The organism is Acidobacteriota bacterium (assembly GCA_016208495.1).
In the GTDB taxonomy this organism is placed as follows: Bacteria; Acidobacteriota; Blastocatellia; order Chloracidobacteriales; family Chloracidobacteriaceae; genus JACQXX01.
In genome coordinates this window covers 57,672-101,934 of record JACQXX010000010.1, presented here as the reverse complement: position 1 = coordinate 101,934, position 44,263 = coordinate 57,672, and the positions used below count along the sequence as shown (strand labels likewise).

The window sequence follows — 44,263 nt, the reverse complement described above, 5'->3', positions numbered from 1 at the left end:
CTCAACCACGATTGGCCAGCTTTTTGGGCCTTTTACCGCCGACAACTACATCAACGATTGTATGGATCATCTTCTTCACAACCTGTTACAAAGATGGAACTTGCCGCCGCCGCTTGATCTTAACTCAAAGTAGCCGCACCCAAATCAGTTTTTGCTTTCTCGATGACGTGCCCCTACCGCGACAGCAATGTGCCAACATAGTTGAGCAAATCGTTGGCGCTTTCCGTCGTGTAGCCATGCTCACGGACCAGCCGGTCAATCACTTCGTTAATCCGCCGGAGTTGATCCGGATCGGGTGATTTGGCCGAAGTCGTGATCTTGACCACATCTTTGAGGTCGGAAAAGATTTTCTTCTCAATGGCTTCTTTGAGCCGTTCGTGTGAATTGTATTCAAACCGTTTGCCTTTGCGGGCATAGGTCGAAATGCGAATCAGGATTTCCTGACGGAAGGTGTTCTTGGCGTTTTCTGAAATCCCGATTTGCTCTTCAATCGAGCGCATCAGTTTTTCATCTGGCTCAAGCTCCTCTTCAGTCAGGGCGTCTTTGATCTTTTCCTTATTGCAGTAGGCTTCGACGTTGTCCAGATAGTTGTCACAAATGCTCTTGGCCATTTCTTCAAACGAATAGACAAATGCTCGCTGGACTTCGAGCTTGGCGATTTCGTCATATTCCTTGCGCGCCATGGTGATGAGGTTCAAATACCGTTCGCGCTCTTCAGCATTGATGCCCGTGTGCTGATCAAACCCGTCGCGGATGGCCCGCAGGGCATCAATCGCCGTGATGTACTTGCGTCCTTCCTTGATCAACGCATTTGAGAGCCGGTTGATGATGTAGCGTGGGGAAATCCCAAACATTCCCTCCCGCACCGTTTCTGCCTTTAACTCTTTGACATCCTTGCTCTTAAAGCCTTCGACGTCTTCACCGTCATAGAGCTTCATTTTCTTCAGAATGTCCACGTTGGCGCGTTTGGGTGGTTCAAGCCGGGTCAAAACGGCAAAAATTGCCGCGACGTGCAACGTGTACGGAGCAATATGGACCTGGCGGAGTTCGCTCTGCTGCAGGAGCTTTTTATAGATCCGCTCTTCTTCGGAAACCTTCAGGTTATAGGGCACGCGGATCATGATGATGCGATCCTGGAGGGCCTCGTTCTTCTTGTTGCCGACAAATGACTGGTATTCGTTTTCGTTGGTGTGCGAGACGATGACCTCATCGGCGTAAATCATCGCGTAACGGCCCGTCTTAATTGATTGCTCCTGTGACAGCGTCAGCAATGAATACAGAAATTTCTCGTCGCAGTTGTGATTGACAAAGCCGTTGCCGACATACGAATGCTCTTCGGGGACGTGGAAATCCCACAAATCGCACCGGCCTTCGGTCTTTTCTTCAACTTCATCAAAGAAATACTGGGATTCGAGCGCGGAAAAAATCGGTTCGGGAACGGCCACGTGCTCGCTGGCCACTTCGGCAATGGTTTTGGCGATTTGATATGACGGAGCGGACTTGCCCTTTGCAAAGCGCCAGAGCTGCTCGTAATTCATATCTCCGATCAACTGCCGGGCGCCAAACCGGTCACGATACCCGAGTCCGGCTGCTGCCACCGCCGCTTTGGCCGCCACCTGCAATTCCTGTTGCACCTGGCTCCAGTGAACCTGCAGATTTGGAACCGTGTCGCGATGGGCAATGTGGTCTTCAGCTTCCAGCTTTTCAGCCAGTTCGCGTTTGTAATCAATCCCAAAGCCGATTTCCCGATTGAAAATGGCGATGTTTTCGCTGTCAATCTGGATCATGTAGTACGTGCGCTGGTATTTTTCATTAAAATGCCGCTGACACTTGCTGATGATTCCATAGTTGAGCAACACAATTTGAAGCTGTTCGGCAAGCTGTTCGGAGGCGGTATTGCACGCAACATAAGTGGTTGCCGTACCATCCCCGTCAAAATACGCCCGCAAAAAGGCCGACATGATTTCTTTGGGTGAGCGGCGGATGATTTGAGGGATGTGTTTTTCGTGTGCCCGGCGGCCATCAAAACCAAACTGATGGAATAAATCGGCTAACCCTACATTGTAAACAGCATGGTGACCTTTTTCATCTGAGCAAACCTTTAGATCATAGGCGGCGAAGATTTCTTTTAAATCGGCAATAACTTGAGGGTTTTGATTTGTAATCAAAATTCCTTTATCCCGTCTCCCGGTACCCTTTAGATAACACCCCTCAGCCACAAAGTAACCAAGCAATCGAGCCAAACTGGTATCAATTTTATCTGGCAAAACCTTTGCGAGATTGCCTATTGATTGTGACTTAAACGGAGCCAATTCAGGATATTCAGTGGTCCAATACCCTTTTCGGTTTATTGCCACAAAGTCTGTTGATTCAAGGTCTTTTAGAGCCCGCCATTCAAACTGGCCACGTGCTGAAAGCACCCAAATACGGTGTTCTGGAGCACCTTCAAGCTTAAAGCCTTTCCGCGTTCGAATCTTGATGGAAGGCCCTTCACCATTGTTAATCACCTGGGTTGTATTCCAAATCCCATTTCGAGTTTGAACATCAACTCGCAGTTGGGAATTTTGTCGTTTACGAGCACCAAAAGGAAGTAATTCAGATACTTGACATATTCCTTGAGATGTATTAAGATAAGTTGTTGAGCAGACGCACTTTAGCATTTCTATAAACTCCATAATCCCCCGATTCGCAATGTTAAGTTCTCCGTCGAATCGGTATGCGCGGGGATCACTTTCCACACCGACTTCGCCGATGGAGGAAAGATCAATGGAGCCGGTCAATTCAGAAATGTCCTGGCTGTTGTGGTTGATAAAGCCGTTGGCACAGAAGGAATGCGTTCCGGGAACGGTCAGGTCATAGACGTGGGCGTGACCTTCGGTAATGCTTTGCACTTCGAGCCAGAGCAGGTTTTCATCCCGCCGCTCGCGCAAAAGCTCCAGGGCTGGGGAGGCGTCGCCCAGCAACCATTCAGATTCTTCAATCAGCCGGGTTAAGGACTGTGGCGTCAGGTTCCGTCCCCAGGCGGCTGTCGTGGCATAGCGCCGGAAGGTTGACAGTGATTGACCCTGGCGGCGGGCTTCCTGCATCAGGGCGTGCACGGCGGAGTGCATTTCGGGAATGACGTTGAAATTGGTCCGTCCCCGCTTGAGCGCCAGCCGTGACGGGTCATCGGTGCATTTGTCTCGAAGTGATGGAATTAACTCAATCAGGTCAACCACAGCGTCTCCGGTGACAATCACGGAGTAAGCAGTGAACTTGCCTTTGATGTGCTCTTCATGGACTGCCGCCACAATGCCCATATTCAACAGGGCCACTTGCAATTGGGTCGCCAGCTCACGAGATGCCGTTGCAATTTTAAAGCGGTTGCTGCCCAGTCGGCCACGGGCGCTGATGGTGCCGTCACCCCAGAAAAGACCTTCGAAAAACGCCAGCATCAGCTCTTTCGGCGCACTTGAAATAATCTGCGGCGTCCGCTTGCTGGCTGCCCCGCGAGTGATGCCACACACGGTTTCAAGCCAGTGCACCAGCTTGACCGAAGAAATTGAAAGCGAAACCGCTGGTGTACCAGCTTTGGTGTAGGTCTTTGGTTCCACCGAAAAGAGCTGCCGGCAAATATCACGGATGTCATCAAGGACACACGGCGTGGCGTTGGTAATCCAGAGCGCCGTGTCGGTCAGTGATCCTTCAGCCACGATGTAGCCCAGCAAGCGCGCGAGATCGGAGGTCAGTTCAGTCGGCAGGGTTAAATTCTTGTTCTGGCCACGACTGGATGGTCCGGTGTACTCAAAAACCGGGAGCGTCGTGGTCGAACCAAACATCTGCTGGCCACGCTGTAAGGCGACACAATCCCCGACGTTCAGATCAGCCAGTTTGGTCCAGCGAGCCTCTCCGTCCTTCAATACCAGCACTGGATGGACCAGCGAGCCTTCGAGTTCAAAGCCAAGTCGGGTTTTGATTTTTCGGGTGGGTTTGATGCCGCCATTGTAGAAATGCGACGTGGTTTCACGACCAGCCCGGCCATTGACCGTCAGGTTAAAGGGTACAAATTCGTCTTCTTCGGCTTGAAGCCGGGATTGGAGTTCGTCAAATCGGAACATGCCTTGATCAGTGAGCAAAATCGTGTTGCCCACCACACATTTCGGGTCCGACGGAGCAAAGGTCCCAATCCCAATCCGGTCCTTTTCAGAATAGACAATGCGTTCGATCAGCACATCTTCGTGTTTCCCACCGTAGGTGTGCTCCAGGTCATAGCGGGCCTGGGGGCTGAGTTCGCCTTCAATGTAGATGCCATAATGTTTGTCAATGACTTTCCGAAGGTCGGCTGGAACCAGGTGTAGTGGGTCGCCATGCATCGGGCAGCCTTTAATGGCATAGACGGCGCCATGTTCGGTGTGCGTCCACTTTTCCAGACCGCGTTTGAGCAGCGTCACAATCGTTGATTTGCCCCCGCCGACCGGGCCCATCAGCAACAGAATGCGCTTGCGGACTTCGAGCCGCTGGGCTGCCGATTTGAAATACTCGACCAGTTGCTCAATCGCTTCGTCAATGCCATAGAGTTCTTCGCTAAAGAAGTTATAGCGGGTAACTTCGTCGCGGGTGCCTTCGTTGAGTTTCGTGACCCCCGCAGACAGGATCATCTCGCAAATCCGGGCGTGAGCCAATTGCGAAAGCTTTGGATTTTGCACCACCATCTCAAAGTACTCGCGAAACGTTCCTTCCCAGTGCAGTGACTCGCGTTCGCGACGGTGAGCCTGCAACAGTTCGGTGATGCTGGGTTTCTTCTCTGTTTCTTTGTGTTCCATAACTGACCACCTCTTTTCCGCTGTCCGAAAAATTGGACAGTGAAGTCAAACAATTGGCGTTTGTCACCAAAATCAGAATTGTGAATGACCTTTTCAACGGATAATGTGCGATGGTTAAAGCCTTTTGGGGCTGAAGAAATCGGGCTGGGACCGATTGGGTTTGAGGTAAACTGGTGAAATGAAAAGTAAAATCAGCCCGTGCTTTTCAGCTCTCAGTTCGCCAGTCTTTAGCCCGAAAAACCGGTGGCATGATTCAGACACACGGTGCAAAGGCTGCCTGAGACTCGCATCTACAGCCCAAAAATTGAACTTTTCTGCAAATGTTGAATGCAAAAATTATCGTCTCAATTCGAGCCGACGTCAACCAGACACAGGGCTGAAACCAAGGGATGAGAGATGAAGGATGAGGGATGAAATAAAACCAACCAGAAGAACCAGTCACCAGCCACTTTCTTCATTCCCTAAAGTTTGCCCAAAGTACCGATCTTTGGTTTTGGTCATCCAGATGGTTGATTGAGCCAGAACCAAAGGACAAAAAGAACGAAAAGAATTGAGTGGAAGTCACTTTCGGGGAAGTTGCCTTGTTATTCCTGACCTGGGAGATTCCCGGTTGCGATTTGTGTCCCGAACAGATCGGCGGCGGTCTTTGAAGCGAATTTTTGGTTTGGTTCTTGGAAAGTATTGATTTCTAATCACTAAGGGAGCGTTAAAAAATAAGTTCCTGGGGCGCCTTCTGCCACGTCCAGGTTTTGGTTTTGCACCGCGAAGCGTTGCCGTTCGGATAGCCGGTCGGTTGGCCGCTTTGGGCCTACCACCGGATCCAAAGGCCACCTCTTGTTGCTCCCCCGCTTCGCCCGCGCCCCGCAGGGGCGCGGGCGAAGCGGGGAGAACTGGAGAGAACGAACCTGTTCCCGGTGGTAGCTCACTGTAGCTGAGCAACCACCGGCTATCCGAACGGCAGCCCTCCGGGATGCTCAATCCAAATGCCTGATTCCCAAACGAAAACGGGAAGTTGATTTTTTACAGTCCCTAACCACTAACCACTAACCACTAACCTCATTCTTCAGAAACGGTCCTTGAGCTTTGAGGCTTGATTCAGCCTGCACCAGACTCTCGTGAGGCTGTTTCCCTGGGTGAAGGTTCTGGGCAGAAACCAGTTGTCCACGTTCCAGCCGATGGAAAACCTGATTTTTGCTGCTTCGATCCCGTTTGAGGCGGACCAGCGTCACCAGTTCCTCAGCCGTACAGGCAATAATTTTCTCTTTTCCCTTTTCCTTCAGTAAATCACTGACCACTCGCCCAACCGTGACGGTATCAGCCATCAGATCCTGGTGGAGTCGGAGTCCATCACGGCGCAGGGCCAGATAGGCAAATTTGAGCGCCGACTTCCAGAGGCCAGTCATGGTATCAAGCTGCCGAACCAGTTGCGGGCGCTTCCAGGCGACGTCGCTATGGCACCAGTCGCGCTCGCGGCCATCGCGCAGCATCCGGCAAGTCCCTTCAGCCGTGCAGGGCGCAAATACATTGAATTCAGGAGCACCTGCCAGTAATTCATCCCGAACCTGCATCAAGTTCCGGGTTGTTTCCCGCAAGGCTGGTTCAATGATGAGGCACGTTCCCTGAGTGTCCAGGTGGGTGGTAAGAAAAGGCTGCAGCCAGGTAACCGGAGATTGATCAGCCGACATCGCTTCATTCAATACATTGTTGATCCAAATCAGTGACGCTGGCTCTTTGATTTTCAGCTTCTGGAGTTCAGCCACCTTCCCAAGCTGGGGAATGACTTTGACCTGCATTTGCTCCTGATCCTGGTTCAATTGCTTGACCATGTGCCGAATCAGCGCCTGGGCGTCCTGCAAGACACTCACCGATGAATCATAGAGACCAATTTCAATATTGAGCGGTGCCTCCAGATCAAGACGGCTCAAGAATGCCAGGGTGGCCAGGGTGGCCGTTCCCGGTCCGCACCCAATGTCCAGAATCCGAATCGGATTCTGAGCCAGAAATGAAGGCGAAAAAACTTCGGGTCGGTGATTGAGTTCGGTCAGTACAGCGTAGGCTTTGGCAAAATTCACCGGCAGGTAATAGAGCAAATAGGCCAGCCGCTCAGTTTCATGCCAGTAACTTTTGGTGAATTCCTGACGCTGGGTGGTGAACTGGGTTGAAAGATGAACCAGTCCGGTCGCCGCCGGTTCCAGAAACCGTTTGGCAATGTCTCCCTGGTCATATTGGCCGAGAGCATCGGGACCGAGGACATATTCAACCAGCAACCGTTCGAGCAGAGCTAAATCCTGATACATTTTGAATGAGTACCTTTTTATATTGATAATGATGAACAAGGCACTCTACTGCGGACCGCTCAGCGAAGCCAACTCCAAGTTTGAGGAAAAGTGAAAAGACCTTGACTGCCGGCCTGCCAGAAATGGCAAGTAGTTGTGATTTCTCCTGGAGTTTTGTTATTTTAGAAAAATCTCTAAACGATTGATTGGAAGGATATTGGTTGGGTGGAAGGTATGGAACAAGATACAAAATCTCAGTGGAGTTTTAACGAACGTGGTGTCATTGCTCAAACATATTCCGAGCTGGAATCAATCCCTCTCCTTGAAGCTGCCAGAAATAATCATTCATTGCCAAAAGCGTCACCAGAGAGTTGTATCCGGTCAGTTTTTCAGTCAGTGGAAGTCATTTTGTTGAATTTGACTGATCTGGTAACGAGAGCCGCCGAAGATATCCAGCACGAGAATCTGCATACCGCGGTGGTTAAGCTCGCCTGGGCAAGCGGCTTTGGGTCAATCCTTTCAGAACTCTGCATCTTACCCTATCGGCTGGCCAGCGGCAGCACGACCTCAGGGGACAGGTCCTGGCTACGAATCGAGGATTCACCTGCGTTTCAAGCACACTCCCAGGCTTTGCTCGATTTGAATCAGGTTTTTCTTCGTTTTATCGAGGAACATCCCGTTCAGGTGACCCAGGCAATTGCTGATTCCTCGGTTGATGTTCCGCTCTCTCGAATAATTCAATCGCTCAAAATCTACGCGCACGAAGTAAGCTATTGGAAAACCAGTCTTTATGAGATTGGCGTCCAGCAAGAAATCACCAGTTACGACACATTTGTCGGATCTTCATATATTCGTGAGGCGGTCCTGGGGCGAAAACTCAACGGAGACACCTTTTTCACTCAATTTCGAGGCTTACACCAGGTTCCTGAAATCATCACCGCTGAACTCAACGACCATATCGAATATGCCATCCGTTCAATCCGCGATGGGTCGCTCAATAAAGCCTCCCTGTATTTGAGGTCAGCCAATATTCTGATGTCAGTCCTGGTTGGTTCGATTGATCCAATTGCCCAGAATTTGACGCCGTCTGATTACCACAAATTCCGGGAAAATCTAGGCGTAACCAGCGGCAGCCATTCCGTCACCCTGCACTATCACTTCTTTCGAGATTTGTACCGGCAGCTTGGCACGACGTTTCTGGAGCACATACAACGGTCAGGTCAGGCGTGCTTTGGCGAAGAGAACTTGATTCAAATTATCCGGTTGATAGATGAACACAAACTGGATGATGACCGACACTTTCTAACTCACCTGATGGTCAGTGAGTTGTTGACCTTGCAAACCCGGCTTGACCAGTGGCGACACTACCATCTGCATTTACCCCGCAATGCAGTCGGTGGAGGGGGAACAAAATCACTGGCAGGTGCCCACGATGGCATTGAAGCGGTAAAAAAACTCAGAGATGTTGCCCGGGCCACCGATGCCCTCCGCCCACTGGCCGAAGCCCGACATTTAGGCCGGGCACTCCAGGACAAAGAACAGCCTCCGATTTCTAATACCGGTAACAATACACTCAATCCGTTGGACGAAGTCCTGGTAAGGTTGACGGGAAACATCACTAAAGCGAGATTTGAAAATGTTCAAGATCGGGTTGGGCATTTTTCCGAGAAATGCCCGTTTGCCCCGCCAGAGAAACGACTCGTTTAGCATCAGGTACGAGTTTAGGGAAGCTCCATGAAAAAGAAGATCGCCATCCTTTTTCACGAAAAAGATCGCTCCCAGGTTGAGTACTATGTCATTACTTCGTTGGCTGAGTACTGGCGAGAGGCAGACTATGAGGTCATTTTCATTTTTGGAGTCAGGCAATATTATCCCGCAGATCTGATTCTGGTTCACGTTGATCTTTCAGTCGTTCCTGATGAGTACCTTCACTTTGCACAGCAGTATCCGATTGTTCTGAATGGCAATGTCAAGGACATCCGAAAATCAACATTCAGCCAGAATCTGGTTCAACCAGGTGATGCTTACGAGGGAAAAGTAATTGTCAAAACAGACTTGAACTATGCGGGTCGTCCTGAACAAATGGTGCCCTGCTCCCGGACAGATTCCAGGTCTGGTATTTTAAAGTGGATCACATCCAGATTCCGATCTGAAGCCGAAAGTCACCTGCCTCGCTTTGAAACACCTCATGACTATCAGGTGTATGACACCCTGCGCGAAGTGCCTGAGGTATTTCTCACATCCCAAAATTTTATCGTCGAGAAGTTCCTTCCAGAGATGGAAGACGATCTGTTCTTTGTCCGGTATCTCCGATTTTTGGGAGATCGAACCAATGCCGTGCGTCTCGGCGCCACATCTCCGATTGTCAATGGTCGGACTCAAGTGTTCAGGGAAATCATTGAGCCGCATGCTGAAATCGTTGAGCTGCGACACAAGTTAAAGTTCGATTATGGAAAGTTTGACTATGTGCTTCACGGCGGCCACCCCATCCTGCTGGACACCAACAAAACGATTGGGGCTGCCCGCGTTCCGAATCCGCCACAAATTGAAGCCAGGTGGCGGTATCTGGCGGCTGGCATAGATGCGTATTTTTCTTGAACACACGGTTGAGGGCTGAGGGCTCGGGGCTGAAGATATAAGGATAAGATTTGAAATCCCTGATGTCTTCAGCCCTCAGCCCTCAGCCCCAAGCCCTGGATTTCTCAGCCCGTCTTCTTCAGCCCGCTGTATTTAGACTTCCGCGGCTTTACCGGTGGCTGGGGTTGGAGCCGGTTCAGTTACCTTGGCACCAGGGGCAGAGTCAGTCGCTTTGGCACCAGGTGCCGGTTCGGCTGATTTAATTCCCAATGCCGCCTCTATGTTTTTGACTTTGCCGGCTTTGGTGGTTGGTGCCGCCTCAACCGGTTTTTCAGGTGCCGGTGGGGCAGCCGGATCGGCTGGAATCAATCCCAAAATGATTCGCAGTTCGTGATCAAGCTTGTTGAGCATCTCGGGACTGGCAGCCAGGGCTGATTTGGCATTTTCACGGCCCTGCCCCAGGCGTTCGCCCTTGTAGGAAAACCAGGAGCCGCTCTTGTCAATCAGTTTGTGTTCCACGCCAAGATCCAAAATGTCGCCTTCACGGGAAATCCCGTGACCGTAAATAATGTCAAACTCGGCATCTTTAAACGGCGGCGCCATCTTGTTTTTGGCGACTTTCACCCTGGTCCGACCACCAATGATATTTTCACCATCTTTAATTTGCGTGGTTCGGCGAATATCAAGCCGGACGGAGGCATAAAATTTTAGGGCCCGCCCGCCAGTGGTGGTTTCGGGGGAACCAAACATCACGCCGATCTTTTCCCGGATCTGGTTGATAAAGATCAGACAGGTATTGGTTTTTGAGGCTATCGCCGTGAGTTTGCGCAATGCCTGTGACATCAAACGGGCCTGCAATCCAGGCAGGGAATCTCCCATATCACCGTCCAACTCAGCTCGCGGTACCAGTGCCGCCACCGAGTCAATCACCAGTAAATCAACGGCCCCTGAACGAACCAGGGCTTCGGCAATTTCCAGCGCCTGTTCACCCGAATCGGGCTGAGAAATAAAAATGTTGGCGGTATCAACCCCCAATCGATTGGCATAAGCTGGATCCATGGCATGCTCGGCATCAATATAGGCCACGGTTCCGCCCTGTCGCTGGGCTTCGGCTGCGACATGGAGTGCGAGCGTTGTTTTTCCGCCCGATTCTGGTCCATAAATTTCCACGATTCGACCACGAGGAAGTCCGCCAATGCCAATGGCGGCATCCAGGCTTAAACAGGTCGTTGAAATCGCGGCGATCTCAACCACTTTGCGATCCCCAAGGCGCATAATCACGCCTTTGCCAAATTGTTTTTCCAATCCCGCAATCGCGGCGTCTAGTGCTCGATTTTTTTCAACTTTTTCGTCTGCCATGGTTTTTTCCTAACGGGTTCTAAAAGTTAAGGTTACAGAGTTTGGCGTTTGCTCTCGAATAATGCTAAGGTTGATGGTGGCGCATCATACGGGGTGATTTGCCACCAGGTTTAATATTTTATTACATTGTGATAGAAAAAGAAAGTGCTCTGTGTTGGAAAAGGAAAAAAAACAGCGGCACATTTGAGCCGGCAAAATTTTAAACCACCATGCCACACACCATTTTCGGACTTGAATTTTCCGCACATGGTGGGGGGATTCATTCAGCCCTGAGTGTTCGGTGATTCACCTCCCAACCGCCGCCAGACTATACCATCGAAAGTACCCTGATTCAACTGGAAATCATTGAAAAAAAAGAACAAACCGGATAAGGGCGAGCCATCGCGCCTGGCGTTTTCAAACGGCTTCCAGGCCAGTGCTGATCGCCTCTTACCAGCCACGAGGGTTCCATGCTTGCTTATGCCACTTTCGAATCAAACGGCTTTTCCTTTGACTATCCTGCTGCCTGGCGACTTGAACGTCAGCCCGGTTTTGAAATCGCCGTATGCGGGCCGAGCCTGATGCGTGTGTATTTTGGTGTGGAACTCTTTCCAGACCGAAACCAGCTTCCATCAACCAATCTGTCCCCACTTCACCTCCTGGCTAAACTCCACGACGAAGCCCCCGAAGAAATCAACGGCGAACGAACCCAACTCGGTGAGATTCACGGCCTGACTGCCCGGGCCCTGTTTATCCGCGAAGGCGACCCATTTGAATCACGACTCGTGGCGGTGCGCTGCCTGCAAGGAACCGGCTATGCCCGGGCCTGCCTGGGTGTGGTGTGTCCGGTGACACTCCTCGAACCCGCCGGGGATGTTATTCACCAAATCCTGGATAGTCTGGCCCTGGAAAGAAACCCATGGCTCAAAATGCGAACCTTGCCCGCCGCCCAAACCACGCCGATTGACTTCACGGAAGAAATGCGGAACGCCCCAACCATCTTCCTGGTGCCGCCACGGGGGATTTCAACCCCGCTCCCACCACGAATGGAGGATTCCGACACCCGCGCGTTGATTTCATCGCCATCGGGAAATTTTGGTGCGGCGGCTCCGTTGTCGGAAACAGTGGATCAACTCCCAGCACTATCACAACCGGCACAACCCATCAGCGGCGGCGAAATGCCCAGACCCGCTCCGATTGGAAAACAGGAACTCTCCTCGCTTGTCTCAACCAAACTCCTGGCTGATGCCATGCTGGGCGATGATGATGATGATGACGTCGAGGACGCCGAGGAATTCACCAATCAACCTGAAGCTGCGGCAAACACGGTTGACCCATCCTCTTATATCGTCGGCACCCTGACTGGCGGCGGCGCCGGATTTCGAGATGGCCCGGCGGCACTGGCTTCGTTTCAACGCCCCAACGGCATTACCGCCGACCCCCAGGGCAATCTGTATGTGGCTGATTTTGGAAACCATCGCATTCGCCGGATTTCGCCGGAAGGCATTACCACCACACTGGCTGGAAGCACCGCCGGCTTCCGGGATGAACCAGGGTCACTGGCCATGTTTAATGGGCCGCGCGGTATTGTGTATGCCAATGGGTATCTCTATGTCGCCGACCTGCATAACCTGCGCATCCGCCGGGTAACGCTCAACGGCATGGTGAAAACCTTTGTCGGCAGTGGAAATCGTGGCCTGAGCGATGGGATGAGCCAGCAGGCCGAATTTGACGCGCCTCGGGCCGTGGCAGCCGACTCCAATGGCAATATTTTTGTGGCGGATGGCGTCCGGATCCGACGCATCACCCCTGATGGAAAAGTCCAGACCATTGCCGGAAATGAAGCTGGCTATCAGGATGGCCCGATCCACAAAGCACGGTTTGAAACACTGGGTAGTATTTCCCTGGATGGGGCTGGCAACATTTATGTCGCGGACGTTGGAAACGGCGTCATTCGCAAAATCACCCGCGATGGATTGGTCACGACGCTTCCAACCGGCCCCGCGGCCCAGGTTGGGTCGCTCATCCTTGAGCCGGTTTCCATTCTGGCTCTCCCCGATGGCACACTCTATATCGCAGATGCCGAGGATTACGCCATTAAATGCATGTTTCCGGATGGAAGTGTGGCGATTCTGGCTGGCAATGGTCGGCAAGGCAATCATGATGGATTAGGCGGACAGAGTGAAGGGTGCGCTGAATTCTGGTCGCCCACCGGGCTGGCACTGGCAAAGAGTATGCTGTTTGTGACCGACCGGGATATGCATGTGATTCGGTCCATCAGGTTTCCGCATACCATGACTGGCCCGTCCACCGAGCCGCCAGTTGAAATCACGGCACCTGTTGGCACCCTGGGCCGGACGGTGACGCCCCCGAATAATGCTTTTCTCTCCGGCGGGTATCAGGTTCCCCTCACTCCCTCCAGCGGGCTCCCTCCGCTCCACCTCACCGAGTTTCAGGTTCCAATCAGTCGGGAGCCACAGGAATATACTTTTTTCACCCTGGCTGGGAGCGAAGTGGGATTTCGGGACGGCAGCGGCGAATCCGTTCGGTTTAACTGTCCAATGGGGGTCTGTGTTGATGCTGCGGGTACGGTGTATGTCGCTGACCATTTTAATCACTGCATTCGCGGCGTAACCTCTGAAGGAACCGTCTTAACGCTGGCGGGGAGCCTGGAAAGTGGATTGCGCGATGATGCCGGAACACGAGCTTGTTTCAAAGGACCGCTTGACCTGGCCGTTGGTTCAGATGGTGCGTTGTATGTCACGGACCACCTGAATTACTGTATCCGCCAGGTGACCCCCAAAGGCGAAGTGCGAACGCTGGCGGGCAACGGCACCCAGGGGTCACGCGACGGGCAGGGCCGTTCAGCCCAATTTGAAGGCCCGAAAGGCATTGCGGTGAGTTCGACCGGGAAAATCTATGTAGCCGATGGAACGGTCATTCGCTGTATTGATCCCGATGGAACCGTGACCACACTGGCTGGCAGCGACCGTGGCTTCCGGGATGGACGCGGTACGGAAGCTGCATTTGGCTGGCCCTATGCCATTGCGCTCGATACCGAAGATAACTGCTATGTTGCCGATGCCGCCAATCATGCCATTCGTCGCGTGACACCAGATGGTACCGTGACCACCCTCTGGGGTGGCCCATCATTGAAATTTCTGAATTTTCCAAGCGGAATCGTGGTTGATCTGACGGGTGTGGTTTACGTCTCAGATACTAATAACCATCGCATTTTGCGTCTGGATCCAAATTCGGACCGGATGGGTGTTACCGCCAGCCTGATCGGCGGAACCAAGCAGGGAAAACGCAATGGACGTGGTACGGAGGCCGAACTCAGCGGGCCCAGGGGGATTTGCATTGCCCCAAACGGTGACCTTTTTGTGGCTGATTCGGTCTCACATCGCATTGTCAAAATCAGAACCACCGCCACCGCACCTGCCTCCCGCCTCCCTGGGCCACTGGCCGTGGTTGCGGTGGAGCCGACCGCGACGGCTGAAGCCAATCGTCTTGAATCTGGCCCCCATCAACCGCGGATCAGTGACGTCACCCCGGTCCCCATCAGGCCAACCAGTCCCCGATTGATGGCGCTTCCAGATGAACCCATCCCCGCGTCTTCCGGAAACAGTTTTCCAACCTGGGATGCCCCGCCCGAACTCAGCGAGGCCCCCCCCGTGCTGGTGATGAGCCAGGAGGTTCCTTCATTTACCTCGGATGCGGTGCCCCGATCAGTCCGGGATCTGGCGGAGCGGATGGAACGGCAGGAAAAACGTGCGGAGAGTACTCAATCGCCAGTTGTCAGCCTGAGCAAAGCACCTTCCGGACATGTCCAAAACATTAAAGAACGGGTGCCGCCGGTCACCCCAGTCACTCCGGAACCCACCACACCACCGCCAGTACCGCCGCCCACCCTGGTTGCGACGCCGCTTCCACCAGTCAATGCCACTCAGCCAACCAGTGAAACCAGTACCCCCTCTCTCCCAGTTCCCGTGGTGGCCCCAGTACCGTCCCCAGCGCCTCCGTCAGGGCCACGCCAGCGTCAGGCAACCCAAATGTTTGGCTGGGGCATGGAATTGACCGGGCAAATGATCATTCGCACCGAGCCGGATGGAGCGATGTATGTCAATACCTGCCAGGACTTGAAAGCCAGTGCCTTTTTCTTTCACCCGTGGGAAGCGGTCTCGGATAAAAAAGTGGTGGTTGAAGTCCGCATGCAACTCCTCAGCTATGTTGGGGACCGTGGGCACACCGGCTGTGCCATCTGGGTTGAAAATGATCAGCACGCGGACGCCTTGCTGATCCAACCGGAAGGCATCAGCTTGCTTCGGGCCACTGATTTGCAGTTTAGCTGCAATACCATGTCCGAACCCCATACCTATACCATTATCATGGAGGGGAAAAATATCCTGGTGCTGGTTGATGGAAAAATGTGTCTGAATGGAATCAACCGGTTCTGGGTTCGCTCACGGGCTAAAGGGAGTGAACCCCGTGCGGTTCGCCGGTGGCTGGCGTTTGGGGACGGATCGTCAGAAGCCGGTAGCGAATCCCGCTGGCACTTTGTACGCTATTACATCACGCACGCAACTGAATGAAGACTTGAAAATGAAGAAATCATTGAGTGGTTAGTGGTTAGTGGTTAGTGGTTAGTGGTTAGGTTAGTGGTTAGTGGTTAGTGGTTAGTGGTTAGTGGTTAGTGGTTAGTGGTTAGTGGTTAGTGGTTAGTGGTTAGTGGTTAGTGGTTAGTGGTTCTTCTTCGAAAGTATTGATTTCTAACCACTAACCACTTTTTTCATTCTTCATTCAAAAAGGGTCGTGGCGTGTGATTGATGGCTTCGCGCAGACGCGACAGATATTCAGAGCGTGATATTTCGACCGCGCCCATACGGTGGGTGTGATCGGTGATGACCTGAATATCAAACAGCTTGAAGCCACATTCCCGCAGGCGTTGCGTTAAAAAATAGAGTGCGATTTTTGAAGCATCCGGAACCCGGTGAAACATTGACTCACCAGCAAAAAACCCACCAACCGCCACACCAAAAATTCCCCCAACCAGTTCATCTCCCTGCCAGCACTCAACACAGTGGGCATATCCCGCCCGAAAAAGCTGCATGTACGCATCAACAAATTCATCAGTAATCCAGACACCATTTTGTTCCGACCGTGGCCTGGCACATTCAGTAATGACCTGATGAAACGCAGTATCAAAGCGGATTTGAAATTGATGATTGCGGATCGTACGGGCAAATCGGCGGGAAATATAGAGGCCATCCAGCTCAAAAATGGCCCTTGGATCTGGTGACCACCAGGTAACCGGGCTGACGGACCAGGGAAAGATTCCACACGCATACCCTTTTAACATCAGTGCGGGCGTCAATTCGATGCCAATTGCAACCGGACGATCCGCCGGTCCCCGGTTTGGATCCGGAAACCGGTCGCCTGGGCGCAAAATAGCAATCCCGTCAATGTATCGCATAGGCAGTTTTCGTCGTTGTCAGAATCTCCGGTTCAAACCAAAAAAGAATCAAAACCGGGTACAATAGGAAATCTCCGGCTGGGATGACTATCAAAATATTGTCCTTAATCAGGTCAGTTTACCCTTTGATCAAAAAATTCAGGTCTGCGCCAGGGTTGTGCTCAACCGGAGGCGTCCCATATCGGAAAACCCGAGCCGGTTTGGCACCGCCCAGTTCAAGGGTTGGTCCTTCACGGCGAAGCCAGGTGCCTTCACGAAGCCCAACGACCGTGGCGGAAGGGTTGACCACCAGAAACTCGGTGATGCGCTCTTCGCGGGTTTCCCCGTGATGTCCCTCGGGATGGGCATCAAGGTAATGCGGATTGATTTGAAATGGCACCAATCCCAGCGCGGCAAAGCTAGGGGGTTCAATAATCGGCATATCATTGGTGGTTTTGATGGTTGGACAGGCAACATTTGACCCGGCACTCCAGCCAATATAGGGCATTCCATCAGAAACCCGCTGGCAAATGGCATCCAGGACATTGGCCCGATACAAAGAATGCAACAGGTGAAAGGTATTTCCACCACCCACAGCAATTGCCTGAGCCTGGGTCACCGCCTGAATCGGATCCTCAAGCTCGTGCAATGAAATGACCTGATATCCCATCTGTCCAAATCGCTCGCCGACCATCTGGGCATATTCGGCATAAGATATCCGAACTCCAGCAAATGGAACAAATAGCACGGTTTGGACTCGATCCCCAAGAAAATCCTGCAAAACGGTTTCAGCGTGATCCAAATAGCCGAATCCTTCGGTTTTTGAATTGCTTAACAGCAAGAGTCGCTGATATGTCATCGTCAACAAAGCCTCCGCTTATGAACTATGAGAAATAACCGACTGAAGAATGTAGAAACTAAATCTATTCTATAGAACAAGATAAAATCGTAGACTCCAGGAACATCGAAACACAAAAGCCTGGAATTGTTCCCTGAAGGCAGATCTTACCATTTGGGAATGAAAATCTTGATGACCACATAGTTAAATAATTCAAATCAATGAACTTAGTGAACTACTGATGACTGACAACTGACGACTGACGGCTATTATTCTGACGGCCAATTACAAATCTTTCAAAGAAAAAGCCTGGTTCCAACACAATTTTATTGGCTGGAACCAGGCAGCATCTGTGAATTAAACCAGTTTGTCGTCAGTCGTCGGTCGTCAGGGGTTCACTCACTCCAGCGTTTATCATTTACCTTGAGTAAGCTTCCGTCTGACGACTCGCTACTCATGATTCACGCTCCTGTACTATTTCACTCGCTCAGTTCTCCTGAATAAACCACGTCACCGTGTTGGTGCGGGTACGGCCTTCAGCGTCTTTTCCAGTAAAGGTCAGTTGCTGGGCGCCAAGGACAGCGGTTTTCTTGATCTTATAGGTAAACGAAACAGTTGCGCCGGTGGTCGTTTGGGAAGCTGGGGACAATTTGATCTTGAGGGCTTTGGTATCAGGCGCGGTTACGGTCACCGGTCCAGAAAACCCACCAGTTCGATCAATGTTGACCACCAGTGTTCCTTTTTCACCACGGAAACCGATCAGTTCAGGGGAGTCAAAATCAACGGCAAAATCATTGTTGCCGGCAATGGTAAAGACGCCGCTGGTGGCACTTGAAATGTTCCCATCAGCATCAACCGCCGTCACCCGGATCACAGCACGGGTTGACTCTTTGCGGGAGGTAAACCAGCCATAATCCTGGACCGAACCATCCACGCCAGTGGCAATTTGAGCCGTAAATGACTGACCACCATCGGTTGAAAGCTCAACATCGTGATAGCTCAGACCGGAATCATCACTTGAGACCCAACGAATGGTAAATGGAACGCCAGCGGTCACAACTTCATTTTCAGATGGGGACAGTACAACGGCTGAAGGTGGAATTGTATTGCCGCCAGACGTGCTCCCGGCAGATATCAAGGCGCGAATCAACGCATTTGGTCGGCGATTTCCACTGATCACAAGCTGGCTAAAGGAAACGGCATTATTGGTTGAAACAAAAGTTCGTTGCTGAGAGGCGCTGCTGGTATCAAGGGTAAACCCGACGCCGGCGGCTGGATTCGGCAACTGGTAGCCAACAAAAAAGTCACCCGCATTGATGGTTGGACCATTGGTCAACACAAAGTCAGCAAACGAAGCGGTTTGCGGAATCGTGATTTGCTGGTTGACCAGGAAGGTCGGGTTGCTGGGCGGCTGGGCGGCACCCGTTGGATTGGTGAACACCAATAGTCTGACGGTTCGGCCAACTGGGTTTGGCTGACCAGAAAACCGGGCAAAACGGATCCGAATCCGGTCAAGCTTCGCTGGATAACTGCCTGGCGTCAGCCGGTTGACGACAATCATGTTGCTTTGAACCAGCCCGGTTTCGAGTGTACCGTCATCAACTTTGAGTTCAGTCCCGGTTTGGGGTGCCTGAATGGTGAAATTCTGGTTGCTGGCATCCGAACCAGCATTATTGACCGCATCAAACGCGGTAACTCGCAGTCGGGCAGTCGTCGTGGCGGCTCCGGAAGGCACCGTAAACACAAAGCTGCGCACCGTGCCGGCCAGCCCTGAAGCAAGCGTTACAGAAAAGCTGCTGCCGCCATTAGTTGAGAGGGCAAGGTCCTGGCGAGTAATGCCAACATTGTCGCTGGCGGTCCAGGTTGCATTAAAAGTTGCGGTGCTGGTCAGGGTCTCGCCGCCATTGGGTGAAGTCACCGTCACGGTTGGTGCCTGGGTGTCACCACCGCCGCCAGCATTTACTGTAAAGTTGGTCGCGCTGGTGGCTGTTCCGCCAGGTGTCGTCACTCGAATCAAACCAGTGGTGGCGCCATTTGGCACGGTGGCGAGGATCTGGGTGGCTGAATTCACGGTAAAGGCGGCATTGAGATTGTTGAAGCTTACCACCGAAGCACCTGTGAAATTGGTTCCGGTGATGGTAACCGCTGTACCCACGGTGCCGCTGGTTGGGTTAAAACTGGTAATGGTTGGTGTCGCGGCACCGCCAGCCACCGGGTAGATAAAAGCGGCACCGGCAATGTCATCCGTTCGAACCGCCGCTCCGCGACCATCTCCGTGGGCCTGGAAAAACATCGTGGCATCCCGCAGGGTGGCATTGGCTTCATTCACGTTTTCCGATGAATGCCCAAGTCCAATGCTGTGGCCAACTTCGTGGGTCATCACTTCGGCCAGATTCGCGGTATTTCCCAGGAAACAATCAAAGTTGTTATTAAAGGCCACATCGGCATCAATGATGCGATTGAAGGTCCGTCCACTGACCACAATGGTCTGGTTGCTCGAAGTAAAACCGCCAATCGCTAAAACTCCGCCGCAATTGACGGGGTCGTCAATCTGGTTGAGCGGATCATTAAATGAAATGGCGTTGACACCATCATTCTGGCGGCCAACGGCGGTTGTCGTGCCTCCGCTTTGAAGGATCAATGAGGCATTGGCAATATTGGTCCAGGCCGCCAACGTTGCATTAAATTCGTTCACACCGTTTCCTGGAATGGGCGTTCCATTGTTGCGCGGCGGGTTATTGGTGTTGATTCGGTAAATAACAGGGGTGTTGGTGTCAGCTTCAAACCAGCGCGAACCACTGCCCAGCAAGGTAAATTTCGGCTGAAATCCACCTGCGGATGAAGATTCCAGATACTCGCGAGGAATCGCCACCAGTGGCCGTGCATCGTTAAGGTGCTCAAATGCCATCACCCGATCCGCCTGACTTGTCAGCGTGGAGCGGATCTTTTCCAGAAACCGACTCCATTCCATATCGCTGGTGCTGGCGGATCCAGTGACCTGATGTTTGGTCGGTTCAACGAATTCGACCCCATCCATTGTCCGCCAGACCTGCCGACCACCCTGTTCATCGGTCACAACTGAGTATTTCCCCAAACACAGGTGTGCCACGCGCAGGGCGCCATCATCAGCCGTGTTGAGAAAGAGCAGAACTTCCTCGCCAACTGCAAATTCAGGTGACCCATAAACCACCTGCTGGAACCCACTGACACGACCGCCTAACTGTCGAACCACAATGGTGGAATCACTGATATTGCCTTTGAAAACCTGTTGAAGGTGAAGGGTGAAGTAGGTGTAAATGGATTGGCCTGAAGGATCAAAGCGGCTTTCAATCTGTGTGACGGTCCCGTGGACAATGGCCCGTGAACTGACGATCAAATCGTCATCCGGCATCAGGACCACCGTTGTGGCCTGGATTGACACCTGGCACCAGAGGGTGAGTGCCAGGACCAGCAGGCCCGTTCCAAAAGACTTATGCCAGGCTGAGAAAAATCGTGTCATATACGCTCCTCAAATACGGTTGGTCTAAAAGTGGTTGTGGCGTGAACGATGAGTGGAAGGCAGGAAACTTTGACTCGCTCTACTCCACCCGGACCGCCACTGGATTTTCAATAATTGGTGATGTTCTTTCCTGATGATTGCGATGAGAAAGAGCAAGTAATGTGCCAAGCATGGCAAAGCTGGTAATCAACGACCATCCGCCGTGACTGACAAAGGGCAAGGTGATGCCGGTCATGGGCAGCAACCGAATGACGCCTCCGATATTGACCAGCGCCTGGAGCCCGATAAAAGCGGTAAACCCGGCGGCCAGGAGCTTGCTAAACATGTCCGGTGCCGCCGTGGCAACATTGATCCCGGCAATGACAAAGGCACACAGCCCCATCAAGAGAAGAAAGCCTCCAACCAATCCAAGTTCTTCGCTCAGAGCAACATAGACAAAATCCGAGTCTGAAACCGGCACGACTTCTGGAAAGCCCAGCCCCAGTCCTTCACCAGCCAGTTGGCCATCACTGACGCCAAACAACCCCTGGGCAATCTGGGCAGACTGATCAAACCAGGCATCCTGGTTGGTAATCGTTCGGCCTTCATATTCGCGCTGGATTCGCTCGGAAAAGGGTTTCCACCAGAATGTCTCAGGAGGTGGCGCCTGCCACGTATCGAGCCAGAGATGAAACCGCAAATTGATTCGGTTTGGAATGCCAATCCCAAAATAAAACATTGGAAACAACAGCCCAACCAGCACCACGGCATAGACAATTTGTGTCCAGCGCCGGACGGCGATCAGATACAGCAATGCATAAACCCCGCCAAAGACCAGCATTTGTCCAAAATCACTGAGAAAGAAGAATGGAACGACCGGCATCAGTGCCGCAACGCCAAGTAAAAGCAGAAACCTCCAGGGCGGCAGCCCCCATCGGGTGCGACTCATATGAATATGATGGTCCGCCAGGAGTCCGCCATAGGTGATTAAAAACAGAAGCTTGACCGGTTCCCAGGGTGTGGTTTCCCCTAAAAATTTCCCGGCGCGACTGAAAAACACCACGATAATCAAAAAGGGGACCACGGTCACCAGCCCAATGAGAAAGGCGTTTTTCTGGAGGAGGTGCAACACATCATCGCGCTTCACAAGGACAAACAAACCGAGCATGACCGCCAGCGAAATTAATGGCACCAGGGTGTTACTCGATGTCAACACATCAAAAAAACCAATCTGTGACGTGACCGGATCTGGTGCCGGCGGGACCTCAGTGCTGCCAAACAAGTATTTTTTCTTTACATCGTCATACCCCGAAGCAATGTTGGTCCGCAGAATGGTTTGGATTTTCATTTCGCGGGCATCGCGTCGCTTTTCCCCACGGGCGCCATATTCCGGGTCAGAAAACAACCGATACTGGGCCAGTTGACCAAAACACATCAGAAAAATGGCCGCCGTCAGGAGAGTAAGGTTGGCCCGACATTTCTGAACCCGAACCAGCCAGATCAGGCTCAAAATGATCGGCACAAACAACACCATATCCCGAATGGCAACCAGGATGCTGGGGTGAAACCCACGCAGGTTACCCGCCCAGACCAGGGCGATATGGCCGGCCAGACTCAATACAGCAATCACAAGCACGAGAAGGAGGTGGAAAGAAGGTTTCATATTGGGGCTTGGGGCTTAGGGCTTAGGGTTTTTCCCTGATTTGCTATCATACCCTTTTGGAATGATCCGATTGTATGAGCAAAAGGCTAAATGGTTGGAAAACAAGTATTTCCCTCAGCTCTCAGCCCTCAGCCCTAAAGGGTATTACTCAGGTGGTACTGACTTATAAGACTGATTTCTGCTACACTGGTGACAATTCAGAGTCAGTGTTTTTCAAATTTTCCAGGTTTTATTTACTTTTTGATTCTACCGAAGTTTTTCAGAAGACTATGTATCTTTCTTTCTACAGTCTTCGCGAATGGCCGTTTGCACTTTCGTCCGATACCCGGTTTTTCTATGAATCTTCCGCCCAGGCCGAGGTCCGCAGACAGTTGCGGGAAGGGATTTTTGCCCGTCAGGGACTGTTGACGCTGACTGGACCAGCCGGAAGTGGAAAAACTTTTTTGCTCCAGGTCCTGCGCGAAGAACTCAAATCACAAATCCTGTTTGGTCATATTCCGGATCCTCGTTCAATCGGCTCCAATCTGCTTGAGTTTCTGGCCGATCAATTCGGATTGACACCTGACCCGGAAGCCCGCATTTCGCTCCCGACCCGATTTCATAGCCTGCTCCAGGAGCGCCATCATCAGGGACAGGTGACGACGCTGGTGGTTGATCGCGCTGACGAAATGGACCAATCCCTCCTCTCGTCGCTCTGCCTTCTGGCTCACCATGAAGAAAGTGGCGTTCGACTTTTGCAGATTGTGCTGAGTGGCCGATCTGATTTGGAACGCCGGCTGAAGCGACTCCCCGGATATTCACCTGCCGCCCATCGAGTCCGGGTTTCCCTTCCCTCCCTGACTGCCGACGAAGCAGCTCAGTTTATTCAAATCCGTCTCCGGAGGGCCGGCGCGAAACGCTCGCCATTTACCCCAGCCGCAATTCAAACCCTGTTTGCAATGAGTGACGGCAATCCAGGTAGTTTATGCCGACTCTGCGATGGTGCGTTACTGGCCGGCTATGAAGCCGGACTGACGGAAATATCGGATTTGGACATCAACCAGACGGCATTGGACTATGGTCTGGCGGAAGGTCCATTTGAACTGGAACGCAAACCCATCACCACACCCGCCACGGCTCCACCTCGACCAGTCACCCAACTGATTGAAAAACTGGCTGAACCACTGCCCACGGCTGACTCGGCCTCCTTAGAACCTCCGTCCACTTCGGCGCTTGAAAAACGAACCGCCGCACCACTCACTGACAATCGGTCCACGGCCACCGGATTGGAGCCTGTATCCGGGCAATCAACCCAGCTTGAGAAAATTTCAACCGCTTCGCTCGTGGTGACCGAGCGTCCAGCCGGTCGGGAAAGCCGCTGGATGGCGGCGCTCCTCCTGTTACTGGTAACGGTGACCTCCAGTGTGTATTTTCTGCGCCAGTATTTCAATGGACCGCCTGCTCCAACTTCACCAGCGGCACGGGCAACTTCGCTGTCAAATACCTTATTTCAGGGAAAACTCCATCCATCCCAGGAATGGAAAGCCGTGGCGCCCCAGGCCAGCGTGGTTCGCAATCTGTCGGTCAAAATTGGCGATCAGGTCAAAGTCGGACAGGTACTGTTGATCCTGGATGAAGCCGAAGCTCGCCGGACAGTCGAGCTGGCCCGAATTGAACGCGATCTGGCCCGCCAGGAACGAGACCAGCTTGCACTTGAAGTCAAAACCGGGCTGCCCAGCAAAACCGATGTGGCCACGGCGACTGGAGAAGTGGCCGTGGCCCAGCGCCGCGCCGAAAGCGTCCCGGTTCCGCAACGTCAGGATTCGGTCGAACGCGCCCGCATTGTCTTTGAACAGGCGCGGATTCGACTCCAACGCTATGAACGACTGTACCGCGAAGGGCTGGTTTCACGCGACAAATATGACGAATATGCGGCGGCTTACAGCCTGGCTGAAACTGATTTGCAGGCGGCTGAAGAAGCTGCCGCAGCTCAAAAACGACTGGTCTCAGCCCAGCAAAAACAGACGGATAAAACCTCGAAAGTCGCAGCCCAGGAAGATGCGGCTGATCAGCGTCGCCGTGTTGGCGCTCTCGAAACGGCAATTCAGCGTTTAGAACGAACCGAAGCTGAACTCAAACTGGCCGAGCAACGCCTGACGGATTGCACCGTCCGTGCCACGGCTGATGGCCACGTCATTGCCATTCCGGTGGGCATTGGGGATCAGGTGGCGAGTGGCAACACGCTCATGACCTTCGCCCGGCTTGACACCCTGGTGGTTCGGGTGCCAGTTGCCGCACCATTCATTGACGCCCTGCACGTTGGCGACCCGGCTCAGGTCATCCTGCCGACCCTTCCGCCAGAAACAGTTCCAGGAAAAGTGGTTACCCTCAACCCGGTCCCCGATCCGGATGGAACCCATCGGGTCGAAATCGAGATTGTGCGCCCGCAACAGGCGCTCCTGGTGGGTCAGCCAGCCGAAGTCCGGTTTTTGCAACCTTAGGAACTGTAAAAAATCAACTTCCCGTTTTCATTTGGGAGCGCGGGCATCTTGCCCGCATCTTCCGACTTATGGCGGGCGGGACGCCCGCGCTCCCAGGAATCTATTCTTTAACTATCCCTAATGCACTCCTATCCCCACCCGCTCACGCAGGTGGTACTGACTTGCCATCCTTGTGCGCACGACATTTCCCCTGTTTTGGATTGTGATTGTCTTCCTGCTGCTGGTGTGGCTGGTGGCAATGGTTTGTGGGCGGCGAGCAACCATTCCCGGTTTGGCGGAACTTCCAGGTCAGAGACAGGTGGGTCAGATCCTTCGCGCCCTGGCGTTGATCACGGCGATTGGAAGCCTCGCTTCAGCGCTGAATTTGTTTGGGGTAACGATGCTCCTCTTCGGCCTGGTGGCGGGCACATTGTTTCAACATTCGTGGCACATCCGGCGAATTCTGGGGGATTTTGCCTCGGTGTTTGAGATTTGGGAGCGGGTTCGAAACCCGGCTGTATGGCAGCGCATTCGTGCCCGATTTTGGGCCTGGTTGAAAAATCAGGGCTCAACACTTCGTCAGTCAATATCCTCGCCCACCATTCTGGTGTGGATTGGCGTGGCTGGGCTCATCTTTGTTTCGTTCTTTTTCGCCAAAGGCCAGTTTGCCACGGCAAACCTGCGACTCCCGCACCCTGAAAGCTACCACCTGCTCCTTCAGAGCAAATACATTCTGTTTAACACGGTTACCACTGACCGAACCGGCAATGGGCTGGCTGTTTTGACGGCGACGGTAAGCCTGCTGAGTGCGACCGATGCGCTGCACGTCGTGCGAGCACTCGGACCACTGATCGCATTCTCGCTGGCTGGCGCCGCCGGGATTCTGGTCTTTTGGGCGACGGGTCAAAAACTGGCGGGAATTGTAACCGGATGTCTGGTCATAACGGGGCTTCTTTCCGGACCAATTCCGGTTGGCTGGCTTCAGTTAGCCTGGCCACCAGAACCAGCGGCGGCTTTTGGGTTGAAACTTCTGACCACCTGTAACGAAGCAATCGGACGGTCACTGGCTGGATTGCCTTTTGAAGCCGCGCTGGCTGTCGCCCTGTGTACCTGGCCGGCCCTGGCCGCCCCGGAAACAACTGATCAACGCTGGGATGGATTGGCTGGAATAAGCCTGACAACGCTGTTTCATCCGAGCACGGCGGTTGGACTTCTGCTGGCAGCGCTGGTTTTTCACGTTGGGGTGATTCTGGTCTCACGACTGGCGTTACCGGTGAAACAGCTTTTTTTCGCCGCTTTGTTCTGGGTACTGGCCGTGGGAGCAGGTCATGGTCTCATTCTGCTTCAATCCCACGCCCAAATGCGGTCAAGGGCATTATTTTCCTGGCTGGCACCACCTCCACAAACCAGGTTGAACCTGTTCCCACCAGTTCACTGGACTGGCACTGGAATCATCGAAGCTCTGCACTCCGCACCGTTCCTTGTTTTTTTGGCCGGAGCCATCCTGGTTGCCTCCGTGCTGTTCATCGGAATGGCCTTCAGGCAGTCAGGCCCAGAGCGGATTCGGCTGCTCGGCGCCGGGTGGCTGGTGTTGGCCTGGTCAGGGCTTGTGGTCTGGTCAGGGCTTGACCCGCTCCAACCAGTTCCACTGGTTTTTCAAGAAGTTCTGCAAGGATGGCCATTGATTGTCATTTGCTGGATTGGACTTGGGGCTGGAGCCCTGATGAGCTGGATTGAGGCGGCATTCCCCAGATTCACCCAGTCATCACTTTTGACCGCTTTGACAACCCTGGCCCTGTGCGCCGTACTGATTGGAACATCGCTCTGGCGAGGGAACCTTCCGCCCTTTCAGCCCCAGGATCAAACCCTCCGGTTTTGGTGTGCGGATTCCGCCCAGGCTGGCGGATTGTCACTTTTGGAATATGACCAATCAGCCCGAGTCATTCAACACATCGCACGCCGCTACCCTCGTGGAGAGTGGATGGTAATTGCCCCAACTGAACAATTTATCGAAGTTTTTGGTCGTGGCTGGCACATTGATCTCCATGCCTGGAGCCAGCAATTCACCCTGGATCAGGTCCAGTCACCAGAGTTTCGGTTTCCGATTGATTCGCCACATACCTTTGTCCTGATCGAAAAACGCCCCTGGATTTCCGACCCGCGCCCACAACCTTCTGTGGTAGGATTTGCCCAGCAAACCGACATCACGTTCCGCATGTACCGGAGTCCCGCCGGACGCAGCAGCCTGATGCAGTCAGCCTTGAACCTGCTCAACACCTATGGCCAACACCATCACAACCTGGGCGTGTTTTATGAAGACGACAATCTGGTTGTCTTTCATCTCATCAATCAACCTTCAACCCAATGAATGCCGTTCCGACTCCTGAGGAATGGGCACTGAATCGTTAAACCAGAAAGAGAACTACCATGACGAAATCAATGACCTGTTTCAGCTTTGGAATGATCTTCATGCTGTGGTCAACCCTCTCCTGCGCCGCAATTTCAGCGCCTGTGCAACTCACGGCCCGTCAGCAATTCAAACAGATTCGCAACTATGTGCTGTATTATGGCTCAGGACGAGTTACAGAGTTGCGCCGGTTTGAAGCCATCGTGATTGAGCCTCGAAACTACACTGCCACTCAGATAAAGGCATTGAAAGCACCAGTCAACGGCAATCGTCCGCTCCTGATCGGCTATTTGACCTGCGCTGAAGTTTTGCCCAACGACCCAATTCTGAGACAGGCGTTTCCCCAAGATTACTATCGAGTCAACGGTGTACCGGTTCGCATTCCCGGTTCAAATGCCTATCTGATGGATTTGCGGCAAAGCCACTGGCGGACACTCCTGATCAACCAGATGCAAAAATTGATCAGTAGCGGCTATGACGGTGTGTTTCTCGATACGTTGAATATTGGGGATGAGCCACCCTATGCCGGAACACCAACTGGTGAAGGCTTTTTACAATCGGCTGGTTTTCTGACGCGCGATATGCGAACCCGTTACCCAAATAACTTGATCCTTCAAAACTGGGGAATCAACCGGCTTAAAACCTTTACTGCCGGATATTTGGACGCCATCTGCTGGGAAAACTTCCAGGTTCAGTACATTGAAACCGATGCCTGGTCACAGGCCCGACTGGCTGAGTTGACCGCGCTGCAAGGTGGCGGGCTGTCAATTATGACACTGTACCAACTGACAAGCGCACAAATTGCGGATATCACCTTTCAATCGCGAATGTATCAGGTTTCGCGAGATTACAACTTCCTCCCCTACTGCGCCATGCCGGGATACTCATCGGGGGTCAACCTGCTGCCGCTGCAAAATGGGTTTTAGGCGGTTAGGGTTCAGGCTTCAGTGTTCGGAATACAAATCGAAATTCTTTTCTTCGAACAAGTGAACTCAGGGGCCAGGTAGTTTTATCGTTGTGGCAAGCAATCACTCCGGCATGGTTCATAAAGTGCTTCTGGCGACTGAGGGCACCTATCCATTTCATGGTGGGGGCGTCAGTACCTGGTGCAATGTGTTGCTGCACCGGCTGGAAGAGTTTGAGTACAGGGTGCTGTCGGTGATTATGCACCCCTATCTGCCTCCCCGGTACGAGCCTCCACCCAATCTCAAAAGCATCATCAAAGTTCCACTCTGGGGAACGGAAGACCCGGCTGAGCAACAATTTGACCGCACGTTTGCCACCATCCTCAACCGGCGGCGACAAACAACGGAGCCGACGATCCGGCGTCATTTCCTGCCGATCTTCGAGGCATTGCTTGACGACATCACGGGCACTGCCACCGGCGCAGTCACTGGGAAACGGTTTGCTGACATGGCGGCCTACTTCCGCCGGTTTGATTACTTTGAAACCTTCCGTTCACGGGTCGTCTGGTACAGTTTTCAGGATTTTCTGCGGGCCTGGGTATCATCAGCCACGCCGCCCCTGCCTCCCCCAACCGTGAGAGATGCGGCGGAATGTCTTCAACTGCTGACCCGGTTGTTGCTGGTTCTGGACGTGGAAGTTCCGCGAACGTCACTGACCCATTCAGCCGCAGCGGCAGTTTGCGGCCTCCCCTGCGTGGTTGCCAAACTGCAATATGGCACACCATATCTACTCACTGAGCACGGGGTGTACCTGCGTGAACAATATCTCAATGTAGCCCGGACAGCCCGATCAACCATCGTCAAACGGTTTCTGCTTGGATTTTTTGGGGCGGTGGTGCGTGCCAACTATCATTATGCCGATGTGGTATCACCCGTGTGCCAGTACAATGCCCGCTGGGAACTCGCCCAGGGCGTCACACCTGACCGATTGCAGGTGATCTATAACGGTTCAAATGAAGCACGCTTTTGCCCGCTCAATCTTCCGCGTCGTGCCCGACCAACGGTGACCCAGGTGGGTTTGATTTTTGCTCTTAAAGGCACCAAAGATCTGATTCAGGCTGCGGCTCAGGTCAAGGAAACCGTTCCAGAAGTCGAGTTTTTATTGTACGGATCAGCCAGCGACCCAGCCTATTTTGCTGAATGCCAGACACTTACAACTCAACTTGGATTACAGCAAACCATAACCTTTGCCGGACTCACGTCGCATCCGGAACAGGTTTTCAACCAGGCGGATGTCGTGACGCTGAGCAGCATTTCCGAAGGATTCCCCTACACCATCGTTGAAGCCATGCTCTGTGGGAGTGCCATTGTGGCCACCAATGTCGGCGGCGTCGGTGAAGCGCTGGCCGACACCGGGCTCCTTGTGCCCCCCCGGACCCCTGACCAGTTGGCGCAGTCCATCGTGAAATTGCTGACCAACCCGGAATTGCGGGCAGACCTTGGCCAACGGGCACGTGAACGAGCCTTAACTCACTTTACTGAAAGCCAGTTTGCCACTCACTATCGAGACCTGTACCAGCAGTTGATTGGTAGGTAGGCCAAAGAGGGTTTGGGGTTTGGGGTTTTCGAAACCAGTCACCAGGCACTCATTCTTTATTCTCAATTCTTCATTCTTCATTCTGTGCTCCCTTTTTGGAATTTGACTGGAAAAAAGTGCTAAAAATCAGTACTGTTTAGACACTGCTTCTCGCCACAACAAACACTCAGCCAGGTCAACCAGTCACCTCACTCCCCAACCGAGGTGCATTTCTTTTTCCAAAGCATCGCTTCGCTGTTTTTCGTGCTGGAGCACAGGGCACAAACCTGAGTTCCATCAATTGGCAGTCAAAGCGATTTGGAAATGGCATCTGGGCTATGGCACTCCTTGGCAATATCAAATCCGGTACCCTTCCCAATTTGCTGCGGGCATTGAGCCTTCGACGCGCCACGGCCACGCTGGTCTGTGAGCAGAGTCCGCAGATGCGTGCCACGGTGCATATGATTGACGGGAAGCTGCGTCGGGTCACACTGGGTGATTTGTACGGAGAGCCAGCGCTTTCGCAATTGTTTCGGTGGAAGGAAGGCTACTATTATCTGATCAAGGGCCGGATTGAAGAAAATGTCGGCCCTATCAGTGCCCCGACTGGTGCCAATGATCCCCGCAAACACATCCTGGTGGTGGATGATGATGCGCAGGCAACGGCGTTGATCGAACGCTACCTGGAACGCGAAGGCTATCGGGTCAGCATTGCTTTTGAGGGGAAACACGCCCTGGAACTTATCGCGAATGTCAAACCGGATCTGGTCCTGCTTGACGTGATGATGCCCGGTATGAATGGCCTGGAAGTTGCCCGCCGTTTGCGGGAAAAACCCGAGACTGAAAATCTGCCGATCATCATCATCAGTGCTGTGGTGCGAGAGATGCCTGAATCCTATCGGCAATGGGACTGGCCATTTGTTTCAAAGCCCTTTAAAGCCCAGACCTTGCTCCAAACGGTCAAGGACGAATTGCTCCGGCAACCGCTTCCTCCGCCTGAGTTTGCGGTTTCACGGGTTGACTTTGACCCCAGCATTTCGCCTGAAATTCTGGATTTGCTAATCGCTGAACTCCCGCTTCCCCCGCCTGATACAGTGTTTGTCAAATCGGAAGCCCTGGAAATCCGGCTGGCGCTCGGGTCATTTTCCGAAGAAACCGTGCGGCTGTTTGATCTGTTCGACGGTACACACACGCTCGGAGAAATTGTCAATGAATATTCACTGGTGGCCTCTAAAATCAATTTTCTGGCGGTGCATATGGCTACCTTTGGATTGCTTGAAAAGCTAGACGGTCCGGTTTGCCCGCAACCAAGTGGAAAAACCACCACGCTCCTGCTCTCCCAACTGGATGCGATTGACCAGGAAAATAAACCACCCATCACGGGATCGCTGGTTTCAAGCGATGCGGAGCACCCCGAACCAGAAGAAGTTCCAACCCTTCTGCTGACTCCAGCCGAAATTGGGCCGCTTTCAGCCCGGCTCAAAGACCGGTATGGTCCATCAACGATGTGTGCCAAACTGGCCGTTTTCGGATTGGTCGGTCGGGTTCAAACCCTGTTTACCAACACGCTCCGGTTGCTGGCCCAGAAATTCCAGAGCGAATTGACCGAACCGATCAAATATCACCTGCCTCCATTACCTGGAACTGAAGTGGCCCGGCTTCCGCTCGCAACGGATTGTGGTTTGTTTGTTTATCAACTTTCGGTTGACAGTGAATACCCCAAACTGGTGCGTCAGGTTGGAAACGATATGTGGGGAATCCTGCTCCTGACCGATGTCCAGAACCGCTTTGAAGTGAATTATACCAAGTATTTGATTCAGGCTGTGGTCGAACCCTACCAATTGCCATATCTGGTCGCGCTTTTTGATCCCCGGAAAAAAGGCATCAACATCGCCCCGATTGCAAAGGAAATGGAAATTTCAACCGACTATATTGCCACGCTGGATGTATCGTCGCCCAATTCATTCCTGGACGTGCTCCGTAAACTGATCCAACAGCCATTTCCACAACCAGAAAAAAAGAATGAAGAGTCTCTACCACCTGCGTCAGCGGGCGGGTTTGATGAAGAATGAAGAAGAGTCAGGTGGGGAAAGATGGGGAAAATCGAAAACGGGGAAAGGTTCCCTCCCACGAGCACGGGCATCCTGCGGAAGTCCTGCCCTTCCCGTGCTAGGTTCAGCCGTCACGCCACCTTATGAGAGGGAATCTTTCGCGGCTTGGCTAGTGTTATCTGGTGAAAATATTGTGAAATTATTGCATTTATCCAGAAATTTCCGATTTTTTTTCACTTCTTTTCTGGAACATTTTTGAATTGCTGGCTTGATCCCGCCATTGATCCCAACCAATACGGTCTTTGTCCCCACCTCCTACTGCCTCCAAGAACTGATTGTCTCACACCAAATTCCCCTCTATACTGGCTGGCTTTTCTCCTCAAACCTGAAATTCGGCCAATCTCCAAAAGGAGTACCACTTTTGTATGTCCAGCCCGCAACCTGCCTCGCATGATGGTTTTTCGGCACTGACCCGCAATGTCCGCCGCACGCACCTTCCAAATGGATTAACTATTCTCACCAAAGAAGTCCATACCCATCCAATCGTGGCCGCCATGATCTGGTATCGTGTCGGATCACGCAATGAAGAGTTGGGCCACACGGGCAAGTCCCACTTCCTGGAACATATGATGTTTAAAGGGACTGAGCGGCTTGGGAAAGGCGAGATTGACCTGCTGACTCAGATTCGCGGCGGACGCAACAATGCGTTCACCTGGCTTGATTTCACCGCCTATTACTTCACCTTTGCGTCTGACCGATGGGAAATGGCACTGGAAATCGAAGCTGACCGCATCCGCAACACGTCGTTTGCCCCGGAAGAATTCGAATCAGAAAAACAGGTCATCATTGAAGAATTACAAATGGGACTCGATAGCCCGTTTGAATTGCTCGAAAACGAGGTCTGGGCCACTGCGTTTCGACAGCATCCGTATCATTCGCCAACGGTTGGCTGGCTGCAGGATGTGCAAGGCGTCACGGTTGAGGATATGAAGCGCTATTACGACCAGTGGTATCAGCCGCGCAATGCCACCGTGGTGCTTGTCGGTGACTTTGAAACCGAACAGGCGATTACCCGGGTCACCGAACTCTTTGGACACCTCCCCGCTGGTCCCGAGCCACCGGCGATGAAAATCGTTGAACCACCCCAACGCGGTGAAAAACGGGTAATCGTCAAAAAAATCACCCCGGTGGAACGGCTGATGATTGCCTATCACGCTCCGGAAATTGCGCACCCCGACTCATATGCCCTGCACGTAGCCTCGATGTTGTTTTCCCACGGACGAACATCGCGGCTCTATCAACGCCTTCAGGAAAAAGATCAGTCCGTGACCATGGCCTATGCCAGCTACAACGAACACATTGACCCCTCACTGTTCTACATTCAGGCCGAAATCAAATCTGGACACACCCTGGCTGCGGTGGAGCAGGCAATCTATGAAGAGATTGATCGGCTGGCAACCGAGCCGATTCCCGAAGCCGAATTAAAGAAAGCCAAGCGCCAGATTGAAGCCATGTATGTACTTGGCAATGAAGATGTTCTCAATCAGGCAACTTTGCTTGGCGAATATGAAACCACGGCCAATCGCCCGGAACTCCCTGAAGAAGAACGCGGGTACCGGTATCTGGATGCCTATCTGCACCGTACTCGCGAAGTCACAACGGCGGAAGTTCAACGGGTGATGCGCACCTATCTCCACCCCGATCACCGCACGGTTGGGTATCTGGTTAACGACCCGAAGGAAAGCTAAGGGTTCGGGGTTCGGGGTTCGGGGTTCGGAGTTCGGGGTTCGGGGTTCGGGGTTCGGGGTTCGGGGTTCGGGGTTCGGGGTTCGGGGTTCGGGGTTCGGGGTTCGGGGTTCGGGGTTCAGGGTTCGGGGTTCGGGGTTCGGGGTTCGGGGTTTTCGAATATATGTCCCTTTTGTCCTTTTTGCCCCTTATGTCCTTTATGTCTTTTCAAGAATTTTAAACCCGGAACCCTAATTCGGTATCACTTTGCTCACAAAGGAATGAATCTGATGGAATTTCTGGAAATGAATGCCAACCAAATTGCTGCCGGATCGGCGGTCAAACACAAAGGCGAGATTGAACGGGTGGTTTTGCCAAATGGAATCGTGCTCTTGATGGCTGAAAACCATACACTGCCAATGATTTCGATGAGCGCCATGGTGCGTTTTGGCAGCCGATATGAAGCTGAGGAACAGGCCGGCCTGGCCACGCTGCTGGGTGATATGCTCGATGAAGGCACGCCAACTCGCACGGCTCAGGAAATTGCGCTCGCCACCGAAGAAGTCGGTGCCCGACTGAGTTCATTTGGTGGCTATTCGCATAGTGGCGTCGGGCTGGTGTGCCTGACTGAAGATTTTCCTGGGTTACTCGCCCTCGCTACGGAAATGCTGACCCAATCCACACTTCCGGAAGATCGGTTTACGATGCGGCGCGAGCGGGTACTGGCTCAACTCAAAAGCCGCGAAGATGAACCACGTGCAGTGGCTGCGGATGCTTTTGCTGAATTGATTTACGGAACCCATCCTGCCCATCGCCCATCACTTGGATATCCGCACACGGTGGCTGGATTAACTCGCGATCAACTGGTTGCGGCCTATCAGCGGTTTTTCGTGCCGAATAATTCCATCTTTGCCGTGGTCGGAGATTTCTCGCGTCGGGAACTGCAGGCGCAAATCGAAGCCGCATTTGCCAACTGGCAGCCAGATCCGGCGTTTTCATTGCCGGAAGTTCCAACCGTCGAGCGCCAGACGGAGCCCCGCGAAAAGATCATCTTCAAAGAAAAAGAACAAATCCAGGTTTACCTTGGACATCTGGGCATTCAACGGTCAAATCCCGATTTTTATCCGTTGCTGGTTATGGACACAATTCTAGGCAGCAGCCCTGGGATGACCTCACGGATTCCACGCATTTTGCGCGATGAACAGGGGCTGGCATACACGACATTTTCGAGCATTACCAGTTCAGCCGGAATTGATCCGGGACGCTTTACGGCCTACATCGGCACATCGCCTGCCAACCGTGAAAAAGCCATCCGTGGCTTGCGAGCTGAAATTGAACGCATTACCACCGAACCTGTCAGCCAGGAAGAACTCGACATCGCCAAATCCTATCTGACTGGAAGCTTTGTGTTTAACTTTGAAACCAATGCCCAGGTCGCTGGATTTCTGGTCGAAGCCGAAGTCTTTCACCTTGGCTTTGACTATCTGGAAACCTATCCGGAATTTATTCGCCAGGTGACGGTGGACGATGTCACCCGTGTGGCGCGCCAGTATCTGGATCCGGTTAACCTCACAACCGTCATTGTCGGCCCGGTGAAGGAGTAGGGTTCAGGGTTGAAAACCAGGGTTTAGGGTTCAGGGTTCAGGGTTCAGGGTTTTTAAACCGAACCCCGAACCCCGAACCCCGAACCCCGAACCCCGAACCCTGAACCCTGAACCCCAAACCCTGAACCCTGAACCCTGAACCCTGAACCCCGAACCCTTCTTCATAATTCATACTTCATACTTCATACTTCAAACAATGGCTCACTATCATTTACTTGGCATTTGTGGAACGGCAATGGGATCACTTGCCGGGATGCTCATCGAGCGCGGACATCGCGTCACAGGTTCGGATGCAAACGTGTATCCGCCAATGTCAACACAACTTGAGGCGATGGGAATTCCGATCAATCTTGGGTACAAGGCAGAAAATCTGACTGAACGCCCTGATATCGTGGTGGTTGGAAATACCATCAACCGCGGCAACCCGGAAATGGAAGCTGTGCTTGACCGACGCTGGCGGCACGAATCAATGACCGAAGTCCTGCGCCTGGAATTTCTCATCAACCGGCGGGTGCTGGTCGTCTCTGGAACACATGGGAAGACCACCACGACGGCACTGGCAGCCTGGATTTTGGAAACGGCGGGACTCAATCCTAGCTTTCTGGTCGGTGGTGTGGCTGAAAATTTTGGTCAAAGTTTTCGGGTCACCGATGGCGACTTTTTTGTGATTGAAGGTGATGAATACGAAACGTCCTTTTTCGACAAAGGACCGAAGTTTATGCACTATGTGCCCGAAATCACCATCCTCAACAATGTCGAGTTTGACCATGCCGATATGTATCCGGATGTCGCCGCCATCAAGCTTGCCTTTCAGCGGTTGATTCACATTATTCCGCGCTCTGGGCGACTGGTGGCCGGGTATGATTCGCCGATTGTACGCGAGCTTTCGCCACGCGCTCTCTGTCCGATTGAAAGTTTTGGGCTTGACACCAGCGATACACCACTCGAATGGACGGCCAAAGACATCCGGTACACTGATGCCGGAATGACCTTCACCATTTTGCATCGCAATGAGCCATTTCTGGAATGCACCACACCCCTCGCTGGAAAATTTAATATTCGCAATATTTTAGCCGTTGTGGCCGCTGCCACGGCCTGGGGAGCTGATCCTGAGAAAATCCGCGAAGGACTGGCAACCTTCAAAAGTGTCAAACGCCGGATGCAGGTCCGTGGTGAAATCAACGGCATCACCGTGATTGACGACTTTGCCCACCATCCAACCGCCGTCCGTGAAACCCTTGACGCCATCAGCCAGAAATATGCCGGACGTCGCGTGATTGCCATTTTCGAACCGCGTTCGTGGTCTTCACGCAAAAAAGTGTTTCAGCACGAATATGAACAGGCGTTTGATGAGGCTCACCGGGTGGTGCTAACCCCGATTTTTGAATCTTTTAAGCTCCAGGCTGACGATCAGTTTTCTCCGCAGCAGGTCATTTCGGTGCTGCGTGAGAAAGGAATCCCCGCTGATGTCATTGACGGTGCCGATGCCATTATCGAAAAGGTTGTTCCCGAACTGCGCGAAGGCGATGTCGTGGCCATTATGTCCAATGGCGGCTTTGGTGGAATTCACGAAAAGTTATTGACCCGATTGAAAGCAGGTTGCTTATGAAGTTGAAAGTGCTGTACCACAACTTTTGCTTTGACGGAGCGTGCTCCGCCGCTGTATTTTCCACGTTTTACCGGCGGAAATTCTACCCCGATGTTGAAATCTCGTACCACGGATTGACCCATCGGCCCGGAAGATTGTTTGAACCAGATTTGTTTGATGATGCCGATGAATTTGCGATTGTAGACTTTAAATATAACAGCGATGATCGGCTGACATGGTGGTTTGACCACCACCAGAGCGCCTTCCTCTCTGCCGAAGATGAGGCCCATTTCAACCAGGATACACGTGGCCGAAAATACTTTGATCCGAATTACAAATCCTGCACCAAATATATTGCCGACATCGCCCGCGAAAAGTTTGACACTGACCTGCCTGAACTCATCGAACTGATTCAGTGGGCTGATTTAATTGATGGAGCGCAGTACGAATCTCCGGAAAATGCGATCAATCTCAAAGAACCCGCCCCCCAACTGGCACTGGTGATTGAATCAAATCGGGACCAAAGCCTGCTCCATCACATCATTCGGTCGTTGCAGGTCAAATCCCTGGCTGAAACCGCAGCCGACGAACGTGTTCAGGCCGTGTTTACCCCATTGCTTGCCCGGCACAACCAGGCAGTTGAAATCATTCAGCAAGCTGGTGAATGTTCTGACGGCGTGGTTTATTTCGATGTCAGCGACCACGATATTGAAGGCTACAATAAATTCATTGCTTACTGCATGTTTCCCAAAGCCCGCTATAGCGTAGGGGTGAGCCGTGGTGCCACCCGGTCGAAAATTTCGATTGGGTACAATCCCTGGAGCGGAATGGAGCGCACCCATAATCTGGCCAAGATTTGCGAACGCTATGGCGGCGGCGGCCATGCCGTGGTCGGCGCTATTTCGCTGGCGCCGGAAGACCTTGAGCAGGCCCGCGAAATCGGCAAAGCCGTCGCTCACGAACTGCGAACGACGTAATGCCTGGGCTGAAGAACCAGGGCTGAGGGCTTGGGGCTGAAGATTCGCAAGCTCAGGGCTGAAGAAAACGGGCTGAAGACATTTGGGTTGAAGAAAACAGGATAGAATCTCAAGACCATTCTTCATTCTCTTTTTTCCTGGCTGCCGAAAAAAAGTGTTGACAAAACCAAAGGTCATTGCCTATATTGCGCGTTCCCTCATGAGGAGCTTATTCCTCAGTAGCTCAATGGCAGAGCATTCGGCTGTTAACCGAAGGGTTGTAGGTTCGAGTCCTACCTGAGGAGCCAACACATTCAAAGAAAAACGGGAGCTGAAAAGCTCCCGTTTTTCTTTGTGGGCGATACGTTCAAAACAAAATCTCTTTACAACCCCCTGCTGTTCAAATGCCGTTTGTCAATTTCCCTGAAGCTCAGAATCCTTGTTCACGATTCCACCGTCCCAAAATCCCTTCATTGTCTGGGGCATTGGCGCTTCCAGATGAATCTCTTCACGGCGCATGGGGTGGGTAAAGCTCAATTTGGCAGCGTGCAGAAAGTGGTGTTTGACTTTGAGTTCGGGGTGTGACTGCGCAAACGCTTTGTTCAACGCTCGTCCGTAGGTATGGTCTCCGACAATCGGGTGTCCGATATGGGCCAGGTGAATTCGAAGCTGATGCGTGCGTCCGGTGAGCGGTTCCAATTCGATGAGTGAAAATCCATTTTTGGTCCCGGTGACTCGATAGGCGGTTTTCGCTGATTTTCCGTCATCCATCACCCGCCAGCGTGGCCAGAGCACCGGATGGCGGCCAATCGGTGCTTCGATGATTCCCTGTTCCGCCTCGGGAACGCCAAATACAATCGCCTGATAGACTTTTTTCATCTTGCGGTCACGAAAAGCAACAAAGAGCTTTTCCACCGCCCGCTCTTGTTTTGCCGCCACGATTACTCCTGACGTATCCCGGTCCAGGCGATGAGCCAGCGCCGGCCACATCCTGAGTGCCTCAACATCTTTCTTTTGCTGATAATAGCCAAGCAGTGCGTTGAGTAGCGTCCCGCTGCGTTCTTTGACTGACGGGTGCGATAACATATCCGGCGGCTTGTTGACGGCAATCAAAAACGCATCTTCATACAAGACTTCAAGCGGGACATTTTCAGCTTCGAGCGCCTGTCCACGATACCCTTCAAGCTTGACCGTGACTTTGTCACCCTGTCGCAATCGCCAGCCAGCCGTCTGGACTTTACTGTTGATGCGAACATTGCCGTCTTCAATCGCTTTTCGAATGGCCGAAATTGGAAATGAGAAATCATGCCGCTGGATAAACTCGTCCAGGCGGGCATACGCTTCTTCTTCAGGTACAAAGTAGGTAACTTCAGTCATTTTGTTCGGGCTGAAAATACCAGGGCTCAGGGCTTGGGGCTGAAAATACCAGGGCTTGGGGCTGAAGAAAACGGGCTTGGGGTTGAGGAACATCGAGTTCAAGACAAAATCCCAAAGTCTTCAACCCGATTTCTTCAGCCCCGAGCTTGCGAGTCTTCAGCCCCAAGCCCTGAGCCCTAAGCCCGAGGATTTTTCAGCCCCAAAAAATCAGATGTCCAGGTTTTTCACATCAAGTGCGTTGTCTTCGATGAATTTCCGCCGTGGTTCGACGGTGTCTCCCATCAGAATGGTGAAAATTTCGTCGGTTTCAACCGCATCGTTGACTCGAACCTGGAGCAATGTCCGTTTCCCCTGATTGAGCGTGGTTTCCCAGAGCTGTTCCGGGTTCATTTCGCCCAGTCCTTTGTAACGCTGGATGTTGATGTCCTTCTTGGCAACACTCAACACGTGCTCGGCCAACTGTTTGTAGGAAGGAATCAGTGCTGGTTGACCGCCATTGGCTACGGTAAACGACGATTGCATGGCACTTCGCAAATCCAGGTACATCGTCAGTGATTTTTGGAATTCGACGTGGGTTGAAAGTTCCCAGTCAATCCGGACGACACCGTTTTTGCCAGTCACATTGACGCTCCAGAGATTGTGCTCTTCATCGCGGGTCAACTCGGTGGAGTACCCGGCGTCAATCAACGCCGCTTCAAGTCGTCCAAGGCGTGATTCATCTTCGAAAACTTTGTGGAGCTTCACGCCGTCGGCAATACCGTTGGTGCCGCCAAAGACCTGGAGCACCACATCAGCCAGTTTGGTATCACGCAACAGGCGGCGGAGCAGTTTGTTGTAGTAGTTTTCAAATTCAATCAATTTTTCGATGAATTTGGCCAGTTCGCGGCCTTCATATTCTTTTCCGGTCGCTTCGACTTTGACTTTGACGTCTTCGGTCGCCTTGCGCATCAGGTAGCGGTTCAATTCCCGCTCATCGAGCACATACTGCTCTGAACGGCCTTTTTTGACTTTGAAGAGCGGTGGCTGGGCAATATAGACATACCCACGCTCAATCAATTCAGGCATTTGCCGGTAGAAAAACGTCAGCAGCAGCGTTCGAATATGGCTTCCGTCCACGTCGGCGTCGCAAAGGATGATGATGCGGTGATAGCGAAGCTTGTTGATGTCAAAGTCCGATTTTCCGATTCCCGTCCCGAGCGCCATAATCAACGCGCCGATTTCGCTATGCGAGAGCATTTTGTCGTAGCGTGATTTCTCGACGTTCAGAATCTTCCCCTTGAGCGGCATGATGGCCTGGGTTCGCCGGTCACGACCTTGCTTTGCGCTCCCGCCGGCGGAGTCGCCTTCCACCAAAAACAGTTCGCATTTTTCAGGGTCACGTTCGGAACAATCGGCCAGCTTTCCAGGCAGCGTGAGGCCGCTCAGGGCTGATTTGCGCGAGATTTCGCGGGCGCGGCGGGCGGCTTCGCGGGCACGGGCAGCTTCAACCGCTTTCAGAATCAGTCGTTTGGCAATGGCCGGATGTTCCTCGAAGTACATCTTGAGGTGTTCGCGAATGACCGAATCAACCTGCCCTTTGACATCGCTATTGAGTTTGTTTTTGGTCTGACCTTCAAACTGGGGCTGCGGAATTTTGACGTTGATGACGCCGACCAGTCCTTCGCGGACATCATCGCCAGTCAGATTTTCTTTCAATTGCTTGGAAAGCCCTTCGGAAGCAGCATAGCTGTTGATGCTGGCCGTGAGGGCGGTTCGGAAGCCGGAAAGGTGTGTTCCGCCGTCAATCGTGTTGATGTTGTTGGCAAAGCTGAACACCTTTTCGTCATACGCGTCGTTGTACTGGATGGCCACCTCAATCGTCATTTCACCCTGGGTGGATTCACAGTAAAACGGCTCGGGCATGAGCACATTTTTGTTGCGGTTGAGGTGCTGGACAAATTCTGAAATTCCACCTTTGTACAAAAACTCGTGGCGGCGTTCGACTTCACTGCGCTCATCGGTGATGGTGATCATCAACCCTTTGGTCAAAAAGGCTTTTTCACGCAACCGTTGCGACAGCGTGTCAAAGTTGTATTCCGTAAAGGTAAAAATGCTGGTGTCAGGTTTAAAGGTAACTTTGGTACCGCGCCGTTTGGTGGTACCGGTCTGGCGAAGCGGTCCGGTCGGAATGCCCCGTTCAAATTCCTGTTCATAGGTTTTGTTGTTGCGATAGACCTCAACCCGAAACGTTTCAGATAAGAAGTTGACGCAACTCACCCCGACACCGTGCAATCCGCCTGAAACTTTATATGAATTGTCTTCGCCAAATTTGGCGCCGGCATGCAGTTCAGTCAACACGATTTCCACACCGGATCGTTTTTGCGGGTCATCTTCCTTGATGTCAACCGGAATACCACGTCCGTTGTCGAGCACCGTAATGGAATTGTCAGGGTGGATAATCACGTCAACCTGGGTGCAGTATCCGCCCAGGGCTTCGTCCACAGAGTTGTCGCAAACTTCATACACCAGGTGGTGTAATCCCAGTTCGCCGTTTGAACCAATATACATGGCCGGGCGCAACCGCACGGCGTCCCGCCCTGACAGGGAGGTAATAGAAGCTGAAGTGTAAGTTTCAGGTGTGTTGGGTGTTGTTTCAGATTGGGTGTGCAATTCTTTTTCTTCCCTCGGTGTACTCATGTGTCAATCAAACCTCGATCACGTTGTGAATATAGTTCGAACCCTTACGGTCAAAATGGTGCTGCTCAAAATTCTGCGTTCAACGCCTTCTCTGGCTGTGGCACGACGGTTCCGCTCAGAATCTGGCTGAGCCGGGCCCGCTGGCGATATTCCTCAGCCAGCGCCGCTTTTGAAGTCGTTACAAAAACCTGGGCTTTTCCCTGGAGAAAATCCAACACGGTGCGAATCCGGTCACGGTCCAGTTCGGCATCAATGTCATCCAGCAGAAAAACCGGGAAATCGTCATGTTCCTGGTGGTACATGGTCAGTTGGGCCAGTTCGAGCACCAGCAAGGCGCTACGTTGCTGACCGGCGCTTCCAAATCGGGCGACTTCACGCCCATCGGTTAAAATATCCAGATCATCCCGGTGCGGGCCAACCAGGGCGTGACCGGCAGCCAGTTCGGCTTCACGGCGCACCCGCAAGCGTTCTGCCAGCAGGTCCGCATAGTGGGTCAGATTGCCTTTCCCTTCCAGGGAGGAGCGATACCGAACCGTCATCGCTTCGGCCCCAAAAAACCGCCGTTCCAGGGTCTGGTTGAGGCGCTCCACATAGGCTGTCCGGGCGTTGTGAATCTGCGTGCCGTGCTCGACAAGCTGGATATTCCACACATCAAGCATTTCGAAAATTTCAGACGGCGGAGGAACCGTTTCTTCAATTGACTTCAATAGCGCGTTTTTTTGCTTGAGGACCCGATTGTAATCAGCCAGCGTTTGCACATAGCCCGGCTTGAGGCTCAGGACGCCGCGGTCGAGAAACCGGCGGCGTTCAGATGGTTCACCCCGGACAATGCTTAACTCTTCGCGGCAATAGACAAAGACATCCAGAATTCCCAGGTATTCGCTCACCGGGACGCGTTTGCCATTGACCAGCAACTGCTTTTGCGAGCCTTTCAGGTGAACTTCCAGCGTGATGGTCCGGCTTTTGTGAATCACCTGGGCAATCGCCCGGGCAGCAGTCTCCTGAAAATTGATGGCTTCACTTAACTGATGCGTGCGAAAGGATTTCGTATTACCTAGCAATGCAATCACTTCCAGCCAACTGGTTTTTCCATGCCCGTTTTGGCCCCACAAAATGTTTACGCCCGCATCCCCGAAAAGATGTCCCGAAAGGTTGCGAAACCCAATTGATTCTACTTGAGATAAATACATACAAATTCTTGATTGTAAATGAAATACCAGTCTACCAGACACGGCCAATTGTGTCCAGTCGGAGACTTCAAAAACACAAGATATTGGGGGTAGACCGGGACAAATTTTGACCTGGATCCGCCAGAAAAATATGTCCCAAATACGCAAAAGAGGGAATAAACCCGGTTGGCTTATTCCCTCTTTTGTACCGTCAATAATCACTTGCGTCTTGGGTGAGAACTACTTCTTTTTGCCTTTGATCTGGAAATTACCATTGCTGTCATCCTGGGCAGAATTTCCAGCCGTGTCAAAAGCCACCACTCGAACACGGGCGGTTTTGACTTTGCCCGTCACGTTTGGCGTAAAGCTGAAGGACAATGTCCCTCCCGCCAGTCCAGTGGCGAGTTGGGTCGGGAAAGTGGCGCCACTATCGGTTGACAGCAGGACATCCTGGCTTTCAATCCCTGATTCGTCAGTGGCTTGCCAGGTAATGTTGAACGCGACTCCGGATTTGAGTTTTTCGCCGCCATTTGGCGAAACCACCTGAACCGTCGGCGGAGTCGAATCCGGCACCCGAATGATGAAATCGGCATCCGAACTATCTGACCCGGCATTGTCGGCCCCATCTTTGGCCGTTACGCGAATCCGGGCCGTCCGGGTCGTCACGGAATCAGGAACTTCATACTGGAAGGATCGAAGGTCACCTTCGAGACCAGTGGCAATTGACACATTAAACGTCGCCCCACTGTCGGTTGACAAATCAATGTCGTGGCTGGCCAAACCGACATTATCTTCCGCACTCCAGGTCACTTCCAAAAAATCGCCAATCGTCACGACACTTCCACCATTGGGGGTAAAGACTTCAACCACCGGTGCCGTGGTGTCATTGACTCCTGGTGTGGCAGCAACCTCATTTGAGAGGGCGCTTTCGGTGGTCGGGTTATACGTTGCGCTCAAGGCATAAAAATATTGGACTGTCCCATCAGCTATCGGAGGTGAATCGGCATATGTGGTTTGGCCGGCGGGAAGGGTCGCAATCAAATTCTCAGGTTTGATCGCAACTGGCGAAGCAGTCGAACGGTAGAGCTTATAGCCCGTGACCGTAAGCGTCGGATTGACAACTTCCATCCGCCCAATGATTGGAAAATCAGCCGTCACCGAACCAGTACTGGGAGTAAATACCTGGATACTGACTCCGTTAAATGTGGTTCCACCATCGGTTGAAATGATCGCGGTTGACGGTGGCGTGCGGTCAAACCCGATATAGTAATTTTGCGATCCATCTGGATTAATCTGACTGGTCCCGTTATCAACCCACTGCAATCCAACGAAGAAACTACCAGAGG

The 44,263-nt window shown here is 52.6% G+C and carries 22 protein-coding genes, 1 tRNA gene and 4 pseudogenes (1 of these 27 running past the window's edge); 13 read left to right on the top strand and 14 right to left on the bottom strand.

Annotated features, from left to right (window positions below; translation table 11 throughout):
- Positions 1–173: 173 nt before the first annotated feature.
- From HY774_01755 to HY774_01735, 5 genes and pseudogenes are all read right to left on the bottom strand, one after another.
- Positions 174–1,295: pseudogene (locus tag HY774_01755) on the bottom strand (protein prkA).
- A 441-nt stretch (positions 1,296–1,736) separates the two neighbouring features.
- Positions 1,737–2,675 (bottom strand): annotated as a pseudogene (locus HY774_01750) (hypothetical protein).
- A pseudogene (locus HY774_01745) lies at positions 2,652–4,097 on the bottom strand (hypothetical protein). The pseudogenes HY774_01750 and HY774_01745 overlap by 24 nt, the downstream one beginning before the upstream one ends.
- 39 nt (positions 4,098–4,136) lie before the next feature.
- Positions 4,137–4,802: pseudogene (locus HY774_01740) on the bottom strand (protein prkA).
- A 1,043-nt stretch (positions 4,803–5,845) separates the two neighbouring features.
- The gene (locus HY774_01735) at positions 5,846–7,099 is read right to left on the bottom strand and encodes a hypothetical protein (protein ID MBI4747182.1); all 1,254 of its coding nucleotides are present in this window, start codon (positions 7,097–7,099) and stop codon (positions 5,846–5,848) included.
- A gap of 213 nt (positions 7,100–7,312) precedes the next feature.
- Here HY774_01735 and HY774_01730 point away from each other — a divergent pair, with 213 nt between their 5' ends.
- Together HY774_01730 and HY774_01725 are read left to right on the top strand one after the other, a co-directional pair.
- Positions 7,313–8,785 carry a hypothetical protein gene (locus tag HY774_01730; protein ID MBI4747181.1) on the top strand — a complete coding sequence of 491 codons (1,473 nt, stop codon included), beginning with the start codon at positions 7,313–7,315 and terminating at the stop codon, positions 8,783–8,785.
- 27 nt (positions 8,786–8,812) lie between these two features.
- Complete coding sequence (locus HY774_01725; GenBank protein ID MBI4747180.1) at positions 8,813–9,676, top strand: hypothetical protein; 864 nt, start codon at positions 8,813–8,815, stop codon at positions 9,674–9,676.
- A 132-nt stretch (positions 9,677–9,808) separates the two neighbouring features.
- Here the strand turns inward: HY774_01725 and recA are convergent, their stop codons facing one another.
- Positions 9,809–11,014, bottom strand: a complete 1,206-nt coding sequence (recA, locus tag HY774_01720) for a recombinase RecA (GenBank protein MBI4747179.1) — start codon at positions 11,012–11,014, stop codon at positions 9,809–9,811.
- A gap of 449 nt (positions 11,015–11,463) precedes the next feature.
- On the opposite strand from recA, the gene HY774_01715 reads away from it, so the two are divergent.
- A complete protein-coding gene (locus tag HY774_01715) occupies positions 11,464–15,585 on the top strand; it encodes a hypothetical protein (protein MBI4747178.1) in 4,122 nt (1,373 codons plus the stop codon).
- A gap of 197 nt (positions 15,586–15,782) precedes the next feature.
- Here the strand turns inward: HY774_01715 and HY774_01710 are convergent, their stop codons facing one another.
- From HY774_01710 to HY774_01695, 4 genes are all read right to left on the bottom strand, one after another.
- Positions 15,783–16,466 carry a leucyl/phenylalanyl-tRNA--protein transferase gene (locus HY774_01710; protein ID MBI4747177.1) on the bottom strand — a complete coding sequence of 228 codons (684 nt, stop codon included), beginning with the start codon at positions 16,464–16,466 and terminating at the stop codon, positions 15,783–15,785.
- Between the two features lie 118 nt (positions 16,467–16,584).
- Positions 16,585–17,304: a dipeptidase PepE gene (gene pepE / locus HY774_01705; protein MBI4747176.1), complete on the bottom strand. Its 720-nt coding sequence runs from the start codon at positions 17,302–17,304 to the stop codon at positions 16,585–16,587.
- A 466-nt stretch (positions 17,305–17,770) separates the two neighbouring features.
- On the bottom strand, positions 17,771–20,782 hold the full coding sequence (locus tag HY774_01700; GenBank protein ID MBI4747175.1) for a hypothetical protein: 3,012 nt from the start codon (positions 20,780–20,782) through the stop codon (positions 17,771–17,773).
- 79 nt (positions 20,783–20,861) lie between these two features.
- Positions 20,862–22,424: an FtsW/RodA/SpoVE family cell cycle protein gene (locus HY774_01695; GenBank protein MBI4747174.1), complete on the bottom strand. Its 1,563-nt coding sequence runs from the start codon at positions 22,422–22,424 to the stop codon at positions 20,862–20,864.
- 269 nt (positions 22,425–22,693) lie between these two features.
- Here HY774_01695 and HY774_01690 point away from each other — a divergent pair, with 269 nt between their 5' ends.
- From HY774_01690 to HY774_01645, 10 genes are all read left to right on the top strand, one after another.
- Positions 22,694–24,904 carry an efflux RND transporter periplasmic adaptor subunit gene (locus tag HY774_01690; protein MBI4747173.1) on the top strand — a complete coding sequence of 737 codons (2,211 nt, stop codon included), beginning with the start codon at positions 22,694–22,696 and terminating at the stop codon, positions 24,902–24,904.
- A 172-nt stretch (positions 24,905–25,076) separates the two neighbouring features.
- Positions 25,077–27,251: a hypothetical protein gene (locus HY774_01685; protein MBI4747172.1), complete on the top strand. Its 2,175-nt coding sequence runs from the start codon at positions 25,077–25,079 to the stop codon at positions 27,249–27,251.
- Positions 27,252–27,310: 59 nt separating this feature from the next.
- The gene (locus tag HY774_01680; GenBank protein MBI4747171.1) at positions 27,311–28,216 is read left to right on the top strand and encodes a hypothetical protein; all 906 of its coding nucleotides are present in this window, start codon (positions 27,311–27,313) and stop codon (positions 28,214–28,216) included.
- A 91-nt stretch (positions 28,217–28,307) separates the two neighbouring features.
- Positions 28,308–29,792, top strand: a complete 1,485-nt coding sequence (pelF, locus tag HY774_01675; protein MBI4747170.1) for a GT4 family glycosyltransferase PelF — start codon at positions 28,308–28,310, stop codon at positions 29,790–29,792.
- Positions 29,793–30,109: 317 nt separating this feature from the next.
- Complete coding sequence (locus tag HY774_01670; protein MBI4747169.1) at positions 30,110–31,843, top strand: response regulator; 1,734 nt, start codon at positions 30,110–30,112, stop codon at positions 31,841–31,843.
- A 404-nt stretch (positions 31,844–32,247) separates the two neighbouring features.
- The gene (locus tag HY774_01665; protein MBI4747168.1) at positions 32,248–33,570 is read left to right on the top strand and encodes an insulinase family protein; all 1,323 of its coding nucleotides are present in this window, start codon (positions 32,248–32,250) and stop codon (positions 33,568–33,570) included.
- Positions 33,571–33,837: 267 nt separating this feature from the next.
- Positions 33,838–35,151 (top strand): insulinase family protein, encoded by a 1,314-nt coding sequence (locus HY774_01660; protein MBI4747167.1) that lies wholly within the window; start codon positions 33,838–33,840, stop codon positions 35,149–35,151.
- Positions 35,152–35,347: 196 nt separating this feature from the next.
- Positions 35,348–36,760 carry a UDP-N-acetylmuramate:L-alanyl-gamma-D-glutamyl-meso-diaminopimelate ligase gene (mpl, locus tag HY774_01655; GenBank protein MBI4747166.1) on the top strand — a complete coding sequence of 471 codons (1,413 nt, stop codon included), beginning with the start codon at positions 35,348–35,350 and terminating at the stop codon, positions 36,758–36,760.
- Positions 36,757–37,716, top strand: a complete 960-nt coding sequence (locus tag HY774_01650; protein MBI4747165.1) for a phosphoesterase — start codon at positions 36,757–36,759, stop codon at positions 37,714–37,716. The genes mpl and HY774_01650 overlap by 4 nt, the downstream gene beginning before the upstream one ends.
- Positions 37,717–37,928: 212 nt before the next feature.
- Positions 37,929–38,003, top strand: a tRNA-Asn gene (locus tag HY774_01645).
- A 106-nt stretch (positions 38,004–38,109) separates the two neighbouring features.
- Here the strand turns inward: HY774_01645 and HY774_01640 are convergent.
- From HY774_01640 to HY774_01625, 4 genes are all read right to left on the bottom strand, one after another.
- Complete coding sequence (locus tag HY774_01640) at positions 38,110–39,072, bottom strand: RluA family pseudouridine synthase (GenBank protein ID MBI4747164.1); 963 nt, start codon at positions 39,070–39,072, stop codon at positions 38,110–38,112.
- A gap of 207 nt (positions 39,073–39,279) precedes the next feature.
- The gene (gyrB, locus tag HY774_01635) at positions 39,280–41,748 is read right to left on the bottom strand and encodes a DNA topoisomerase (ATP-hydrolyzing) subunit B (protein MBI4747163.1); all 2,469 of its coding nucleotides are present in this window, start codon (positions 41,746–41,748) and stop codon (positions 39,280–39,282) included.
- Positions 41,749–41,813: 65 nt separating this feature from the next.
- Positions 41,814–42,938 carry a DNA replication and repair protein RecF gene (gene recF / locus HY774_01630; protein ID MBI4747162.1) on the bottom strand — a complete coding sequence of 375 codons (1,125 nt, stop codon included), beginning with the start codon at positions 42,936–42,938 and terminating at the stop codon, positions 41,814–41,816.
- A 219-nt stretch (positions 42,939–43,157) separates the two neighbouring features.
- Positions 43,158–44,263, bottom strand: the 3' portion of a protein-coding gene (locus HY774_01625; GenBank protein ID MBI4747161.1) for a hypothetical protein. 580 nt of this gene lie beyond the right edge of the window; only the last 1,106 of its 1,686 coding nucleotides appear in the window; the start codon falls outside the window, past its right edge — the gene reads right to left on this strand; it ends in the stop codon at positions 43,158–43,160.

What these genes read in the sequence shown, in the direction of transcription:
- HY774_01735 (MBI4747182.1), bottom strand. Translation starts at nt 7,099, where the DNA reads ATGTATCAGGATTTAGCTCTGCTCGAACGGTTGCTGGTTGAATATGTC.
- HY774_01730 (MBI4747181.1), top strand. Translation starts at nt 7,313, where the DNA reads ATGGAACAAGATACAAAATCTCAGTGGAGTTTTAACGAACGTGGTGTC.
- HY774_01725 (MBI4747180.1), top strand. Translation starts at nt 8,813, where the DNA reads ATGAAAAAGAAGATCGCCATCCTTTTTCACGAAAAAGATCGCTCCCAG.
- recA (MBI4747179.1), bottom strand. Translation starts at nt 11,014, where the DNA reads ATGGCAGACGAAAAAGTTGAAAAAAATCGAGCACTAGACGCCGCGATT.
- HY774_01715 (MBI4747178.1), top strand. Translation starts at nt 11,464, where the DNA reads ATGCTTGCTTATGCCACTTTCGAATCAAACGGCTTTTCCTTTGACTAT.
- HY774_01710 (MBI4747177.1), bottom strand. Translation starts at nt 16,466, where the DNA reads ATGCGATACATTGACGGGATTGCTATTTTGCGCCCAGGCGACCGGTTT.
- pepE (MBI4747176.1), bottom strand. Translation starts at nt 17,304, where the DNA reads ATGACATATCAGCGACTCTTGCTGTTAAGCAATTCAAAAACCGAAGGA.
- HY774_01700 (MBI4747175.1), bottom strand. Translation starts at nt 20,782, where the DNA reads ATGACACGATTTTTCTCAGCCTGGCATAAGTCTTTTGGAACGGGCCTG.
- HY774_01695 (MBI4747174.1), bottom strand. Translation starts at nt 22,424, where the DNA reads ATGAAACCTTCTTTCCACCTCCTTCTCGTGCTTGTGATTGCTGTATTG.
- HY774_01690 (MBI4747173.1), top strand. Translation starts at nt 22,694, where the DNA reads ATGTATCTTTCTTTCTACAGTCTTCGCGAATGGCCGTTTGCACTTTCG.
- HY774_01680 (MBI4747171.1), top strand. Translation starts at nt 27,311, where the DNA reads ATGACGAAATCAATGACCTGTTTCAGCTTTGGAATGATCTTCATGCTG.
- HY774_01670 (MBI4747169.1), top strand. Translation starts at nt 30,110, where the DNA reads ATGGCACTCCTTGGCAATATCAAATCCGGTACCCTTCCCAATTTGCTG.
- HY774_01665 (MBI4747168.1), top strand. Translation starts at nt 32,248, where the DNA reads ATGTCCAGCCCGCAACCTGCCTCGCATGATGGTTTTTCGGCACTGACC.
- HY774_01660 (MBI4747167.1), top strand. Translation starts at nt 33,838, where the DNA reads ATGGAATTTCTGGAAATGAATGCCAACCAAATTGCTGCCGGATCGGCG.
- mpl (MBI4747166.1), top strand. Translation starts at nt 35,348, where the DNA reads ATGGCTCACTATCATTTACTTGGCATTTGTGGAACGGCAATGGGATCA.
- HY774_01650 (MBI4747165.1), top strand. Translation starts at nt 36,757, where the DNA reads ATGAAGTTGAAAGTGCTGTACCACAACTTTTGCTTTGACGGAGCGTGC.
- HY774_01640 (MBI4747164.1), bottom strand. Translation starts at nt 39,072, where the DNA reads ATGACTGAAGTTACCTACTTTGTACCTGAAGAAGAAGCGTATGCCCGC.
- gyrB (MBI4747163.1), bottom strand. Translation starts at nt 41,748, where the DNA reads ATGAGTACACCGAGGGAAGAAAAAGAATTGCACACCCAATCTGAAACA.
- recF (MBI4747162.1), bottom strand. Translation starts at nt 42,938, where the DNA reads ATGTATTTATCTCAAGTAGAATCAATTGGGTTTCGCAACCTTTCGGGA.